51 protein-coding genes and 2 tRNA genes (2 of these 53 cut by a window edge) are annotated in these 57671 nt (G+C 47.9%); 34 read left to right on the plus strand and 19 right to left on the minus strand.

Translation table 11 applies throughout. The annotated features are described in order from the left end of the window. The 6 genes in view from FHW36_RS09510 to FHW36_RS09535 are tightly spaced (at most 12 nt apart) and all read left to right on the plus strand, a layout consistent with a single transcriptional unit that may run on beyond the window. Nucleotides 1-229: the 3' end of an HAD-IIIC family phosphatase gene (locus FHW36_RS09510; RefSeq protein ID WP_145666192.1), read on the plus strand. It extends 806 nt beyond the left edge of the window; the window shows 229 of its 1035 coding nt (coding positions 807-1035); the start codon falls outside the window, past its left edge; its stop codon occupies nucleotides 227-229. Nucleotides 230-240: 11 nt separating this feature from the next. Beyond that, nucleotides 241-501, plus strand: a complete 261-nt coding sequence (locus FHW36_RS09515; protein WP_145666194.1) for an acyl carrier protein — start codon at nucleotides 241-243, stop codon at nucleotides 499-501. Next, entirely contained in the window at nucleotides 491-1630 is a 1140-nt protein-coding gene (locus tag FHW36_RS09520; RefSeq protein ID WP_145666197.1) for an acyl-CoA dehydrogenase family protein, read from the plus strand. The genes FHW36_RS09515 and FHW36_RS09520 overlap by 11 nt, the downstream gene beginning before the upstream one ends. Then, nucleotides 1627-3555: a cyclic peptide export ABC transporter gene (locus FHW36_RS09525; protein WP_145666199.1), complete on the plus strand. Its 1929-nt coding sequence runs from the start codon at nucleotides 1627-1629 to the stop codon at nucleotides 3553-3555. The genes FHW36_RS09520 and FHW36_RS09525 overlap by 4 nt, the downstream gene beginning before the upstream one ends. A gap of 3 nt (nucleotides 3556-3558) precedes the next feature. Then, entirely contained in the window at nucleotides 3559-4227 is a 669-nt protein-coding gene (locus tag FHW36_RS09530; protein ID WP_145666201.1) for a 4'-phosphopantetheinyl transferase family protein, read from the plus strand. 12 nt (nucleotides 4228-4239) lie between these two features. Next, the gene (locus FHW36_RS09535) at nucleotides 4240-6252 is read left to right on the plus strand and encodes a non-ribosomal peptide synthetase (protein ID WP_145666203.1); all 2013 of its coding nucleotides are present in this window, start codon (nucleotides 4240-4242) and stop codon (nucleotides 6250-6252) included. Between the two features lie 6 nt (nucleotides 6253-6258). Here the strand turns inward: FHW36_RS09535 and FHW36_RS09540 are convergent, their stop codons facing one another. Beyond that, entirely contained in the window at nucleotides 6259-6921 is a 663-nt protein-coding gene (locus tag FHW36_RS09540) for a response regulator transcription factor (RefSeq protein ID WP_186452369.1), read from the minus strand. 510 nt (nucleotides 6922-7431) lie between these two features. Between FHW36_RS09540 and FHW36_RS09545 the strand changes: the two genes are divergently transcribed. The 4 genes from FHW36_RS09545 to FHW36_RS09560 all read left to right on the plus strand — a co-directional run bounded on the left by FHW36_RS09545 (nucleotide 7432) and on the right by FHW36_RS09560 (nucleotide 10706). Beyond that, complete coding sequence (locus FHW36_RS09545) at nucleotides 7432-9054, plus strand: MBL fold metallo-hydrolase (protein ID WP_145666207.1); 1623 nt, start codon at nucleotides 7432-7434, stop codon at nucleotides 9052-9054. Between the two features lie 139 nt (nucleotides 9055-9193). Then, nucleotides 9194-9267: transfer RNA gene (locus tag FHW36_RS09550), tRNA-Arg, on the plus strand. 144 nt (nucleotides 9268-9411) lie between these two features. Continuing rightward, nucleotides 9412-9488: transfer RNA gene (locus FHW36_RS09555), tRNA-Arg, on the plus strand. A 210-nt stretch (nucleotides 9489-9698) separates the two neighbouring features. Further along, on the plus strand, nucleotides 9699-10706 hold the full coding sequence (locus tag FHW36_RS09560; protein WP_145666209.1) for a glycoside hydrolase family 130 protein: 1008 nt from the start codon (nucleotides 9699-9701) through the stop codon (nucleotides 10704-10706). On the opposite strand, the gene FHW36_RS09565 is transcribed toward FHW36_RS09560, so the two are convergent. The 6 genes from FHW36_RS09565 to FHW36_RS09590 form a co-directional block, all read right to left on the minus strand. Then, nucleotides 10691-11440, minus strand: a complete 750-nt coding sequence (locus FHW36_RS09565; protein WP_145666211.1) for an HAD-IIB family hydrolase — start codon at nucleotides 11438-11440, stop codon at nucleotides 10691-10693. The two genes, FHW36_RS09560 and FHW36_RS09565, sit on opposite strands and share 16 nt — an antisense overlap. A gap of 9 nt (nucleotides 11441-11449) precedes the next feature. Next, on the minus strand, nucleotides 11450-13531 hold the full coding sequence (tkt, locus tag FHW36_RS09570; protein ID WP_145666214.1) for a transketolase: 2082 nt from the start codon (nucleotides 13529-13531) through the stop codon (nucleotides 11450-11452). 74 nt (nucleotides 13532-13605) lie between these two features. After that, nucleotides 13606-14019 carry a hypothetical protein gene (locus FHW36_RS09575; protein WP_145666217.1) on the minus strand — a complete coding sequence of 138 codons (414 nt, stop codon included), beginning with the start codon at nucleotides 14017-14019 and terminating at the stop codon, nucleotides 13606-13608. Then, nucleotides 14016-14378, minus strand: coding sequence for a DUF1304 domain-containing protein (locus tag FHW36_RS09580; RefSeq protein ID WP_145666220.1), 363 nt, complete (start codon nucleotides 14376-14378; stop codon nucleotides 14016-14018). The genes FHW36_RS09575 and FHW36_RS09580 overlap by 4 nt, the downstream gene beginning before the upstream one ends. A gap of 33 nt (nucleotides 14379-14411) precedes the next feature. Further along, complete coding sequence (locus FHW36_RS09585) at nucleotides 14412-14795, minus strand: ribosomal maturation YjgA family protein (protein WP_145666222.1); 384 nt, start codon at nucleotides 14793-14795, stop codon at nucleotides 14412-14414. Nucleotides 14796-14906: 111 nt separating this feature from the next. Beyond that, nucleotides 14907-15227, minus strand: coding sequence for a KGG domain-containing protein (locus FHW36_RS09590; protein ID WP_145666225.1), 321 nt, complete (start codon nucleotides 15225-15227; stop codon nucleotides 14907-14909). Nucleotides 15228-15499: 272 nt separating this feature from the next. Between FHW36_RS09590 and FHW36_RS09595 the strand changes: the two genes are divergently transcribed. From FHW36_RS09595 to FHW36_RS09605, 3 genes are all read left to right on the plus strand, one after another. After that, the gene (locus FHW36_RS09595; RefSeq protein ID WP_145666227.1) at nucleotides 15500-15946 is read left to right on the plus strand and encodes a DUF6496 domain-containing protein; all 447 of its coding nucleotides are present in this window, start codon (nucleotides 15500-15502) and stop codon (nucleotides 15944-15946) included. Between the two features lie 97 nt (nucleotides 15947-16043). Next, nucleotides 16044-16298, plus strand: coding sequence for a hypothetical protein (locus tag FHW36_RS09600; protein WP_145666230.1), 255 nt, complete (start codon nucleotides 16044-16046; stop codon nucleotides 16296-16298). A 66-nt stretch (nucleotides 16299-16364) separates the two neighbouring features. Beyond that, nucleotides 16365-17246, plus strand: a complete 882-nt coding sequence (locus tag FHW36_RS09605; protein WP_145666232.1) for a mechanosensitive ion channel family protein — start codon at nucleotides 16365-16367, stop codon at nucleotides 17244-17246. Here the strand turns inward: FHW36_RS09605 and FHW36_RS09610 are convergent. Beyond that, the gene (locus tag FHW36_RS09610) at nucleotides 17243-18373 is read right to left on the minus strand and encodes a histidine decarboxylase (protein WP_145666235.1); all 1131 of its coding nucleotides are present in this window, start codon (nucleotides 18371-18373) and stop codon (nucleotides 17243-17245) included. The genes FHW36_RS09605 and FHW36_RS09610 overlap by 4 nt on opposite strands. Before the next feature lie 166 nt (nucleotides 18374-18539). Between FHW36_RS09610 and FHW36_RS09615 the strand changes: the two genes are divergently transcribed. After that, nucleotides 18540-19004 carry an Lrp/AsnC family transcriptional regulator gene (locus FHW36_RS09615; RefSeq protein ID WP_145666238.1) on the plus strand — a complete coding sequence of 155 codons (465 nt, stop codon included), beginning with the start codon at nucleotides 18540-18542 and terminating at the stop codon, nucleotides 19002-19004. On the opposite strand, the gene FHW36_RS09620 is transcribed toward FHW36_RS09615, so the two are convergent. Then, a complete protein-coding gene (locus FHW36_RS09620) occupies nucleotides 19005-20978 on the minus strand; it encodes a tetratricopeptide repeat-containing sensor histidine kinase (RefSeq protein ID WP_186452370.1) in 1974 nt (657 codons plus the stop codon). It lies immediately after the preceding gene. 299 nt (nucleotides 20979-21277) lie between these two features. Between FHW36_RS09620 and FHW36_RS09625 the strand changes: the two genes are divergently transcribed. From FHW36_RS09625 to FHW36_RS09655, 7 genes are all read left to right on the plus strand, one after another. After that, a complete protein-coding gene (locus FHW36_RS09625; protein WP_145666242.1) occupies nucleotides 21278-21556 on the plus strand; it encodes a SelT/SelW/SelH family protein in 279 nt (92 codons plus the stop codon). Between the two features lie 50 nt (nucleotides 21557-21606). Beyond that, nucleotides 21607-22794 (plus strand): BamA/TamA family outer membrane protein, encoded by a 1188-nt coding sequence (locus FHW36_RS09630; RefSeq protein WP_145666245.1) that lies wholly within the window; start codon nucleotides 21607-21609, stop codon nucleotides 22792-22794. Between the two features lie 73 nt (nucleotides 22795-22867). Next, the gene (locus FHW36_RS09635) at nucleotides 22868-23866 is read left to right on the plus strand and encodes an outer membrane beta-barrel protein (RefSeq protein ID WP_186452371.1); all 999 of its coding nucleotides are present in this window, start codon (nucleotides 22868-22870) and stop codon (nucleotides 23864-23866) included. Between the two features lie 170 nt (nucleotides 23867-24036). After that, a complete protein-coding gene (locus tag FHW36_RS09640) occupies nucleotides 24037-24396 on the plus strand; it encodes a hypothetical protein (protein ID WP_145666251.1) in 360 nt (119 codons plus the stop codon). A gap of 47 nt (nucleotides 24397-24443) precedes the next feature. Then, on the plus strand, nucleotides 24444-25841 hold the full coding sequence (locus FHW36_RS09645; RefSeq protein WP_145666254.1) for a TolC family protein: 1398 nt from the start codon (nucleotides 24444-24446) through the stop codon (nucleotides 25839-25841). Between the two features lie 10 nt (nucleotides 25842-25851). Beyond that, nucleotides 25852-29058, plus strand: a complete 3207-nt coding sequence (locus tag FHW36_RS09650; protein WP_145666257.1) for an efflux RND transporter permease subunit — start codon at nucleotides 25852-25854, stop codon at nucleotides 29056-29058. 4 nt (nucleotides 29059-29062) lie between these two features. Continuing rightward, on the plus strand, nucleotides 29063-30157 hold the full coding sequence (locus FHW36_RS09655) for an efflux RND transporter periplasmic adaptor subunit (protein WP_145666261.1): 1095 nt from the start codon (nucleotides 29063-29065) through the stop codon (nucleotides 30155-30157). Between the two features lie 388 nt (nucleotides 30158-30545). Here FHW36_RS09655 and FHW36_RS09660 read toward each other — a convergent pair whose 3' ends face one another. From FHW36_RS09660 to FHW36_RS09670, 3 genes are all read right to left on the minus strand, one after another. Then, nucleotides 30546-31193 carry a MarC family protein gene (locus FHW36_RS09660; protein ID WP_222429036.1) on the minus strand — a complete coding sequence of 216 codons (648 nt, stop codon included), beginning with the start codon at nucleotides 31191-31193 and terminating at the stop codon, nucleotides 30546-30548. A gap of 58 nt (nucleotides 31194-31251) precedes the next feature. Further along, entirely contained in the window at nucleotides 31252-31866 is a 615-nt protein-coding gene (locus FHW36_RS09665) for a trimeric intracellular cation channel family protein (RefSeq protein ID WP_145666264.1), read from the minus strand. Between the two features lie 69 nt (nucleotides 31867-31935). Continuing rightward, nucleotides 31936-32193: a hypothetical protein gene (locus FHW36_RS09670; RefSeq protein ID WP_145666267.1), complete on the minus strand. Its 258-nt coding sequence runs from the start codon at nucleotides 32191-32193 to the stop codon at nucleotides 31936-31938. Between the two features lie 276 nt (nucleotides 32194-32469). Here FHW36_RS09670 and FHW36_RS09675 point away from each other — a divergent pair, with 276 nt between their 5' ends. Beyond that, nucleotides 32470-34632: a S9 family peptidase gene (locus FHW36_RS09675; RefSeq protein ID WP_145666270.1), complete on the plus strand. Its 2163-nt coding sequence runs from the start codon at nucleotides 32470-32472 to the stop codon at nucleotides 34630-34632. Between the two features lie 37 nt (nucleotides 34633-34669). Further along, on the plus strand, nucleotides 34670-35059 hold the full coding sequence (locus FHW36_RS09680; RefSeq protein ID WP_145666273.1) for a hypothetical protein: 390 nt from the start codon (nucleotides 34670-34672) through the stop codon (nucleotides 35057-35059). Nucleotides 35060-35113: 54 nt separating this feature from the next. Here FHW36_RS09680 and FHW36_RS09685 read toward each other — a convergent pair whose 3' ends face one another. From FHW36_RS09685 to FHW36_RS09695, 3 genes are all read right to left on the minus strand, one after another. Further along, on the minus strand, nucleotides 35114-35758 hold the full coding sequence (locus FHW36_RS09685; RefSeq protein ID WP_145666276.1) for a VIT1/CCC1 transporter family protein: 645 nt from the start codon (nucleotides 35756-35758) through the stop codon (nucleotides 35114-35116). Nucleotides 35759-35769: 11 nt separating this feature from the next. Further along, nucleotides 35770-37008 (minus strand): ornithine--oxo-acid transaminase, encoded by a 1239-nt coding sequence (gene rocD, locus FHW36_RS09690; RefSeq protein ID WP_145666279.1) that lies wholly within the window; start codon nucleotides 37006-37008, stop codon nucleotides 35770-35772. Nucleotides 37009-37132: 124 nt separating this feature from the next. Further along, complete coding sequence (locus tag FHW36_RS09695; protein ID WP_145666282.1) at nucleotides 37133-37393, minus strand: acyl-CoA-binding protein; 261 nt, start codon at nucleotides 37391-37393, stop codon at nucleotides 37133-37135. Nucleotides 37394-37629: 236 nt separating this feature from the next. On the opposite strand from FHW36_RS09695, the gene lepA reads away from it, so the two are divergent. From lepA to FHW36_RS09710, 3 genes are all read left to right on the plus strand, one after another. Beyond that, nucleotides 37630-39423 carry a translation elongation factor 4 gene (lepA, locus tag FHW36_RS09700; RefSeq protein WP_145666285.1) on the plus strand — a complete coding sequence of 598 codons (1794 nt, stop codon included), beginning with the start codon at nucleotides 37630-37632 and terminating at the stop codon, nucleotides 39421-39423. Nucleotides 39424-39544: 121 nt separating this feature from the next. Next, nucleotides 39545-40099: a thioredoxin family protein gene (locus FHW36_RS09705; protein WP_145666288.1), complete on the plus strand. Its 555-nt coding sequence runs from the start codon at nucleotides 39545-39547 to the stop codon at nucleotides 40097-40099. A 243-nt stretch (nucleotides 40100-40342) separates the two neighbouring features. Next, nucleotides 40343-42802, plus strand: coding sequence for an AsmA family protein (locus FHW36_RS09710; RefSeq protein WP_145666291.1), 2460 nt, complete (start codon nucleotides 40343-40345; stop codon nucleotides 42800-42802). A gap of 48 nt (nucleotides 42803-42850) precedes the next feature. Here the strand turns inward: FHW36_RS09710 and FHW36_RS09715 are convergent, their stop codons facing one another. Beyond that, nucleotides 42851-44155 (minus strand): O-acetylhomoserine aminocarboxypropyltransferase/cysteine synthase family protein, encoded by a 1305-nt coding sequence (locus FHW36_RS09715; RefSeq protein WP_145666293.1) that lies wholly within the window; start codon nucleotides 44153-44155, stop codon nucleotides 42851-42853. Nucleotides 44156-44352: 197 nt separating this feature from the next. Here FHW36_RS09715 and FHW36_RS09720 point away from each other — a divergent pair, with 197 nt between their 5' ends. Genes FHW36_RS09720 through FHW36_RS09740 form a run of 5 tightly spaced genes read left to right on the plus strand, consistent with a single transcriptional unit; the run spans nucleotide 44353 to nucleotide 51120 of the window. Beyond that, nucleotides 44353-45723, plus strand: coding sequence for a 3' terminal RNA ribose 2'-O-methyltransferase Hen1 (locus FHW36_RS09720; RefSeq protein WP_145666296.1), 1371 nt, complete (start codon nucleotides 44353-44355; stop codon nucleotides 45721-45723). Continuing rightward, complete coding sequence (locus FHW36_RS09725; RefSeq protein ID WP_186452372.1) at nucleotides 45723-46484, plus strand: nucleotidyltransferase domain-containing protein; 762 nt, start codon at nucleotides 45723-45725, stop codon at nucleotides 46482-46484. Before FHW36_RS09720 ends, FHW36_RS09725 begins: the two co-directional genes overlap by 1 nt. Beyond that, nucleotides 46474-47553 carry a DNA polymerase beta superfamily protein gene (locus tag FHW36_RS09730; RefSeq protein ID WP_145666302.1) on the plus strand — a complete coding sequence of 360 codons (1080 nt, stop codon included), beginning with the start codon at nucleotides 46474-46476 and terminating at the stop codon, nucleotides 47551-47553. Before FHW36_RS09725 ends, FHW36_RS09730 begins: the two co-directional genes overlap by 11 nt. Continuing rightward, on the plus strand, nucleotides 47534-50137 hold the full coding sequence (locus FHW36_RS09735) for a polynucleotide kinase-phosphatase (protein ID WP_145666305.1): 2604 nt from the start codon (nucleotides 47534-47536) through the stop codon (nucleotides 50135-50137). The genes FHW36_RS09730 and FHW36_RS09735 overlap by 20 nt, the downstream gene beginning before the upstream one ends. A 35-nt stretch (nucleotides 50138-50172) precedes the next feature. Next, complete coding sequence (locus FHW36_RS09740; RefSeq protein ID WP_145666308.1) at nucleotides 50173-51120, plus strand: NADP-dependent oxidoreductase; 948 nt, start codon at nucleotides 50173-50175, stop codon at nucleotides 51118-51120. Between the two features lie 74 nt (nucleotides 51121-51194). Here the strand turns inward: FHW36_RS09740 and manA are convergent, their stop codons facing one another. Continuing rightward, entirely contained in the window at nucleotides 51195-52397 is a 1203-nt protein-coding gene (gene manA, locus FHW36_RS09745) for a mannose-6-phosphate isomerase, class I (protein ID WP_145666311.1), read from the minus strand. Nucleotides 52398-52534: 137 nt separating this feature from the next. On the opposite strand from manA, the gene FHW36_RS09750 reads away from it, so the two are divergent. After that, nucleotides 52535-52882: a YraN family protein gene (locus tag FHW36_RS09750; protein WP_145666314.1), complete on the plus strand. Its 348-nt coding sequence runs from the start codon at nucleotides 52535-52537 to the stop codon at nucleotides 52880-52882. 401 nt (nucleotides 52883-53283) lie between these two features. On the opposite strand, the gene purB is transcribed toward FHW36_RS09750, so the two are convergent. After that, nucleotides 53284-54621: an adenylosuccinate lyase gene (gene purB / locus FHW36_RS09755; RefSeq protein ID WP_145666317.1), complete on the minus strand. Its 1338-nt coding sequence runs from the start codon at nucleotides 54619-54621 to the stop codon at nucleotides 53284-53286. Between the two features lie 120 nt (nucleotides 54622-54741). Here purB and FHW36_RS09760 point away from each other — a divergent pair, with 120 nt between their 5' ends. Together FHW36_RS09760 and FHW36_RS09765 are read left to right on the plus strand one after the other, a co-directional pair. Next, nucleotides 54742-55494 carry a menaquinone biosynthetic enzyme MqnA/MqnD family protein gene (locus FHW36_RS09760; protein WP_145666320.1) on the plus strand — a complete coding sequence of 251 codons (753 nt, stop codon included), beginning with the start codon at nucleotides 54742-54744 and terminating at the stop codon, nucleotides 55492-55494. Nucleotides 55495-55623: 129 nt separating this feature from the next. Next, the gene (locus FHW36_RS09765; protein ID WP_145666324.1) at nucleotides 55624-56283 is read left to right on the plus strand and encodes an NADPH-dependent F420 reductase; all 660 of its coding nucleotides are present in this window, start codon (nucleotides 55624-55626) and stop codon (nucleotides 56281-56283) included. Nucleotides 56284-56334: 51 nt separating this feature from the next. Here FHW36_RS09765 and FHW36_RS09770 read toward each other — a convergent pair whose 3' ends face one another. Beyond that, nucleotides 56335-57671 carry the 3' portion of a M1 family metallopeptidase gene (locus FHW36_RS09770; RefSeq protein WP_145666327.1) on the minus strand. Its footprint extends 301 nt past the window's final position, so only the last 1337 of its 1638 coding nucleotides appear in the window; its start codon lies beyond the right edge, outside the window; the stop codon is at nucleotides 56335-56337.

Here is a 57671-nt window from a genome sequence, read left to right on the forward strand (position 1 = left end):
AATCGGCACGGTGATGCTGAATTACATATTGGAACAGGCACGCTCCTGCGGTAAAACCATGACCGCCGGATTCCGCGATACAGGGCGTAACCGGATGATGTATATGGCCTTTAAAATGGGCGGATTTACAGAAACGGGACAACAGCGGGGAGATTGCTCCCTGCTGTCACACTCCCTCGAAAATATCCGCCAAAACCCCGCCTACATTAAAATTCTTACTCAATACTAAACGATTGCACCATGGAAGTAAAAGATAAAATCAGGGCCTTTATCGTAAAGAATATGTCGGTATGGGACGATGATATTGTACTCGCAGATACAGACAATATCTTCGAAAAGGGCTTTGTTAACTCGTTGTTTGCCATGCAGCTGCTCAATTTTGCCGAGCAGGAATTCAATATCACTATTGATAACAGTGAGATAGATATCGCCAACTTCAGCTCTGTCAGTAATATGGAGCAACTGGTCACCCGTAAACTGCTACTGCTCCATGCCAGGTAACGTTACCCTTACGCTGGAAGCGGAAGTAGCCCGCTTTGCTGCAGAAGAGATCCGGCCTTTCGCTACCCACTTCGAAGAAACATCCGGTATTCCCCGGCGCCTCATTACACGCATGGGGGAAATAGGATTACTGGGTGCTGTGTTGCCACCGGCATACGGCGGCCTGGGACTGGACTGCCTGGCCTATGGCCAGGTGACAGAGCTGATAGGAAAAGCCTGTTGCGCTAGCCGGTCGGTGCTCACCGTACATACTTCGCTGGTAGGCGAAACCATTTTGCGTTTTGGCACAGAAGAGCAGAAGGCCCATTGGTTGCCCCTGATCGCCTCCGGCGAGAAAATAGGCGCCTTTGCACTTACGGAACCAGAGCATGGCAGCGATGCTGCAGGCATTCAAACCAGCTACCGCAAATCGGGCAGCGACTACCTGATCCGGGGAAAAAAGAAATGGATATCATTAGGTGGTATCGCCGATTTCTTTATCGTACTGGCTACCTGTAACGGCCGTATCACCGCCTTTATTACAGAACGGGATCACACGGTAACCACCGTGCCCATGACCGGATTGTTGGGCAACAGGGGCGGCCATGTGGCAGAAATAACCTTTACGGATACACGGGTTACACCGGAACATATTTTAGGCAAGGAAGGAAATGGGTTTACACATATTGTAAATGCAGCCATGGATTATGGCCGCTATAGCATTGCCTGGGCGGGACAAGCCATCGCACAGGAAGCATTGGATAATATGGTCAGCTATGCCAGAACCCGGTCCCAGTTTGGTCTGAAGCTTGGCCAGCTGGGAGCTGTTCAGCAATTGATTGCCGCAGCTACCGTAAAAGTACATGCCGGCAGAACCCTTTGTGGAAAGGCCGGTTTGGCACGTCAGCAACGGGATCCGGATGCTGCGATGGAAACCATCATCGCCAAATATTATACCTCCAAAACCGCCATGGAAATTGCTACCGATGCTGTGCAAGTGTTTGGTGGCAACGGCTGCTATAATGTGTATCCCGTAGAAAGACTCTTCAGGGAAGCCAAAATCCTTGAAATCATTGAAGGCACCTCACAGGTAATGGAAGGAATTATCGCCGGATTTGCATTGAAAAAATATTACATACCATCCACATGAATAAAGCATCATTGATCTTGACAGGCATCACCATTTTCCTGACCACGGCAGCCGTGGCCTACCTGGGGTTTATTGTGGCAGGAGTGATCCGGCAACAACGCAGCTTCAAAAACTTTCGCTGGCCAGGTACTTTCCTGGCAGGACTGCTTTTTCTGCTGCCCCTGCTGGTAGGCATTTACCTGCTACCACAGGTGATGACCCCCATGGTACCTAATGAAGCGACTGTTCCACTTGAGTTGTGGGCAGCCGGCTCATTGATATTCAGCTACCTGGTATTTTTTATTGGACACTTTTTCCCTCATCGCAATAAATACTATAACCCCGGCGCCAAACTGGTTTTTATCAGCCTGCTGCCCAGCATGGCCAATGCCGGCATTATCTTCATTATCACTACCTACCTCAATAGCAATGGTGATAAACTTTATTACCTCGTATTTTATTTTATCCTGTGTGTGTACCTGTACGTTGCTACCAACAAAATCATTAAGGAACAGGTGCTGGATATCTCCAAAACCGTGATCCTCGATCTCAATAAACTTATCATCAGCAAAGTATTCAATACGTCTTTCCGTGATTTTGAAAAAATACGGAAGGGCAGCCTGTTCGCCGTATTGAACGAAGACATTGAACGGATCACCGTTTTTTGTAACAACGCGGTGAACCTGTATACTGCGGGAATTACCGTCATACTGGTACTCATCTACCTGCTTACTATTAATCCCTGGGCAGTATTACTGCTCTTTGTAGTATTGGCGGTTATTCTGTCTATCCACTACAGCATGGGCATTAAAACAGCGAAACATTTTCACCGGGCATCTGAACTCAGGGAAGTATATATGGACCAGCTGCTCGGCCTCTCCAATGGATTCCGCGAGCTGATCATGCACCAGGTCAAAAGGCGGGATTACCGGCAGGAACTGGATGCCAGCTGCACTAACTATAATGAGGTGATCCATCAGGCATATAAAAAATATATCAACCGCACCATGGTGTCGGATATGGCTTTTATTCTCAGCATCGGCATCTCTTGTTTCCTGCTGCCGGCTATCTTTCATCTCGATATGAAGGTGGTAACAGCTTATATCATGGGCGCCCTTTTCTTATGGGGGCCACTGAATATGATTGTTAAGTCAGTGCCTGAAGTAGTAGGTATCAAGGTAGCCTGGAAAAGAATACAACAATTCATGGGCGCCAATAGCATCAACAGCGAAGAAGCCATTCGGCAGTTGATAGAACAGGATAGCTTTGTCATCGAAAAATACAGCAACCGGGAGGTGGATAGCATTACGGCAGAAGAAGTATTGTTTGAATATAGCAGCGAACAGGCGCCGGACGAAAAATATTTTGTAGGCCCGCTTAATTTTGAAGCCCGGAAAGGCGAAATTACGTTCGTAGTTGGCGGCAATGGCAGCGGCAAAACAACGCTCGCCAAATTGTTAGCTGGCCTGTATGTGCCAGGCAGGGGGAAAGTGAAAATTAATGATAAGGTGGTTCCGGGCCGGGAGCTGGGAGAATATTTCTCTGTAATATTCAGTGATTTCTATTTATTCAGGAAAGTATATACCGAAACAGGTGTCAGCAAAAAAAATACAGAAGCGCTGATTAGTCTTTTCCGGCTCAATGGCAAGGTAACGGTAGATAATAATACTTTCAGCACCCTCAATTTATCCCGCGGTCAAACCAAACGCCTGGCACTCCTGCAATGCTGGCTGGAAAACCGTCCCATCTTCCTCTTTGATGAATGTGCGGCCGACCAGGATCCTGAATTCAAGGAATTCTTTTACCTCGAACTGCTGCCAAGAATGAAGCAGCAACAGAAAATCGTGATCGTGATTACACACGATGACCGGTATTTCAATGTGGCAGACAGCATCTTCAAAATGGAGATGGGACAGCTGGTATGCCTGAATGATAAAGTAATGTAACGCATGCTATCTGTCAGCTACCTGTATTTCGACCGCCAGACGCCAATGCCGGCAGACCTTTTCAGCAAAGGAATGTCGTTGTTGCCGGCAGGCGAGCAGGAAAAGATAGGGAAGTTTCATCGCTGGCAGGATGCCCAGGCAGGTATGCTGGGGAAAATCCTGTTGCGCCGGGAGCTAATGAAAATTTACCCTGCGGCAACGGATATACTGGCGCAGTTAACGTATAGCCGTTTCCGAAAGCCTTTCTTAGAAAATGTTCCGGTCGATTTTAACATCTCCCATTCCGGAAACATAGTGATATGCGCTGTGAGTACCAATGGGCGTATAGGCGTAGACGTAGAAGTAGTGCAGCCGGTGGAGTTATCGTACCTGGCGCCCCAGATGCAGGAAACGGAATGGCAGGAAATACAGGCGGCTCCCGACATATACCGGTCTTTTTTTTATCACTGGACCCGTAAAGAAGCCCTGCTAAAGGCCAACGGTAAAGGATTGCATTTACCGATGAATGCTATTGGTGTTCATAACAACAGTGCCATCATAGAAGAGGAAAAATGGTACCTGTCGGAATTGAACCTGGGCAACGAGGTCGTTTGCCACCTGGCCACCGCTTGCCCGGTGCCTGAAAACGAAATACAGGTACAGGAGATATTTTTCGATGTATTAACCGCTTAAGCTACACTATTCGTGAAAAATCTTATCGACATGCTCATGGCTGCCGCCGCAACAGACCGGCAGCTCACCCTGATAGCCGGCAAAGGAGAAGAGGAACAGCTTTCCTACCGCCAATTATACCAGGATGCCCGCTGCCTCTTATGGCGTTTGCAACAGGCCGGCTTGCAACCTGGTAATGAGTTGATGCTGCAGTTTCAGTCAGATATTTACTTTATAAAGATCTTCTGGGCTTGTGTAATAGGCGGCATCATCCCGGTGCCCGTTACCTTCGGCGTGGGAGAAACGGTGGCGATGAAGATTGCCAACATCTGGAAGTCGCTCTCACATCCTTACCTGGCCACCGATTTTTCGGATTACGCCGCCCGCATGGAGCAAGTGGCGGCCGGTCACCTGGTAAAAGAGCGGATACTGGTGTTGAAGCCAACAGACATTTCCGGACCAACAGCCGCACCGGTGTCTGTACCGCCGGAACAAATTGCGTTCTTACAGTTCTCTTCCGGTTCTACCGGTGTTCCCAAGGGCGTCATGAACACCCATGAAGGCATCCTGCAAAACCTGGTGGATATGGCCCGTTGCTTCGGACTCAGGAAGGAAGACCGCTTTATGGGATGGATGCCGCTGACCCACGACATGGGAATGCTCTTTTTCCACATGCTGCCGCTTTACCTGCATGCATCACACTACCTGATTCCGCCTATACTTTTCCTTACCTATCCTGCGCTCTGGGTGGAAAGCATGGCCAGGCACCGGGTAACCGTTAGTGGCTCCCCTAACTTCGGCTATAGATATGTAGCGGAAACGGAGCTGCCGGCGGGGCTTTCTCCCGATGCCCTGCAAAGTGTGCGGATATTGCTGAATAGCGCAGAACCCATTTCTATAGAAGTTTGTCAGCGCTTTCAGGCAACGCTCGCGCCGGCAGGATTACCTCCTCATGTAATACGACCAGCCTATGGATTGGCAGAGGCTACCCTGGGGGTAGCTGCACAGGCTTCACAAGGGCCTATACAAGTGCACCGGCTGTTGAGGGACCAGCTTAATATAGGCGACACCGTAGTATATGCCACCGACAATGATGCGCAGTCCGTATCATTCGTAGACCTGGGCGCCTGCGCTACTACAACGGCGGTAAGCATCATGAACACGGAAGGCGCTGTACTTCCCGATAATACCGTTGGATTGATAAAAATAAAAGGTGTGGCAGTAACCGGCGGATACTATAACCTGCCTGAAAGCCGCCACCAGATAGCGCAGGAAGATGGCTGGCTCAATACCGGCGATCTGGGCTTTATGCAGGAAGGCAGACTGACTATCACCGGCCGTCATAAGGAAATGATTATTATACAGGGACAGAATTTCTATCCCAACGACCTCGATATGGTGGCGGCAGAACTGGAATGGACGAAAGACCGCGCAGCAGTGGCCTGCGGCATTCACAACAATGTATTACATACCGATGAAGTCTTTTTCTTCGTGGCCTACGAAGGAAAAATGCAGCCTTTTATTGCATTGATGAACTCACTGAGGCGCCACATCAGTACCAGGACAGGAGTGAAGGTAAGCCGGGTGATACCGGTAAAACAAATTCCGAAAACAACCAGCGGCAAAGTACAGCGGTTCAAGCTCCGGGAAGACTACCTGGCGGGCTTATACCAGGAATCGCTGACCAGGCTGGCCGAAGCGCTCAGCGACCTGGAACCCGCCGGTGAAGGAGTGCCGGCTACAGCAATAGAACAAACACTCGCTAAAGTATGCGCAAAAGCATTGCAGCTGGAAGGAACGCTGAATATAAAAGACAATTTCTTCGATCTGGGCTGTACATCGCTCACAATAAAAACAATCAGGGGCATGTTGGAAATGGATTGCAATATCGTGCTGGATGAAACAGTATTTTATCGTTACCCCAATGTGAAAGCGCTGGGCCGCTATATCCGCGAGGGACAAGCCGGGGCAGCAGACGACAAAAAAATGGACAGGAAAGCGATCCTGGAGGAAGCCAGGCAAAGAATGAAAATAAAGCGGCAATAGGAATGATCAGATAATACTGTTTTTGAGGGCATACTTAATCAGGCCGATCGTATTTTTGGCGCCTGTCATCTCTTTCAGCTGTTGCTTTATCTTTTCCACCGCACTGATACTGACAAATATCTCCGCCGCGATTTCCTGGGTGCTTTTTTCCTGCCACAGTAAGTGGAGCACCTTTTCCTGGTTGGGAGTAAGGGGAGGGGTTTTACCCGTTTCCGGGCCATGATGGGCTATTTGGGCCGCACGCCAGTAAAGTGCATCTGCTACGAGTTTGTTGTGGTACAGCCCACGAACAGCCACCTGGCTGATCGCCTCAAGCAATTCGGTGCTGTCGGTATTTTTGGTGAAAAAACCACATACGCCCAGGTCGAGCAGAGAATTGATGACTTCGGGGGTAAAGTGTTGCGACATCGCCAGTACGCGGATAAAAGGATATTGCTGATGTATAGTGCGTAAACAGGCTTTCTTTTCTTTATCGGGTTTGGACCAGTGAAAGAGAATTACATTCATTTGTTTGCCCTTATATAGCTGCTCCATTAGCTCGTGTTCGGTTTCCATTTCTATCAGTTCCCGTATGTGATGATGCTTCGAAAATAAGCTGGCAAGAGCGTTCCGGATAATTTTGTGCTCATCTACAATACATAAAAGGATGTCACCTGGAGCTGTTTGCATGGCGTTATCATTTACGTCAATGGATTGGATTGGGCGTTCAGCTATCATATTAATTAACAAATGCCCGCCGGGTGGTTAATCCGACAGATGTAAAAGGGTATCACATTATTTTTGAAAACATCATAACATCTGACTACTATCGTTTAATGCTGTAAGGGCAGTGAATTTCGCCTATTATTTTGGTCTGGCATAGACAGGGATCACGTGATGCTTGAATCTCCTGGATGACAGTTGTTAACACACATAACTGAATTATAGGGTAGTATCTCTCCGATTTAGAAATATAAACAGCAATCAAGTCACGGATAGTCTTTTATGGGATAACCATAACGATGATTTTTTAAGGGAAAAAATAATTTCTGTTTCGCATACGGTAGCATTAAGCTATTGTATAATGCAATATAAGGATAGTTGAATAAAAAATCAAACACATATTCGATGCTGCTAGCAGAGAAATTTTTACCCGCCCACCGAAAATAAAATATCCTTCTATACAAAAACACCTGAAGTATGACTGGGAAAAAATTATACCTTAAGCCCAATGTGGTCATAGAACCATTGGTAGATAGATGGTATGCCTGGAGCCACCTGTTATCTCCGGCCACGGCGGCAATGAATATCGCCGGCCGGCATCTGACAATAATGGAATCCTACCTGAAAGCGCCGGCCATTCATGCGGAAGCAGTACGCAATCCCAAAATGAAAGGAGGACCTTTCATGGATGTAGCAGTCGACCGCCTGGAAGAAGTCAGGCGTTTGTATGAACATACCTGCACAGAACAGGACCATATGATCCGGTTTGCCACCGCCGTAAAAGAACTGGACACACTCCTGGCTACAACCGCCATAGGCGCCGGACTGGAGCCATTATACCAACAGGTACCCGACCTGCTCAAAGGATATGTGGAACTTTTTTACGATCGTAATAATAATGCGGACTTCCGTTTTTTTGAATCATTGTTGTATAATAGCGAATACTATAATCGCAAAGGACAAAGCATCGCGCTGTGGATTACCGACAACGATCACCGCCCGTTTTGCCTGAGTACTCCCCGGTTGGAGGAAGATCATGTGCTGCAGTTGCCGCTTTCATTCGATCATCCCGGGATCGATGCACTGTCACGCATGAAGCGGGAGCCCCGCGATCCGGCTGAGATCAAAGCCTTGCTGGGCATAACTGAACAACAGGAGGGCCTGTTTAATACCTTCTTTACAACAGAAGCCCCGCCGCCTTATCAGCGTTATATCGGCGACAAAATCCGCATGCGTTACTTCGGTCATGCCTGCATATTGGTGGAAACGAAAGATGTCAGCATCCTGGTAGACCCGCTCATCAGTTACTATGGCTATCATTCCGATGTGGAACATTTTTCTGATGTAGATCTGCCCGATGTTATCGACTATGTACTGATTACCCACAATCACCAGGATCATATTTTATTTGAAACACTCTTACCGTTGCGGCATAAAATAAAACACCTGATTGTGCCCCGTACCAATAGCGGTAGCCTCGAAGACCCGGACCTGCGGCTCATGTTCCAGTATGCCGGCTTCCGGCAGGTAGTGGCGATCGACGAAATGGAAACGATCCCCTTCGCAGACGCTACGATCACCGGCCTGCCATTCACGGGTGAGCACAGCGACCTGAATATTCTCACCAAGTCGTGCTACCTGGTTAAAATAGGCGCTTTCAAACTTTTGTTCCTGGCCGATTCCAGGATTATTGAGTCGGCCCTCTACCAGCACATTCAACGCGCTATCGGCGACGTAGATGTCATGTTTCTGGGGATGGAATGCGATGGAGCGCCGCTTACCTGGCTCTATGGCCCGCTGATGACGAAGAAAATAAGCCGGGAGTTTGATCATAGTCGCCGCCTGGCAGGATCCGATTGTGAGAAAGGAATGGCATTGGTCGATATTTTTCACCCCCGGGAAGTATACATATATGCGATGGGAATGGAGCCATGGCTGGAGTTTATCAGTAGTATCAAGTATACCGCTGCCTCCAATCCCATTATACAATCGGATCAACTCATTGCATTGAGCCGGGAAAAAGGCATTATCGCCGAACGCCTCTATGGCGAAAAGGAAATGCTCTACCAGAGAAAAGAAGCATGTGCTACTGTAGCATAAACAACCAACCATGATACGCTGTCCCCCTTACCGGGGCAGCGTATCCGTATAGCCGTTAACGATAGTGTCATAAAAAAAGATGATATTTTTTTTGATAAATAAAAAACAAATTATACATTTGCAATCCCAAAACGGGAATGGCTTCATAGCTCAACTGAATAGAGCATTTGACTACGAATCAAAAGGTTTCTGGTTTGAATCCAGATGAGGTCACAAAAAATGAAAATGCTGCAACACCGGTTGCAGCATTTTCTATCAAAATAAAATATCTGAAGAAAAGCTGTCAGGTATAAATTATTGAAAAATAATTTGTTAGAAATAAAATAATGGCGTATCTTCGCTGTCCCAATAGGGAACGGCTCCGTAGCTCAACTGAATAGAGCATTTGACTACGAATCAAAAGGTTTCTGGTTTGAATCCAGACGGAGTCACCAACAAAAGGACGAACACGAGTTAAATCGGTTCGTCCTTTTTTTATGTGCCTGCTTCGCACTTCCATAAGTGCTATTGATTGATTATTATTGATTAATAAAATATTAATTAATAATATGCTTTTGATTACTCATTCAATTATCTACGCTTCCTAAAAAACATTATGAGCCTGTTTTTGTTAGATGAATATCTTAATAACAAACCTTGCAGGCATGATACGGATCAAAAAAGAGGGAGTCATCTTAAGACAAACTGCCATGGCTTTCGAAAACGAAGGTGTACTAAATCCCGCCACGATCAAAGATGGAAACCAAATCCTGTTTTATTACCGGGCGGTCCGGCGAGGCAACCATTCTTCCATTGGCTTTTGCGCCCTGAGCGATCCGCTCACGGTAGCCGAACGGCTTACTTCGCCCATTCTCTTTCCTGAGCATACCTATGAAGCCAAAGGGATGGAGGACCCGCGGGTGGTGAAAATCGATGACCTGTACTACCTTACCTATACTGCCTACGATGGCGTTAATGCCTGTGGCGCTTTGGCTACCTCCAAAGATGGCAGGCAGTTTAAAAAGGAAGGACTCATCGTAGCGCAAATGGAGCTAAAAACGTTCCTGCAACTTGCTTCCACGCATGCGCCGCTCAATGAAAAGTATAGTTTATTCAACAGCAATAGCGCCCGTTTGTGGGATAAAGATGTTATCTTTTTCCCAAGAAGAATAAAAGGTAAACTGCATTTCCTGCATCGCATCAAGCCCGATATACAAGTAGTAGCCGTCAACGAGATTTCCGAATTAACCCCGGACTTCTGGAAAAATTATTTCCTGCATTTCCATGAGCACTTACTGCTAACGCCTAAATATGCCTATGAAAGCAGCTACGTAGGCGGAGGGTGCCCACCAGTAGAAACGCCGGAAGGATGGCTGCTGATTTATCATGGAGTGCGGCAAACCACAAAAGGCTTTATCTACGTGGGATGCGCCGCCCTCCTGGACCTGGATAATCCGCAGATAGTGCGGGCGCGCCTGCCACATCCTATATTGGTACCTGAGCGGGTTTGGGAAACCAGGGGAGATGTGGATAATGTTTGTTTTCCTACCGGCACCGTACTAATCAACGATACCCTCTATATCTACTACGGTGCCGGCGACGACGTAATCGCCGTAGGAGCGGTAAGTTTGCAGGAAATACTACAGGTACTGCTGTCTCATAAAACAGCATAGCAAACCACGATCGTTTCTATTACCCGCTTTGTTTCATCGGGATCGCGCACTTTAATGCAATCTACGCCGGTTTCTTTTGCCGGGTAATCATTGCCACCAGGGAAAATGGCATCGCCTACAAACAACATTTCCGGTAATCCGATAATCAGGATATCTCTTAGTTTATGAATGCCGTAAGCCTTGTCTATACCCGGTTTGGTGATGTCTACGGAGGTAGTGCCTCCCAGGTTGATGGAAAATTCGGGGATCATTTTTTCCAGTAGTGTTTTCATCTGTTGTCTTTTGGCGAAATCAGGATCCCACTTTTTCTTTTCTGCCAAAGGCGCTTCCTGTCCCAGGGCAGAGAAGGTAATCTGGCTGCCTCTGTCTTCTATCGGTTTTCCCCAATGCTGCGCCGGTTGGTAACCCAGGGTAGCCACTACGGCCTGCAACGCCTGGATGATCTTTGCCTTTTCTTCGGCGCTGAAGTCCTCTGAATAACGCTTATTCCATCCCCGGTTATATTCATAAAATTGAGTACCGCAGGTAGGTAAGATGGATAACCTTTGCAGCCGTTCATCATCCGGCAGGTGTGCCAGCACCTGCTTTTGGAACTGGGGCCAGGCGCCGCCAGATATAATGGCTACCCTGGCCACCTGCAATAGGGAGTAAAGCAATGTACTCATTTCAGGATCAATAGCCCCCTTGCTTTCGGCCAATGTACCATCCAGGTCAAATACAACCAGTTTTTTCATGAAGGGTGATTATTTTTTCAATAATGCCAGCGCGCGTTCACAAATGTTGTCGGCAGTGAAGCCAAACTCGCGCAACAGCACCGGTCCGGGTGCGGAAGCCCCGAAGCGGTTCATCGCCACCTGGATGCCCGCTGTTCCGGTATATCGTTCCCATCCCTGTGAAATACCCGATTCTATGGATACCCGGGCGGTAACAGCGGGAGGGAGCACCTGGTCGCGGTACGCGGGCGTTTGCGCTTCAAATAATTCCCAACTGGGCATAGATACTACACGTACGCCAATATGGGAAGCCTGGAGCTTTTCTTGTGCAGCCAATGCCAGTCCCACTTCTGCACCGGTTGCTATTAAAATCAGGTCAGGTTTACCATCAGGGGCGTCGGCCAGTATATAAGCACCAAAACGAAGCCCGTTGGCCGCCGCATATTTATTACGATCTATGGTAGGTACGGCCTGTCGCGACAGGATAAGTGCCACCGGCCGTTGTGGCAGTTGTATGGCCATTTGCCAGGCATTCAGCGTTTCGTTGGCATCGGCGGGCCTGATCACTACCAGGTCAGGAATGGCGCGCAACGCAGCCAGTAACTCCACCGGCTGGTGGGTGGGACCATCTTCCCCCATGGCAATGCTATCATGCGTAAATACATACACCACTTTCAACTCCGATAATGCAGCCAGGCGGATGGAAGGCCGCATATAGTCGGAAAAAGTAAGGAAGGTGGCGCAGTAGGGGAGAATGCCTCCATGCGCAGCCATACCGTTGGAAATAGCCCCCATGGCATGTTCCCGCACGCCGTATTGTATGTTCCTGCCAGCATAACTCCATTCACCACCGGCAGCGCCCTGTAAATCACCGTCCTTCATCAGGGGACTTTCAAAATTGCCGGCATCTTTTAATTCGGTATTGGTAGACGTATTCAGATCGGCCGAACCGCCAATAAATCCGGGCAAATGATGGAAAAATGCCTGCATCACTTTCCCCGAAGCTGCCCTGGTAGCCAATCCCTTCGGGTCGGCGGCAAATGGCTGGATATCCTTATCCCAGTCTTTCGGCAGTACATCATGTATCAGCTCCCGTAATTCATGTGCCAGCTCTGGATATTGCTGCGCATAAACAGCCATCTGTTCTTCCCATTTATCCGCCCATCGCTTACCATCGTCAACGGCTACACGAAAATGTTGGAGCGCCTCGGGAGGCACTAGGAAATCGGGCGATACCGGCCATCCCAGGTTTTCCTTGGTGCGTTTTACTTCGTCTTCGCCTAGCGGACTGCCATGCGCAGCACAGGTATCCTGTTTATTGGGAGAGCCATAGCCGATATGCGTGCGTACCAGGATAATAGATGGCCGCTCTGTTTCCGCCTGCGCGGCCCGGATAGCCTGGTCAATCGCTTCCAGGTCGTTGCCGTCTGCCACCTGCTGTACATGCCAGCCATAGGAAGCAAAACGCTGGGCATGATTTTCTGTAAAAGTGACCGGTGTAGCGGAAGCCAGGGTAATACGGTTATCGTCGTATAGGTAAATCAGTTTGCCTAATCTCAGGTGCCCTGCCAGTGACGCCGCTTCAGAAGCAACGCCCTCCATCAGGTCCCCATCGCTTACCAGGGCGTAGGTGTAATGATCCACCACAGCATTACCCGGTTTATTGTACCGCGCGCCGAGGTAAGCTTCTGCCATGGCAATACCCACCCCGTTGGCAAAACCCTGCCCCAGCGGACCTGTAGTTACTTCTACGCCGGGTGTAAGGCCCCGCTCGGGGTGTCCGGGCGTTTTACTGCCCCATTGCCGGAACTGCTTCAGCTCCTCCATCGGCAAGTCATAACCGGTAAGGTGGAGCAGGCTGTACAACAATGCCGAGCCATGTCCAGCGGATAATACGAACCGGTCGCGGTTAAACCACAACGGGTCGTCAGGACTATGCCGCAGGAAGCGGGTCCACAGTACATATGCCATGGGAGCAGCGCCCAGGGGTAGCCCCGGATGGCCGCTATCTGCCTTCTGTACGGCATCTACAGACAAGAAGCGGATGGTATTAATACAAAGTGTATCGAGGGCTGCAGCGCTTTGAATGAGAGAAGTGTCGGTGGTACCCATAGAGCATTTTTTTAGAGATGAAGAAATCTCACATAGGTCAACAAATTTCGTACTCATAAAGTTGGCGGCGGCTGCTATTCAAACAGGGTTAATTCATCGCGGGTAAGGGCGTGAAAAAGATTCTGCAGCTGATGTACATGTACCAGCGGGCGTCCATAGGGTACCAGTCCTCCCGGCGCATCGGCCATGGGCTGGAAGATACCGTTTTCATACCGGATATGCATGCTATCCAGCCGGTTGTATTTCAGGGAATATACATTTACATCTTCACCATATTCCGGATCCCCTTTGATAAAACCAAAGCGGGTAAGCAGGTAAAGATCCAATATCACGGGATTCACCTTTTCAAAAGGTAGTTTACTGCGGGGTAGCCGGGAGTTATACACAAAACCATCCAGGATACCTTCTGCAATAAAGACTTCTTCCTCCATATTGTAGTCAAACCAGGCCACGTAGTTACCAATCCGGATATCAGACACCAGTATCATATAAACAAAATGATGAATAAAGTGGCGAGGGCGGGCAATGCCTGGGTAAAGAAAATCTTTTTGTCGGCAGTAAATGCCCCGTAAATGCCGGCTACACTAACGCAGCTTAAAAAGAAAATAGCTATCTGGGCCCACCATACCGGGTCGTCAATGAAAAAAGTCCATGCCAGCCCGGCTGCCAGGAACCCGTTGTACAAGCCCTGGTTGGCCGCCAGTGATTTAGTGGCCGGAAAAAGTTCTTTGGGAAAGCGTTTGAATATTTTGGGCCCACGGGTGGTCCATGCAAACATCTCAAACCACAGGATAAACAGATGTTCCAGCATCACAAAGGCAATGAGGATTTTGGCCAGGATCAGCATAAGAAGTCGATTATTGCGTTTCGCTAAATATAACTAAATTATTCTTTCAAGCAGCCAGGCAATCGCCAGCGCCACGAGAGTACCTACGGCATAGCATACACAATCGCTCCACAGGAAGCCATGTCCCAGCAGGATGCCGGCAGGGGTATTCCGGAACCGTACGGCCCAATCGGCCTGGTATAGCTGCTGCAACTCAATGGCGAAACAAACCAGGTAGTTGCTGATACCGATTTTCCAAAGCGGGGTAACAGGATACAGGAAACGAATGGCAAAGAAAATACACGTGGCAGACAATACATCCCCTCCATAAATTCTCATCAGATCAGGGAAATATTGAGGCGCCCAGCGGGTGGCCAGGCCTAAGGGGATATTTGCTACGATTAACAGAAAATAGAGCCAGCGTCTTTTTGCTTCCATATGATAAAAAGCAATAAATATAGGAAAGATCTCCTTATATCCACAGCCGCTGAAAAGAAGAGGACTGGGGCAGTATCCTCTCCACAAAAAAGCAATAACCCATTGCCTGGGTTATTGCTGGTTATTACTTTCAACGCTGTTTTTCTTTTTACCTCGGTTAGTACCGCCTTTCCGGCCGATAGTAGCCATGTGTTCACGGTTTTTACTTACCGCTTCGCCGCCCTTTTTGCCCGCAGCACGTGCTTCTTCAGAAGTGAATTTATGGGCAACACCTTGTTGATGCGCTGCTCTTCCACCTTCTCTTGATATGGCACGTTGCTGCTCAGGGTCCATAGAAGCGAATCCGCGTTTACTGTGTTTGGTTTTCTGTTCGGGATTCGACTCCTGTAAATGAGTTACTGGCGTGGCATGTTGAAATCTGATGTCTTCCATAATCCTGAAGTTTTTTATAGTGATAGTAGTTAAATATTCCCTGGAAGTCGATCAAGATATGTGCCACCACTCATATTGCTATACCAGCCCTCTTATCGGGTAATATCGCCCCGGCAATATGGGGCAATACATTCCACAATCCATAGAATTTTTAACACAGTTAAGGCCCATTTCTACGCTTTTTCCTACGGAAAACACTCATTTTCCATGGCTTATAATTTGTTTTTAACATTGCGTTATTTCTTTTCTTAACCCATCTAAATTTTTTTGACATGGCAAAGTATTCAAAAAAATCCCAGAGTAAAGTGGAGAAAAGTATGCATGAAATGCATGAGGGTAAGCTAAAAAGTGGAAGGAGCGGTAAAAAGGTTACGAATCCTAAGCAAGCCATCGCCATAGGCCTATCTGAAGCCAGGGAAGAAGGAGCCAAGGTTCCTGACAAGCCAACCGGCAGGAAAGCCACCGCGAAGAAAGCGGCGCCGGCAAAACGTGCTACGAAGAAAACGACGGCTAAGAAAACTACTGCAAAGAAAACAACGGCCAAGAGCAGTACTGCTAAAAAGACTGCAGTTAAGAAAGCTCCTGCTAAAAAATCTACCGCAAAAGCAGGCACCCGAAAAACTGCCACAAAACGCACCACCGCCAAAAAGGCAACTGCCAGGAAAGCAGCGCCAAAGAAAAAGTCAGCAGCGCGTAAAAAAACGACAGCCATGGCCTGACCATGATTACTTGTAGTCCTTTCAATATACGTGCAAAGGCCGGTGAATAGATAGCACTGGCCTTTATTTATGGTATATACCTTGCGGCCTTTTTTGTATGGAAAAGCACAGCATCACTGTGATCATCAAAGGTAAGCCCTATGGATTGGTGATAACCATCGATAGAGGCGCCTTGGAAACCGCCTTCCAGGTTGTACCCGACGTGAGTGAACATGTACTGGAAGAATTTGAACCTCATACTAATACCTTTACCGCCGATCACACAGACACACTGGAAGGAAGCATCCGCACCGTGGAATCAGAACAGATTGCCCGCATCATCTGGGAAGATATCCTCGATAAAATGAAATAAACAGGATTGCCTCACAAACCAATTCGCCGTTGTACCTTCGCACAATTAAAGCGACTGTGTACAACTATGATGGTAACCGATAAAACCTATAAGAATACCAACCGCCGGGAGCGGGTTATCTTCCTGGCTAAACTGGTGGTATATCTCTGTATTGTTTATGCGAATATTGAACATCCTGCCTTTTTTAATTATTTACCATGGCTCTCTAAACTGGCAAATGTCCTGTCTTTTTTCCTAGGTGCTAACCTCGTTATTTCACTGGCCTGGCTGCTGGTTATTTCCTGGTATACTCGCCGTAACCGCAGCAAACCACTGGAAAAAGACAACTTTGTGTTAGGTATTAACAGGATTACCTCTGTCTTGAATACTTTTTTCCTGGGACTGGCCATCATGCTCTTTTTTGGTGTCGATCTGCTGAGATTAGTGACCAGTATTACCATCGTGGCTGCAGCCATTGCGCTACTAACGAAAGATTATATTACCAATATGATCAATGGACTGATCATCATGTTTTCCGATCAGTTATCATTGGGAGATCATGTACGCATTGGCGACTATAAAGGAAAAATACAGGATATTACCCTCATTAACGTGGTATTGCAAAATGAAGACGATGATATTGTAATCATTCCCAACTCCGTTGTGTTTACTACCATCGTGGTGAACCAGTCCAAACAAAATATCAAAAAGCTGACATTGGAATTTGAACTGGATCACAAGCATCCTTTTACCATCCGGGGATTGGAGGAGCGCCTCCGACGGGCGGTAGAACCCTATTCCGCTAATTTTACGCCGGACAGCTTTGCCCTGAAAACCATCGAAATCAAAAAGGATTTTGTTCAGTTTAAAGTGCAACTGCTCATGCCGCTGGCCAACAAGGAAATAGAGCGCCAGATTCGCCGGGCGCTCAACACAGAGATCATGGCGATTGCTGAAGGCGTCGACTAGACGGCTGCCAGCGCCGGCGTGAGCGCGTCAATGAATGCATCTACCTGCTGCCGGCTTACATTGGGCATACATACCAGGTGCGACCAGCCATTTTCAGACGCCAGCTGCCACCGTTGGCGTACCGCTGCCGGCGGGTCGGGAAATACCACCGTAATGGCATCCCGGTTGCGCCAGGCCGCAATCCCGTTTTCGTTTAGCCGTTCTACTGCGTAGGCCGCCACCGCCAAACTATGCCGGGCCCTTTCTTCTAAACCCGCTATCCCCAGGGATTTAATCGCATACCATAAAAACAGGGGGCTATGCCCGTTTCTCGATCCGGTAATGGTGGTATCCATACTGCCGATATAAGCCACTGAACGCGCAATCCGGTCGCGGTTCGATTTTTTGGCCACCACCACGCCGCACGGAATGGGAGAACCAATAAATTTATGCCCGCTGATGGCGATGCTGTCGGCGCCATCTGCAAAGTCAAAGGCCGGCCGCGGCGCCAGGAAGGCACTATAACTGCCCGACAACGCGCCATCGGCATGGATATAATGATGTCGGATGGCCAGCTTTCTCAGGATATCTTTAATACGTTTTACATCGTCCCGCGCTTCTGTCATCGTGGTACCAATATTGGCCAGCATGATCACCGGTAAATGCCGGTTTATGCTGATCGTATGCTCCAGGTCATCGTAATCAATTTCTCCATTGGGCAGGGTACGTATGATAATCCCGGGCATGTTCAACAGGTGCAGATTTTTTTGTACACTGTAATGCGTGGCATCCGAATAATATACCATTCCCTTGGGATACAGCTCCCTCGCGAGGTATAAGCCATATAAATTACCTTCCGAACCACCATTGGTCACATATCCCCACCAGTCATTTTCCGGTGCGCGAAACAGGTTCGCAAAGAACGATACCACTTCTTTTTCCATCTCCCTGGATCCCACACCGTAGGTAGAAGGCACAAACGGATCGCCCAGGTTATTCAAAGGGTATTGCAGGAAAGGTAATAGTGGACTGTAATCAAAATCTTTAGACACGGGATACCCGAGGAAATCTTTGGTGCAGGATGCTACCTGCGCCAGGAGTTGCTGTAGCGCTGCTGCATCAGGAGCAGCCAGCCGGTTCTTTTTCATAATCATTGGTTACAGGTGTATGATGCTGTAAAAGTAAGCCAGTGTAACTTAATTAAACTATAGTATATGATATAACAGAAAATATATACTATTTTTGGCCTATGGATAGATTTAAATAACCGTCCTGGTGCCTTCCGGTACCGTCTTACAGAAAAAAATAACTGCCATGGACACACTGGATAAAACGGACCGGCGCATATTACAGTTACTGCAACAGGATGCCCGGTTAAATACTAAGGAAATTGCTCATCGTATAGGACTATCTGTTACACCTACTTATGAGCGGCTGAAAAAAATAGAGAAGAGCGGGGTGATTAAAAGTTACGTTACCCTGCTGGAAGGAGATAAAGTGGGTAAAACACTGATGGCTTTCTGTAATGTATCCTTGCAGCTGCATTCACAACCATTGATTAAGAAGTTTGAAGCGGCCATCGCGGGTATGACGGAAGTGATGGAATGCTATCATGTGGCCGGTACTTATGACTATCTGCTGAAGGTAGTGGTAGATGATATGCGGCGTTACCAGCATTTCCTGACTAATAAACTGGCGGCGATTGAAAATATAGGGCAGGTACATAGTTCATTTGTGATGACTGAAATCAAGCATACCACCGCCATTGAGCTGTTGTGATTACCTTCTCAATACTTTTACGCCGGTAACCGGGTGGTCCTGTACCACTACCGTATAGCCACGGGCGTTAGTATCCTGGTCTTCCGAAACCGGGATCGTAAAACTGAAGCTGCTACCGGTGCCGGGCATACTGTTAAACCAGATCCGTCCATGGTTGCGCTCCACAAAATCCTTGGAGAGGTGTAATCCAAGGCCACATCCCTTTTCATTCTGTGTACCGGTGGTAGAGTAGTAGATGTTGGAAAAGATGCGGTGCTGGCTTTCTACGGGGATACCGGTACCGTTATCCCTAACAGTGATCTCTGCAAATTCGCCATCCTGCCGCGCGGTAATAACGACTTCGCCGCCACTGGGCGTAAATTTAATAGCGTTGTTGATCAGGTTGCGCAATACCAGTTTGATCATATCCGGATCGGCATATACCATGATGCATTCGTGCAGTTCCTGCGATAATCTTACTTCTTTTTGTCTGGCGAGGGTTTGCAGCAATTCAAATTCCCGGCTGAGCAAAAGGGTTACATCGAAGTCATCGGCCTTTACACCGATGCCCTTCATTTGGTTGCTGGCCCATTGCAACATATTGTCCATCATATAGGCCGTATTTTTTACATCTCTCCAGAGTTCATCGGTATACATCCGGAACTGTCCGGCATCAATCTTTTCATCTTTCAGCAGGAATAACAGTCCTTCCAGGATGGCCAACGGCGAGCGCAGGTCGTGGGAGATCACAGAAAATATTTTATCCTTCACCTGGTTCAGGTTTTCCAGGGTGCTGTTCTGCTCCAGGATAATACGGTTTTGCATGGATACTTCCCGGTTCTTGTTATTCAGCTCCAGGTAAAGTTCCTGTTGGCGTTTATACAGGCGGTATACCATCACGGTAATCAATAGCAGGGCGAGAAAGAGGGCCGCGGCAGATAGCACCAATACCCGTTGCTGTTGTATCGTGGCCAGGTGCATGTGTTGTTCTTTCTTCAGTATAATATTTTCCCGTTGCTTCTTCTCCGACTCATACTTCTCTTGCGAACGGGAAATCTGTCGTCCTTTTTCGGCATTAAAGAAGTCGATATTACGGGTACTGAACTCCTTGTAACTCCGGAGCGCCGCAGCATAGTCTTTCCGGGCAGAGTCCAGCTCATAGCGGATCTTGTAATAGATCATCTCGTTTTTTACATTGCCCAGCTGCTGATTCAGGGCCTGGGCTTTGTCAAGGTTTTTATCGGCTTCCTTCAGGTCGCCCAGCATGGTTTGTACTTCCGCTAGGTTGAGACTCGCTTTCACTACACCCGGGAGGTTGTTTGCTTCCCGGTAATAGGCTTCCGACAGCAAATGGTAGTGTAAGGCCTTGTCGTAACGCGACTGTAACATAGAAACGATACCCATATTTTCATAGGTAAAGGCCAGGCCACGTTGGTCATGCAGGGCTATTTTAATTTGTTCTGCCTTTTCGAGGTAGTACATGGCAGAATCATACAGTTGGAGGGTGATGTAGACAGATCCGATATTGTTCAGTGTTTTCCCGATTTCAGATTTTTCCCGGTGCTTTTCCTTGATCTCCATCGACTTTTTAAGATAGGCGAGGGCATCCCGGGGGCTGTTTAGCTCGATGAAAATATTCCCTACATCGTTGTTCAGGACTCCCAGGGTGTAGGAGTCGTTGTCCTGTTCGGCCAGTTTTAACGCGTTGAGGGTCAGCTGCATTTGATGATCCAGGTTACCCCGGGTATTTTCAACCAGGGCCTGGTTACGCAGCGCCCATATTTTTCCTTTTGTAAAATGGAGGCTGTCGCTCAATTGCAAGGCTGATGCTGCATATTGCTCTGCCATGGCGGCATTTTGTGTGAAATAATTCCTGGCCAGCTGATTGAGCAAGTTTATTTTAATAGTATCGTTCTTGGGATGCAGGCGTAGGGCTGTTTGCAGACTATCGTTAATACTTTGCTGAGCTGTAACCGCAGGCGACAGCAAGAACATGAAAAGGGGGATTAAAGCACATTTTTTCAAAGGACTGGCCGGCAGCATAATATATAAATGTTGGCAGTGACTAGGGTGGAGCGATTCGGGGCGGTCCACAATTAATATAGGTTAAAATTAAAGATAATGTGCCACGATTCAAAGGAAGTTGATATAAAATATTCATGTGACAGACAGGTATTTCGTGTTATTATGCCTATAAACCAAATAGGATTGTATCTTTCGCTGAATTTTCACTGCCGCCGGAGCACATTGATTTTGTCATGCGGCCATTGCACAAATATTAAAGCAGACAATATATGAAACCTGTTATTACGATAGAATATTGCCCTAAATGCGGCTGGCTGCTGAGAGCAGCTTACCTGGCCCAGGAGCTGCTCACCACTTTTACCGACGACCTGGGTGGGGTTACCCTGCGTCCCAGCGAAATTGGAGGCTCCTATATCATTTTCCTGGGCGAGGAAAAAATATTTGACCGCAAAGACGCCGGTCATTTCCCGGAAATCAAACACCTGAAACAACTGGTCAGGGACCGGGTAAACCCGGAGAAAAGTTTGGGACATTCTGACCGGCCCTGATCATAAACGGAAAACGTGGCTGTAAATGTAAATCCTTACATTTGCAGCCTATGCGTAAAAACCTCCATATCTCGGCTTTACTAGTATTATCAGCGACCGGCGCCATGGCACAACAGGACAGCGTTTCAAAGAAAACCTCCTCCCAACAGCAAGGACTATACGATAGTGTTGGCATGCGCAAACGTAGTTTTTTTCCATTACCGGTATTAGGATATTCCCAGGAAAAAGGACTGGAAATAGGGGCGGCTATGTTGTACTCTTTTTATACCGACAACAAGAACCCTGATCATACTACCCGCAACTCCACGCTCAACCTGATTCCCGCTATCACCACGGAAAAGCAGTTTAAAATAGACCTGAAGGCCAATATCTGGACACGCGCCAATACCTGGCATTTTAAAGGAAACCTCCGTTACCAGAACTACCCGCTGTATTTCTTCGGTATAGGAGACACAACACGTCATGATACCAGATCTCTCGTAGATAATATCCGCTATAAAGTACAGCTGGAAGGCGAACGCCGGGTATCCGGCCATTTTTATGCCGGTGCATCCATACTTTATCAGCACGATACTTACAGCAGCAGCGACAATAAAGGGATTTATAACACCATGCCCCTGGTCGACAAAGACGGAGGCTATGTGACCTTCCTCGGGCTCACCGGGATCTTCGATAACCGCGACAAAGAAAACTATACCCGTCACGGTTGGTGGCTCAAGCTGAATGTGGCGTATGCACCCTCATTCCTCAGTAAGCATCCGCTGTTTAAACTGGAAGCGCAGGGATCACATTTTGTTCCCATCTCTCCCAAAAGTACCATCGGCTTCAATGGCCTCTTCCAGAGCTTACAGGGAAAACAACTACCTTTTTACCTGCTGCCTGAAATGGGTAATGACAATATTATGCGTGGTTACTATACCGGCAGGTACCGTGACCAGAATTACCTGGCTGGACAAGCTGAGTACCGGTACCTCATCGATCCGAAAATGCGTATCCATATCTGGTTCGTAGATATTAAGCCGAAATTTGCACTGGCCGCCTTCGCTGGAACAGGCAGTGTATTTTCCAATCACGATTTTAGCCTGGCTGGCTTCAAACCCAGTTACGGAGCAGGTATCCGCTACTTCTATGATGAAAATTCCCGTCTTACTATTCGTATAGACTATGCCGTAGGAGAAAAACATACAGGCGAAGCCAGGCAGAAAGGGCTGTACCTGTCACTGGCAGAAGCATTTTAATTAATTGGTTTTGGTGATATTTATTTGGTAATAATTAATTAACTTCCAATAGAATAACACCAAAACTATGTTTATGAAAACGCTATTCCAATTCGGGACAGTCGTGTTGTTAACCGCTGTAACCCTCGTAACCCAAGCCCAGGACAATTCCTCCGCCCATTCCAAATGGTATCTCAAAGCAACCGGTGGCTATTTTTTTAGCGTATCACCCGGACAGTTTCCGAATGTAGGGCCTTATCCGCCGCAGGATTTGCATACGCAGTTTAATCCCGGCAGTCCCAACGCCAATCATATGGACACGCTGAGCCGCAGGGTGCTCACTGGTTCCTATGGAGAAGGCTTCAGGGGAGGCTTGTCGGTAGGGTATAATATCAACAAATACCTGGCGGTAGAAGCCTCCTTCAACTATTATCACAGCCGGAAAAACCTGATGACCCGCCAATCTACCACGCTGGTAGGCGGCAATACAGAATTGGGACATGTGGAATCGCACGGCTATGTCAACGCAGTGGATTTTGCGCCCAGCCTGGTGGTTAGCCCGGGATACGAAAAGGTAAATCCCTATGTGCGCTTTGGATTTGTGGTACCACTATGGGGTCGTCTGTATATAGAAACAGACGCCAACCAAACAACTGCGGTATCGCCCACCACGCAGGCACTGACGACGATCAGTCGCAAAGAAGAAATAAAACCCAATGTGACCCTTGGTTTCCAGGGAGCACTGGGCGTTTCTTTTAAAGTAGGGCCTCGCTTTGATGTTTTTGTAGAAACGGAATACAGAAATGTACCGGTAAAAAGTAAGGAGAAAGAAATTACGCAATATAACGAAACTACGAAGTTGGTCGCCGACGGGAAGGTCGTAGCGGAGACTTTCCGTAGCCTCGACCAGCTGAGTTATGCCGAAAAACATACCATCTACCAGACTACCCTGGATCAGAACTCCAACACCCCCATTAACCAGCAGGGTACGAAAGTAATTTATAAAGATGATAGCAAGGCATCTAACGACCTGAAATCGTATATCAATATCGGTGGCCTGGGTGCTAACGTAGGGGTGAAGTTCAGGCTGTAAAGCTGCTTAATGAAATGTATAACAGAACAGCCACGGAAATATTTCCGTGGCTGTTCTGTTATACATAGTATCTTACCCCGGCACCTTAAAATTTGGTTAAAATACCAGGTACAACGATACTAGTCAGCCTGGTATTAAATAACTTAGTGCAGCAGAAAGAAGTATACCACATGAAATTATTCCGCCAATTATTCTTTGTATGGATAGCGATAATGTTCCTGCCCCATGTGCAGGTACACAGCGAAATCCTGCAAAGGAATGCGCTTGATAATATTCGTGTGGCTAACCACGGCATAGTGGTAGTACAACGGGTAGAAGCACCCCGGATAAGGGCTACCATCACCCGGTTTAAACGCAGACCCGTTGGCATCAACGACAGCTACGGACATGAAAAAGTTTGTCCTCCTTTATTATCTGCCCTTGCTCCCCGTTTTATTTACGTTGACAAAACCCAGCGTGGATATTATTTCAACCCTTACCTCAGCGTACCCATACCACTAAGAAGCTGGAGAGGCCCGCCAACAGCCTGATCACCACATTCTATTCCTTTTTTATTTCATTCTTTTTTCGTCGATTTATGAACGCACATATGATCGCGAAGAAGTTGTGTGGGTGGTTGCTATGTTTTTTTCCTTTCACATCTTCGTTCGCACAATCTGCAGCGGATAGCTTTTCGCTGCACCGCGCCATCGCGCTTACCCTGGAGCACTACCCGGCACTGAAAGCCAAGGCAGCCCAGGTAAAAGCGGGGCAGGCCAACCTGACAGATATTAAGCATAATTGGTACCCGGACATAAAACTGCATGAACAGCTGGACGCGGGTACAGATAACAGTATTTACGGCTCTTATTTTACATTGGGAATGATACCCTCCACCTCCGGAGGTATCCGGGCTGAAAACAACAGCACCCTGATGAGTGGCAATATTGCGATGACAGCCATGCAGTGGGAGGTATACAACTTCGGCGCCTATGGCAGCCAGCAACGGGAAGCCGCACAGGCATTGAAAGTACAGCAATCCGATCTCAATAATACGGCCAACCAGCTGACCGTGCTGGTCATACAAAATTATCTCGAACTGTTACGGCTACACGCTTTACAGAAAATAGCATCGGATAATATTCAACGGAATGCCGAAGTATTACGAGCGGTAGCCGCTATCGTATTACATGGTTTGAAGCCGGGCGTGGACAGCGCCGTGGCGGCGGCGGAGTTATCCAAAGCGCGGCTCAACCTCCTTGATATCAACAACAGCTACAACCAGGTACGCATTCAGCTATCTACCTTCACCGGGCTGGATACCGCACAGATCAAACCGGATGAGGTGAACAATGAACGCCTGCCCGTATTGCTCGGACTCGTGCCTCCGGATAGTATCAGCGCACATCCTTTGCTGACATACTACCAGGCCATTTACGGACAGCAACGGGCTGCTACCGACGTGATTCGCAAAGCAAGATTGCCTAAAGTTAACCTGATGGCAGCCGGATGGATGCGCGGCTCCAGCGGATCGTTCAATGACGTATACGATAAAAATCTCTGGAGTGGACTGGGATACAGCAGGTACAACTATTTACTGGGGTTGGGAATTACCTATAACCTCACCGACCTGAAACGTACCCACGAAAAGGTGGCGGTACAGGATTATAAGGCGGAAGCAGCGCGGGAACAATTGGAAACTACCCGCACTACGCTCACTGGCCTCCTGCAACAGGCGGAAGCAGATATCGCCGCTTCAGGCGATAAGCTGAAAGAACTGCCGGTGCAACTGGCCGCCGCCCAGGCCGCAGCCAGGCAAAAAATGGTGCTGTATAAAGGGGGACTTACCAATATTATTGACGTAACCACCGCTTTATTTGTACTTAACCGCGCGGAAACAGACCTGGTACAAACCCGCGCCGCCGCCTGGAGAGCGCTGTTTCGCGCCGCCTATGCCGGCAACACGATTTCACAACTTTTACCTGATCTGAACTAAACTACCAACTATGTCATTTGTTGCTTCGGCACTGAAAAAGCCAATAGCCGTGGTGGTAATCACCGGGGGACTACTGCTTTTCTCTGTGCTGTCTATATTCAATATACCCATCGACATTTTTCCAAAGCTCAATCTGCCTACCATCTATGTAATTGAGCCCTATGGGGGAATGTCGCCTCAGCAGATGGAAGGTTTTTTTGCCACGCGGCTACAGGACCAGTTCCTTTATGTGAATGGGGTTAAGACGATTACCACTAAAAACATACAGGGCTTAACGTTATTAAAACTCACCTTTTATGAAAACACCGATATGGCGGAAGCCTCTGCCCAGGTGGCCTTACAGGTGAATCGTGTAATGACCTTTTTCCCGCCGGGTGCATTGCCTCCACAGGTAATGCGTTTTGACGCATCTTCATTACCGGTAGGAGAGCTGGTATTCAGTAGCCCCTCACGTTCATTAAAAGAAATCTATGACCTGGCGGCTACCCGTATCCGGCCTATGTTTGCCGCAGTGTCGGGATTGTCGGCGCCACCACCTTTTGGCGCTAACTCCCGCTCTGTGATTATCAACGTAGATCCGCAGAAGCTCCGCAGCTTCAACCTCAGCGCCGACGAGGTAGTGGAAGCCGTGGCAAAAAATAACGTGATGACTCCCTCCGGCAATATCCGTATAAACAACACCATGTTTGTGACCACTGTGAACTCGCTGGAAAAACAGGTGACCAATTTCGAAGACATTCCCATTGCCACCAATGGCAACAACAACGTGTTTGTACGCGATGTGGCGCGGGTAGCCGATGGAATGGATGTAACCGTAGACTATGCCCTGGTGAACGGTAAGCGCTCCGTATACCTGCCGGTAGTAAAAACCGCTGATGCATCTACCTGGGATGTAGTAAAAGGATTGAAAGCGAAGATCCCGGAAATGCAAAGCCTGTTGCCCGATGATGTAAAGGTGTCTTACGAATTTGACCAATCTGTGTTTGTGATCAATGCCGTAAAAAGCCTTATCTCCGAAGGAATACTGGGAGCGTTGTTGACGGGACTCATGGTATTATTGTTTTTAAGAGATCTCCGTAGCTGCCTGGTGGTAGTGGTAACTATTCCGGTGGCGGTATTATGTGCTGTGATGGGACTTAAGCTGGCAGGCCAAACCATCAATATTATGACGCTGAGTGGATTAGCACTGGCCATCGGTATTTTGGTCGACCAGGCAACGGTAACGATTGAAAATATTCACCAGCACCTGGAAATGGGTAAGCCAAAGAAGCAGGCGATCTACGAAGCCTGTGAGGAGATTGCCTTTCCGTTGCTGCTGATCTTATTGTGTATCCTGGCGGTGTTTGCGCCTTCCTTTATTATGACGGGCGTGCCCAGGGGCATGTTCCTGCCTTTGTCATTGTCTATCGGCTTTGCCATGGTGGCCTCTTATTTCGCTGCCCAAACATTGGTGCCGGTGATATCCAACTGGTGGCTGAAAGCAGAAAAATACCAGCACGCACATGCGGGACTGGCACTGGATGCAGCGGAAGTGGAAGAAATAAAAAGCCATTTAGAGCATGAACAAGCGCACCCGGAGCAAGCCACCAACTTCGAGAAATTCAAGCTGAAGTTTATGGGCATTCTGGAGAAGGGAATGAACAGATCGCGGCTTATTGTTACGATCTATGTCATTGGGGCGTTGGTACTGGCAAGTGGCTGCTATGTGTGGATAGGAAAAGACCTGATGCCGCATATCAATACTGGTCAGTTTCAGCTGCGTTTACGCATGCCGGATGGTACCCGCCTGGAACGCACAGAGGAAGGGCTACACGAGGTGTTGCATATTGTTGACAGTACGGTAAATGGGCATGTGGCCATCAGCTCGGCCTATGTGGGATTGGTACCAAGCAGCTTCGGCGCCAGCAATCTCTATGTGTTCAACAGCGGTACCCACGAAGCGGTATTGCAGGTAAACCTGGATGAAGATTATAAGGTAGATATAGACCGGCTGAAAGACCAGCTGAGGGCCAATATCACGGCCAAAATACCGGAGATACGTCTGTCTTTCGAACCTATAGATCTCACCGAAAAAATTATGAGCCAGGGCGCCGCTACGCCTATTGAAGTGAGGGTGGCAGGTAAAGACATACAACAGATTGCGGGGTATGCCGAACAGCTGGTGAGCCGGCTGAAAACCGTACCATTCCTGCGGGATGTACAGATCGCACAACCGTTGCACTTCCCGGTGATCAGTATTAATATCGATCGCTTCAAACTGGCGCAGATGGGATTGAATATTTACCAGGTAGCCCGTTCGGTGACCGCATCCACTTCTTCCAGCCGTTTTTCTGAAAAGAATCAATGGCTCGATGAAAAGGTGGCGTATACCTACCAAGTACAGGTACAGATACCCGAGTATAATATGACGGCGATCAACGACCTGAAAGAAATACCGCTGGTGAAAGGCCAGGCCAGGCCGGTGCTGGCGGATGTGGCCACTTTTACCACCAAAGAAATGCCGGGAGAATATGACCGTTCAGGCCCTCGTAGGTTCGTTACCGTTAGTGCCAACGTTTCCGGGAAAGACCTGGGTGCTGCCACGGCAGCGGTACAAAAGGCTATTAACCAGGCGGGCCCTCTTCCCAAAGGTGTGGTTACAGAGCTGAAAGGCTCATCCAGCCTGCTGGTAGAAACATTGAACAGCCTGCAGAATGGGTTGATGATTGCCATTGTGGTGATTTTCCTGCTGCTGGCAGCCAACTACCAGTCGTTCAAATTATCGTTGGTGGTACTGGTTACCATCCCTGCAGTAATTGCGGGTGCGTTGATCGCGTTGCTGCTCACCGGCGCTACGCTCAACCTGCAATCTTATATGGGAATGATCATGTCTACTGGGGTGTCGGTGGCCAATGCCATTTTGATCGTGACCAACGCAGAAAAGCTGCGGCTCGATTACCAGGATGCCCGGAAAGCCGCGGTGGTAAGTGCCGGGGTAAGACTACGGCCCATCCTGATGACCAGCCTGGCTATGATAGCCGGTATGATTCCCATGGCCAGTGGGCTGGGAGAGGCCGGTGATCAAACGGCCCCCCTGGGGCGCGCGGTGATAGGTGGCCTGATAGCCTCTACGCTGGCGGCACTCCTGATATTGCCACAGGCCTATGCGCTGATACAGCGTAAAGCCAGCTATGCATCTCCTTCGTTAATGCCCTCTGAGTCCAATGATATAAAATAAAAGAATGATGAAGCACTATAAATATTATTTGTCAGCATTAAGTGTCATTACCGGTTTGGCGGCCTGCAATTCTGCTGCCATGACGGATAAAAAAGCAACTACTCATAACAGTGAACGCCAATTTACACTGGCAAGGGTGGTACAACGCCCGCTGGAAGGAAGTATCCGCCTTCCCGGGGCTTTGGCAGCCTTTCAGAAGGTAAGTATCTACCCAAGGATCAATGGTTTTGTAAAAAATATTGCGGTAGACCGCGGTAGTAAAGTAAGGAAAGGCCAGGTGCTACTGGTACTGGAAGCGCCGGAGGTAGAACAACAGTACTATGCCGCTAAGTCCAAATACCTGCAAGCCGCGGCTATGTTCGCTTCCAGCAAAGATAACTACGAGCGTACGCTGGCGGTGAGTAGTGAGCCCGGTACTATCTCGGCACACGACCTGGAGCTGGCCAAAGCCCGCATGTTGGCCGATAGCGCGCTAATGAACAGCGAACAAGCCAACTTTCGCGCCCAGGAAGTTAATAAAAGCTATCTCACCGTAACAGCACCATTCGATGGTGTGATTACAGAGCGCAATATTCATCCGGGTGCGCTGGTAGGGCCGGATACCAAGGTAGATGACAAGCCCATGCTGATGCTGGAGCAGGAAGATAAGCTGAGGCTGGTATTGCAGGTGCCTGAAATGTACAGCGCACAATTGGCACAGCAGTCGCAAATAGATTTTGATGTGGACGCTATCCCCGGGAAGCATTTCCAGGGCGCTATCTCCCGCCAGGCGGGTACGTTGAACGATAAATACCGTTCGGAAGCGGTGGAAATTGACGTGCAGAATGCCAGCCACTTGCTGAAGGCAGGTATGTACGCAGAAGTCCTTTTGTCCTTACAGGGCTCTGCACAGGCTATGCTGGTACCTTCCAGCGCAGTGGTGATGTCGACCGAGCGAAAGTATGTGGTGGCGGTAAAAGATCATTATACCAGGTGGGTAGATGTGGAAGAAGGCAACCATCACAACGATTCTACTGAAGTGTTTGGCCACCTGGAGGCAAACGACCAGGTAATTATTAATGCTACGGATGAGATCAAGGACGGGGTACGTGTACCTTAGCACCTTGAGGTGATGAATACAAAAAAAATGACCGTCCCGATGATTCGGGACGGTTTTTCTGCTAACTGTTCCGTCTATATTGATTTTTTATGTTCTTATTAAAAAAAGAGAACAAATAACATCCACCTAGTAATCAATAACGGATTTACCTGTTGTTCAACTAAAAAAAGAATGTTAAAGCAGGCAATAGCGTGCCGTCACGCATTTGCGTGCCATGGGGCTCCCAGCGGGAAAAGATAAACTTGGATTTTGCCTCATGCTGTTGGGCAACCATAGCGTTCAACGCAGGATGATGGCCGTCTGTGGTGTCTTACCTACCTAAATACGCTTCTGTTTCGTTGTTTAGATTAATAACACGAAAGGATTTGAAATTGTTGAAGAAAATATACTAAAAGTTGAAAAGTTCGCGGAGGCCCAGGGCCAGCATCTGAACACCGATTACTGCGAGGATGAGTCCCATCATTTTGGTGATCACCATCATTACGTTGGTCCCGATTACTTTTACAATCCGCTCACCGGCAATAAAGAGGAGATAGGTGATGTAACATATAAACGCATAAATGGCTATTACAATGGCCAGGTGGGTGAGGTCTTTTGCCGCAGAATAACTCATAGAGGTGGTGATCGCGCCAGGTCCTGCCAGCAGTGGCATGGCCAGGGGAGTAATAGCGATGCTGATACCCTGGTCAGCTTTTACAGGCTGTGCGCCGAGTTGTGCATTTTCCGGTTTGCTTTCCTTATCACCCCGCACCATTTCATACCCGATTACAAATACCAGGATACCACCTGTAACGCGCAATGCTGCCAGTGTAATACCGAATACATGGAATATCAGTTTACCCGCCACACTAAAAACTAAGATAATACAAAACGCCACTAACACCGACTTGGTAGCTATATTGCGCTTGGCTTTCTTATCCATATGAGACGTGAGCTCCATGAAAACGGGGATGGCCGAAATAGGGTTCACAATCGCCAGCAATCCCATGAACACTGTGGTAGCAAACGCAATGTAGTTATCAAATAAAGTCATCATGTCAGCAATATAATAAAATTTATTTACCGGCACACATCCATTTGGCTATTGTGGGAAGCTAAGCCCGCATGCGGGGTAACTGCCAGTTGTGGCGCAGGCTGACCAGGCGTATGCTTACTATAACGCTAACGGCTATACTCTGTACAATATCTCCCGGGATACCGGTATAGTGGCCTGCTACCAGGTAGAGGATCCCCCCGGCCAGCGAAGCTGCTGCATAGATTTCCCGCGTGAAAAGTATAGGCTGTTCGCCGCAGATAACATCGCGTAATAAGCCGCCAAAAGTACCCGTTATCACGCCCAGGGCTACGCACACCGGCATAGGTAAGCCAGCCGCCAACCCTTTGTTGATACCGGTAATGGTGAACATTCCAAGTCCGATAGCATCAAATGTGCTGAGTAAACGCGTCAACTTTTTAACATAGGAGAAGAATACAGCGGCTATCAGTGCAGCTACAATAATGGCCGTATTGCTAAGCTCATCGGTCATCCAGGCTACCGGCGTAGCGCCAATGAGTAAATCGCGTATGGTTCCGCCTCCAATGGCTGTAATAAATGCCAGCGCCAGTAGTCCTATAACATCGTAAGATTTATTAATGGCGGCTGTTGCTCCTGAAACAGCAAATGCAAATGTACCGAGTAGTTCCAGTACCTGAATAAAGGTGAGCTGCATTCTCCTTATCTGATTTGCGGTCGAAGATAAGGATACTTTGCCTACAGGAACATTTTTTTTAATACGTTATCAATAGTCGTACGCCGACTCCCCGCGTAAGGTACGCTCAATCTGGTTGCGGAGATCGTGACTGAATCCCACCACTTCAATTTTAGGATGATGATCAAGGTAGATAAGAAAACGTCCGGCTTCTTTGGTTACGAGGTCGTAAATATCTTCCAGCAATGCACTCAACAATTTTCGCGTGGTTTCTGCAATCTGGGCGAGTGAACTATCTTCAAAATGCCGGTATTCACGGTTTTTATAAGATAAGGCAATCTGTATCATAACTGATGGTTTTTCCAGGATTAGTTATACTGATTAGTATTATCTAATCAGTTGGTTTTCATTATTTAATTATTAAATCTGGGTATAAAAATAGAAAAAAAGAAATTGTTTTATTCCAACTAAAGGGGGATTTTTATCCACAAAAAAGAAAAAAGATGAAATAAACAATATCTTTCCAAGTTAACCACCCGCCACTACAACAATACCATTCCCACATTGTTCATTTTTTTTCCGTTATAATTTAGCTACCATTGCACTTCATATTATTATAGAATAATGAAGCAACTAACCTTATTAATTGTTTTAGTAGTGCTGTATTGCCTGCCCATGCAGGCTCAGCCCGGAAAAGGAGTCCGTTGGAGCCACGATGGACAAGCTTATTTCAAGGCAACCCCGGCAGGCATCGAAGTCTATCCTCTATCAGGCGCGGCCGCCACTGTAAAAGTCCCCGCAGCCGCCTTTAATGGCCTCCCCATCAGGGATTTCTATTTTTCAGCAGATGAGAAAAAATTGCTCCTCTACACCAACGCAAAAAAAGTATGGCGCTATGAAACCCGGGGCGACTACTGGGTGCTGGATATCGCTACCGGCAAGCTGCAACAGCTGGGAAAAGGTAAACCAGCGTCTTCCCTCATGTTCGCGAAACTGTCGCCAGATGGCACTAAAGCCGCCTATGTAAGCGAACATAACATTTTCGTTGAAGACTTACAGGCCGGGAATATTACCGCGCTGACCACCGATGGTACCCGCCGTTTCATTAACGGTACTTTCGACTGGGCCTACGAAGAAGAATTCGGATGCCGCGATGGATTCCGCTGGAGCCCTGATGGTAAACAGATTGCCTACTGGCAGATCGATGCCACCAAAATCCGCGACTTCCTCATGATCAATAATACCGATTCTATCTATTCTTTCACTGTCCCCGTAGAATATCCTAAAGCAGGAGAGAGCCCTTCCGCCTGCCGCATCGGGGTAGCGAACATACAAACTGCTAAAACAACATGGATGCAGGTTCCGGGCGATCAGCAACAACATTATATTCCCCGCATGGAATGGCTGCCCGGCAAAAATGCACTGATCATCCAACAGCTGAATCGCAAACAAAACGAAAGTAAGGTGATGCTCTGCGATGCTGCCACCGGCAAAGTGCGTTCCCTTTACGAAGAAAAAGACAGCGCCTGGATCGATGTGAAATCACGCTGGGATGATGATAATATCGCTGGCTGGGACTTTATCCGTAATGGGAAGTCCTTCATCTGGGTAAGTGAGGAAGATGGCTGGCGTCATCTCTATAATGTGAATATGGAAGACAGTAAAGTTACCTTGCTTACGCCAGGTAACTACGATGTGATCAGTATCGCCAAAATAGATGAAGCGAATAATACCATCTATTTTGCGGCTTCTCCCGAAAACCCCACCCAGCAATATCTTTACAAGGTACCGTTGACCGGTGGCAAAGCAGAACGTATCACACCCGCTAACCAACCCGGTACGCATGAATACAAAATTTCTCCTTACAGCAACTGGGCCATTCATGATTTTAGCAATGCCGTTACTTACCCGGTAAATGAAAACCTGCAACTGCCTGCGCATAAAAGCAGCACCAACGTGGTGATGAACGCGATCAGCAAAGCAGCCAATGCACCCAACAAACCGGAATTCTTTGATATTACTACGGTAGATGGCGTAACCATGACGGGTTGGATGAGCAAGCCCGCCAACTTCGACCCGGCAAAAAAATACCCGGTTGTATTCTATGTATATGGCGAACCCGCAGGAGCTACTTCCCTGGATGCTATTGGCGCTGGTCGTAACTTCCTTTATGATGGCGATATGGCTGCTGATGGGTATATCTATGTGACGATGGACAACCGCGGTACCCCATTGCCTAAAGGGCGTCAGTGGCGCAAATCCATCTACCGTAAAGTAGGACTCATCAATGCCCGCGACCAGGCCATGGGCGCGCAGGCGCTGATGAAAAAATATTCCTTCATCGATCCGGAACGCGTGGCTGTATGGGGTTGGAGCGGAGGCGGTTCCATGACGCTGAACCTCTTATTCCAGTATCCCGATATTTATAAAACCGGTATTGCCATTGCAGCGGTGGGTAATGTGCTGACCTACGATAACATTTACCAGGAGCGCTACATGGGCCTGCCACAGGAGAACCGCGAAGATTTTGTAAAAGGATCGCCTATCACTTATGCACGTAACCTGAAAGGCAACCTGCTCTATATTCATGGTACCGGCGATGATAATGTGCATTACCAGAACGCGGAAATGTTGCTAAATGAACTGATTAAGTACAACCGGCAGTTCCAGTTTATGGCCTATCCTAACCGCACCCACAGCATCTCTGAGGGGCCTGGTACTTTTGAGCACCTGTCGACCTTGTACACGAATTATCTGCGGACACATTGTGAACCAGGTGGAAAATAGGCAAAAGCATTACCTTTGCCACCCTAAATAGAAAAGTATGTCCAGGACGGCTATTATTGGTATACTGGCAGTTTTGCTGGTAATTGCATGTGCTTTTTTTCCTTGGTCTTTCATTGAAAGCAAGCACCTGATGTTTACAGGAATGAATGGAACCGGCTCCAGCTACGGAGAACCAGGTAAACTAAGTATTATTCTTTCGGTGTTGGCGATCATCATATTCCTGGTGAAGAATAAATGGGTATCCAGGATGAACCTGTTCATTGTAGGCTTCCTGGTAGCCTGGACTTTCCGGAATATGTTGTTGTATTCGCGTTGTGAGATGGGAATATGCCCGCAGCCGGGAGCGGCGTTGTATGTTTCACTGGCAGCAGCGCTGCTGGCCTTTGGCTGCGTGTTGTTTACACGGACGCCCGGGAAACGTTCCTGATAATGACGATATTAAAAAAGTATGCCGGGAAAATATTTTCCCGGCATACTTTTTTTAGAAAATAGCTTTATGTAGTATCCAGGCTCCAGCCAGTATCCCGGCGCCCATAAGCCAGTATCGTAAAATAACGGGAAGCGGACGTTGGGCAGTGACCCGTGCTTTGATAAAACTAAAAAGGGTAAGCCCCAGGAAAACCAGCATGATACTGGTTTGAGAGGCAGCAGGGAAATTTTCGTTAGAGAGATAAGGCCCCAGCGATACCATTCCTCCCAATAAAAAAAAGCAGCCGGTCAGCAATCCATGCTTTATGGCACGTGAACGGCTAAACGAAGTTTCACTTACTTTTTCATGCTCCAGTAATTGTTCCCAGGAATGCGCATCCTTTTCCATCTCCTGTTCAATATGCGTGATCGTATGCGCATTGATATCGAGCTGTTGTAGTTTGGCTCTTTCTTTGTCCGATAGGAGGGGACTGTCGTGCTGCAGATCGCCCTTATTGGCCTGGAAAGCGCTGAACATTACCAGCACGCCGGCACCCAGCAGGAGGCACAGGTGAATGGTATAAAAGGTCTGCACCTCGATGGAGAATAGCTGTATTACCTGGGTGGCAAAAAACAGCAGGAAAAGTCCATCGGGAAAACCGATTAAAAAGTCTGTTTTCCATCCGGAACTACGGATGGCTTTATGGGATGCACTCATACAGTGATTAACTAGCTAAAAACCTGTTCAAGGCTCCTTTGAATGATTTGCACACAATCTGCAATCTGTGCGGCATTGATGGTCAATGGCGGTGCAAATCGTATTTTATCTCCATGGGTAGGTTTGGCCAGCAGGCCATGCACTTTTAACGTCAGGCACAGGTCCCATGCGGCTTCAGGATCCGGATGCTGAATGACAATGGCATTCAATAAGCCTTTTCCGCGTACAGTGGTGATGTAGGGAGAATGAAGATCCTCCAGGCCACTGCGTAGTAACTGGCCCATTGCCACGGCATTTTCGGCCATGTGTTCGTCCTTCAATACCTGGAGGGAAGTGATGGCCACTTTGCAGGCCAGCGGGTTACCGCCATAAGTAGAACCATGTTCCCCGGGCTTAATGGTCAGCATGATTTCATCATCGGCCAATACCGCGCTGATAGGCAGGGTACCGCCAGACAATGCTTTACCAAGGATCAATATATCCGGGCGCACCTGCTCATGGTCGCAGGCCAGCATTTTACCGGTACGGGCAAGCCCAGTTTGTATTTCATCTGCTATAAACAGTACATTGGCATCCTGGCAATATTGCCGGGCTTTGGCCAGGTATCCTTCGTCTGGCACCATCACGCCAGCTTCGCCTTGTATGGGTTCTACCAGGAATCCGGCTACGTCTTTGTCCTGCAATGCCTGTTCGAGTGCGGTCAAGCTGTTGTAAGGAATCACTTCATAACCCGGCATAAAGGGACCAAAGTTATTCCGTGCCGACGGATCAGTGCTGAAGGAGATTACATTCAGCGTACGTCCGTGGAAATTATTGGCGCATACGATAATCTTTGCCTTGTTCTGGGGGATACCTTTTACAATATAAGCCCAGTGCCGGCAGAGTTTCAGCGCTGTTTCCACGGCTTCCACACCGGTGTTCATCGGGAGCACCTTGTCGTATCCAAAGTAGCTGGTAATATACTGTGCGTATTCACCCAGCAGGTCGTTATGAAATGCACGGGAGGTGAGCGTCAGCTTTTGCGCCTGTGCTATCAGGGTAGCAATTATTTTAGGGTGACAATGCCCCTGGTTAACCGCTGAATATCCGGATAAGAAATCGTAGTAACGTTTGCCGTCTACATCCCATAAAAAAACACCTTCTCCCCGGTCCAATACAACGGGCAACGGGTGGTAGTTATGGGCACCATACTGTTCTTCCAGCGCCAGGTAATGTTGTGAATTTTCGCTTATCGTGTATGAAGGTATCATGATCCAAAAGTACGTGAAAAAAGCGTAAAGCAGAAAGCGTAAAGCTATTGCAGCGAATGACATCCGCGGTTAGTAACTAATACTCGCTTTGTTCATTCGCTGCAATAGCTTTACGATTTACGCTTTACGCTCCTTTTAGCCGCTGCACCAGCGCTACATATTCTTCCATCGCAGCTTCCCTGGTTTTGCCATTCAACTCTGCCCAGGCCTGGTGTTTGGCTTTGGCTACAAAATCGAAAGGGTTGGAAGGACCTTCGGCATCCGCATCTCCACTGGTACCCTGTTTGTATAGGGCATACAGTTGCAGTAATATCTCATTGGATGGTTTCTCTGGCAGTGTCTTGCTTTCGGCTACAGCCTGTTCAAATTGCTGGATCAGTTCCATGGTCACCTGGTTTTTATTTGTTAACAATGCGGTTTTGATGCCTCATTTTTCCTTTATGTCTATAAAGTTGAGCATTATATGTTAATATATCAAAAAAAGCCGATGATCCTTAAAAACCAACCTGTAAAACATAATTATTAAACGTATGAACTAATGAACTAAATTCAATACCTTTGCCGGCTGAAAAGGTTTAATGCAGTAAATTGCAACAGGCCTACGGAACAGCAAAACATCATATGAAGAATATTCGCAATTTTTGTATCATTGCCCATATTGACCACGGTAAAAGTACCCTGGCAGATCGTTTATTAGAGTTTACCAATACTATTTCAGACCGCGACATGCAAGCCCAGGTACTGGACGACATGGACCTGGAACGCGAAAAAGGGATCACCATCAAGAGCCACGCCATCCAGATGGACTATACCGCAAAGAATGGCGAAAAATATATTTTTAACCTGATCGATACCCCCGGTCACGTGGACTTCTCCTATGAGGTGTCCCGTGCACTGGCTGCCTGTGAAGGCGCTTTACTGCTGGTAGATGCTGCACAGGGTATCCAGGCACAAACTATTTCCAACCTCTACCTGGCATTGGAAAATGACCTGGAAATCATCCCCGTTATCAATAAAATTGATATGCCGGGGGCTATGATTGAGGAAGTGAAAGACCAGATCATAGAACTTATTGGCGTAAAAGGCGAAGAAATTCTGCTCGCATCCGGTAAAACCGGTATCGGTATTGAAGATATCCTTGAAGCAATTGTACACCGCATCCCCGCACCCAAAGGAAGCAATGAAGCACCGCTGCAGGCGCTGATCTTCGATAGCGTATTCAACTCTTTCCGCGGCATCATCGCGTATTTCCGCGTGTTTAACGGCACCATTAAGAAAGGCGACAAAATCCAATTCGTGAACAGCGGAGAGGAGTATTTTGCGGATGAAGTAGGGATACTCAAACTAGGACTAGCCCCCCGCAAAGAAGTGTTTACCGGCGATGTGGGATACATTATTACCGGTATCAAGAGCGCAAAAGAAGTAAAAGTAGGGGATACCATCACCCTGTCTAATAACCCCTGCACAGAAGGTATCAACGGGTTCCAGGAAGTAAAACCCATGGTATTTGCGGGTATTTACCCCGTAAATACGGAGGACTTCGAAGAGCTGCGCGAATGTATGGACAAACTGCAGCTGAATGATGCTTCCCTGACCTACGAGCTGGAAACATCACAGGCGCTTGGATTTGGTTTCCGCTGCGGATTCCTGGGTATGTTGCACATGGAAATCATCCAGGAACGCCTGGAAAGGGAGTTTAACCAAACGGTGATCACCACCGTACCCAACGTAAGCTTTATTGCACACACTACCCGGGAAGGCGTAGTGATCGTGAATAACCCCAGTGAAATGCCCGATCCTACAATGCTCGACAGGATTGAAGAGCCTTTCATCCGGGCACAAATCATTACCAAACCAGAATACATCGGCAACATCATGACCCTCTGCCTGGGTAAACGTGGTAACCTGCTCAATCAAAGCTACCTGACCACCACCCGCGTAGAGCTGATGTTTGAAATACCGCTCACTGAAATCGTATTCGACTTCTACGATAAGCTGAAAAGCCAGACCCGTGGCTACGCTTCGTTCGACTATACGCCAATAGGCTTCCGCGACAGCGATATCGTGAAAATGGACATCCTCCTGAATGGCGATAAAGTGGATGCACTCAGCGCCCTGATTCACCGCAGCCGCGCCCAGGACTTTGGCCGCAAATTGACCGAGAAACTGAAAGAACTGCTGCCCCGCCAGCAATTCCTCATCGCCATACAGGCCGCCATCGGGGCTAAAATCGTGGCCCGCGAAAATATCAGTGCTATGCGTAAAGACGTAACGGCGAAATGTTATGGCGGTGATATTTCCCGTAAACGTAAACTCCTCGAGAAACAGAAAGAAGGTAAGAAACGTATGCGTCAGATCGGTAACGTAGAAATTCCGCAGGAAGCATTCCTCGCGGTGTTGAAACTGGACGACTAAATGCATCAACAATACTACATGGGATAGCGAAGATGCCGGCCAACTACCTGCCGGTATCTTCGCTAATCTTTTTTAAATGAGAAGAGAGATTAACCTTATTTTTGAGTAAAACCAATCACCCATGCGATCTCTATTACTTTCCTTCTGCTGCCTGCTTGCAATAAGCATATTTACGGAAGCACAAGCCCAGCAAGCCCCCCCAGCGGCCGGCCAGGTGGTAAAAGAAGCCTGCAGCAAAGCCGCTAAAAACAACAAAAAGGTATTCGTTATTTTCCACGCCTCCTGGTGCGGCTGGTGCCACAGGATGGACACCGCCATGAACGACGCTTCCTGTAAAAAATATTTTACTGACAATTACGAAATCCGTCATATTACCGTCCTGGAAAACGGCGACAAAAAATCGCTCGAAAACCCCGGTGGATTTGACATGCTGGCCAAATATAACGGTGATAAGGAAGGCATCCCTTTCTGGCTTATTTTAAGCCCGGGCGGGGAGCTGCTGGCCGATAGCCGTATGAAAGATGCCGCCACAGGAAAATTGCAGAATGTAGGTTGCCCGGCTCAGAAAGCAGAAGTAGACTACTTTATCACACTTCTCGAAAAAACTTCCCGGATGAAAAGTACAGAACTCGACGCTATTCGTACCCGGTTCAGTAAGATCGCTCCCGGTCACTAGAAAACTATTTATACCGGGTGTGGCAAACAAGTGGGCACCCGGTATTACGTATTCCCCAATTTCGGACGGCCCTCACCGTTACTGTGGTGTTATAGCAGCTATTGTGGCTTTTTTGCCTCAACTATTCCTGGTTTCAGCCCCATATTCTCACTAATCCAGTCCCCAGACCAGCAGGCATGGTTTTTAGCAGTATTAAACTGTTTACCCTTTCATCTGTTATAGCAAATAAAAAACCTTTACCGTATGCGAAAATGGCTCCGGATAATACTCCTGGGATGCGGCATAATGATAGCTTTAGTTGTACTGTTGTTCCTTGGGATGACCTGGTATATACATGCTAACAAAACGGAGTTCCTGAAGCAACTGACCGCCCAGTTAAACGACCGGCTGAATGGAAAATTGACTATCCAGGATATGGAACCCTCCCTGCTGAAGAGCTTTCCCAATGTATCTATTGCCTTGAAAAAAGTAGTGTTACAAGATAGCCTCTGGCAGCAACACCGGCACGCCCTGGTGGACGTAGACTACATTTTCGTACGGGTAAATACGTTATCACTGTTACGCAAGTACGTAGATGTGAATGAAGTAACATTACAGGATGGTACCTTGTTTTTATATACTGATTCTACCGGATATTCCAATACCTACGTATTGCAAGGGACAGGTAATAAGCAGAAAGCCGGTAGCCACAAAGACGCCAACATCCGGCAACTGCTGTTACGCAATATCAATTTTGTGATAGACAACCGGCAAAAATTCAAGCTGTTTCAACTAACGATCAACCGGCTGGATGGCAAGGTGAAAGCGTCCGACAGCACGATACAAGTCACGGTACTATCCAATATTCTCTCTAAAAATTTTGAGTTCAATACCCTCAAGGGTAGTTACCTGAAGGATAAATTGTTACAACTGAACCTGTCGGTAATCTTCAATAAACGCACGAAAATAATGACGGTGCCGCCACAGGAAATCAGGATAGACGATCACCCGGTGCAAATCGCCGGACAGTTTGGCTTCGGGGAAAAACCACCGCCGTTTCAATTAAAAATTAATGCCAACCAGGTGCTCCTGAAAGATGCGGCTACCTGGCTGCCACCTAATATCAGCACGAAGTTAAATAGCATTACCCTCTCGAAGCCATTGGATGCCCAGGCCGACCTGGCCGGGCATATGAAATTCCGTGATACGCCCGATGTACGCGTTACCTGGAAAACCACCGGCAACGTGCTGGTTACCACCATGGGAGAGTGGACGAACTGCAATTTCACTGGCCGGTTTAATAATGAAGTGCTGCCCGGCCGGGGACATACCGACGAAAACTCAGCAGTGACCATTTTTGGCCTGAGCGCTGATTTATCAGGTGTTCCCCTGAAAGCAGATACCATCCGGGTGGTGAACCTGAAACAGCCCCTGTTACATGGGCATTTCCGGTCAGCTTTCCCGCTTACCACCCTGAACGGCGCCACACCCGACGATGCGCCCATCCTGTTCAAAGATGGCAATGCCGATGCCGACCTGTTTTACACGGGACCACTGCTGAAAGATGATAATACCGGATCATCGCTGCAAGGCGTGGTGAAGATACAGAAGGGCGCTTTTAGCTACCTGCCGCGTAACTTGGATTTTCACGACGCCAGCGCCACCCTGCGTTTCACCGGGCAAGACCTGCTGCTGGAAAATATCCATATACAATCTGCCAAAAGCAGTCTACAGATGGATGGCGCCATCAAAAACCTGCTGAACCTGTACTTCACCACGCCCGAAAAAATAGCGATCAATTGGAATATACGAAGCCCATTGGTAGACCTCAATGAGTTTAAAAGTTTCCTGTCACCCCGTAAAAAAGCCAAACCTTCCCGCGCTCAGCAAAAGGCAAAAATGGGTCGGGTATCCCAACAGCTCGACGTGGTATTAGCTTCCAGCAATGTAAATATGCAGGTATTGCTGGACAAGGTAATCTATCAGCGTTTTACCGCCCAACAGGTAAAAGCTGTTGTGGATCTAACGAATACGGATATACTATTGAAGCAGATTGCCTTGCAACATGCCGGCGGCAATATGCAGATGGCTGGAAATGTACACCAGGAAGGGAACAACAACTATTTCCAGGTAAATGCAACAGTAAATAATGTGCATATCAGCCAACTATTTTATGCGTTCAATAATTTCGGATTGGATGGGTTGACAGCCGAAAATCTAAAAGGAAATGTATCCGCCAAAGTGAATCTGAAAGGTAATATCCTGGATAATGGCACATTGGCGAAGCGGTCTTTGTCTGGATCGGTCAACTTCAACCTGAGAAACGGCGCGCTGCTTAACTTCGGGCCGCTGACGGATATCGGGAATTTCGCATTCCGTAAACGCCACCTCGACAGCATCACGTTCGAGAACCTGAGCAACACGTTCCAGATAGCCGGGAATAAGATAACGATTCCACCCATGCGCATTGCTTCCAGTGCGGTGAATATAGATGTACAAGGCGTCTACGGCCTGGATGGCGGCACCAACATTAACCTGGATGTGCCTTTGCGAAATCCCGCGAAAGATACAGGCATCACCGATAAAGAAGAGAAACGTAAACGCAGCCGGAGAGGAATTATATTGCACCTGAGAGCCGTATCAGAAAAAGATGGCAAGGTGAAAATAAAGCTGGGGAAGGGGGATGACGGCCGGGATGACGGAGGTAAGATTGTAGATGAATAATAGTTACCGGCACACAGCTGCGCTGCATGCCGGCCATCCAGGTTGGTGCTAGCGAATAGCATCAAATCCCTGGCTCAGGTCGCCCTTGATATCATCAATATGTTCTATACCCAATGAAATGCGCAGTACGCCTGGCGCTACGCCGGCTTTCCTTTGCTCTTCCTCGCTCAACTGCTGGTGCGTGGTAGTGGCCGGGTGAATGATCAGCGTTTTGGAATCACCTACGTTGGCCAGGTGATATACTAACTTCAACGACTGCACGAATTTATCAGCTGCTTCTTTACCACCTTTGATTTTAAATGATAATACGCCGCCAAAGCCATGTCGCAGGTATTTCTTACCCAGCTCATGGTATTTGTTGCCGGTCAGTCCGGGGTAGTTGACGGAATCTACCTGTGGATGCTGTTGCAGCCATTCGGCCAATGCCAGCGCATTATCCACCGTCCGTTGTACCCGCAGGGATAATGTTTCCAGTCCCTGGATGAAGAGGAAAGCATTTTGCGGCGAGAGGGCAGGGCCCCAGCTCCGCAGTCCCGCTACGCGCGCACGGATAATATAAGCAATGTTGCCAAACGGACTATGGTCGCCAAATACTTCCCAGAATTTCATGCCATGATATGCTTCATCTGGTTCGCTGAACTGTTTAAACTTACCATTACCCCAGTTATAATTGCCACCATCTACAATGATGCCACCTATGCTGGTGCCATGTCCGCCAATCCATTTGGTAGCGGCTTCCACTACCACATTGGCGCCGTGTTCCAGCGGACGGCACAGGTAACCGCCTGCGCCAAAAGTATTGTCTACTACCAGTGGCAGGTCGTGCTTACGCGCAATAGCGCTGATCTTTTCAAAGTCAGGAATGGCAAACCCTGGGTTACCGATGGTTTCCACATAGATTGCTTTGGTATCTGCATCTATTAACGCCTCGAAGCTCTCCGGCTTATCCAGATCTGCAAAACGGGCTTCAACACCAATACGCTTAAAGCTTACTTTAAATTGGTTGAAAGTACCTCCATACAGGTAAGAGGAGCATACAAAATTATCGCCCGGCAATAAAATATTATGGAGCGCGATGAACTGTGCCGCCTGCCCCGATGCTACTGCCAATGCGCCTACGCCGCCTTCCAGTGCAGCTACTCTTTTCTCAAATACATCCGTAGTAGGATTCATGATACGGGTGTAGATGTTACCAAACTGTTTCAACTGGAACAGGTCTGCTGCATGTTCTGCACTGTCGAATGTATAAGAAGTGGTTTGGTAAATAGGTACGGCTGCCGCATGTGTGGAAGATTCCGGCTGGTAGCCCGCATGTACCTGCAATGTGTCGAAATGTAATGGCTTAGTAGACATAACTGGGGATTTAGAATAGATATAAAAAGTCCACAAATATAGTAGACTAATTGTAATAACAAAATATTTTACCCGTATTATATTTCAGAGAAGATATTCGGGAGATATGTCATGAATTTGTACTAAATGATAAAAAAGAATATCTTCGTTTTATTCATGATAAAAAACGTGCTTTTGTGAAGGAGCACAGTTGACCGATGTTATTAACTATTACGACTAAACGTTACCCCGCGACCGACCTTGGCTACCTGTTGCATAAACATCCCGCTAAAGTACAAACTGTAACACTGACAGCAGGCAGTGCCCATATCTTTTACCCGGAGGCAACTGATCAAAGCTGTACCGCCGCTTTACTGCTGGATATAGACCCGGTGCGCCTGGTACGCGGCAATAATGGGCCGGCAGATTTTGTACTGGAACAGTATGTGAATGACCGGCCTTATGTGGCCTCTTCTTTTATGAGTGCGGCCATTGCTCAGGCTTACTCTTCTGCCATGAACGGGCGTTGTAAAGACAAGCCCCACCTGGTAGATGAAGCCATCCCGTTTGAAATCAATTTGTCTGTATTACCGGTAAAAGGCGGAGAAGCCCTGCTGCGGGAGTTCTTTGAGCCTTTGGGTTACGATATCACGGTGCAATCGCACCTATTGGACGAACAGTTTCCTGAATGGGGACAAAGCCGTTACTTTAATGTAACGCTGCGTCATACCCTGCCGCTTAAAACTATCCTAAGCCAGCTGTATATCCTCATCCCCGTATGCGATAATGATAAACATTATTTTATAGGCGGGCATGAGATCGAAAAGCTCATGGAGAAAGGGAAAGGCTGGCTGGATACCCATCCGGCCAAAGAACTGATTACCCGCCGTTACCTGCGGTATATCGGCCCCCTCGCCAAAGAAGCGTTGGGCATGATTATGAAAGACGAGGTACTGCCAGTAGAAGAGAAGCAGCCGAAAGACAAAATAAGACTGCACGACCTGCGCCTGCAAACCGTGAGGGAAATACTCCTGGAACTGAATGTAGCCACCGTGGCCGATATGGGATGTGGCGAAGGAAAGTTGTTACGCTTACTAATGGAAAAGCCGGCATTTAAGAAAATCCTGGGCATGGATGTTAGCTACCATGCGCTGGAAATTGCCCAGAGCAAACTGAAAATGGACCGACTGCCTGAAATGCAGCGGGCCAGGCTGCAACTGGTACAGGGCGCCCTAACGTACAGGGATAAACGCTTATCAGGTTTTGATGCCGGCGTATTGGTAGAAGTGATTGAACACCTGGATGAACCCCGCCTCGCCGCGTTGGAAAAGGTGGTGTTTGAGTATGCCCGGCCGCAGTACGTGATCATTACCACCGTTAATGCCGAGTACAACGTGCTATATGAAAAGCTTGACAGCGGCGCTTTCCGGCACACCGACCACCGTTTTGAATGGACAAGATCGCAGTTTGCCACCTGGGGCGACCGGGTAGCCACACAATTTGGTTATGAAGTATCTTACAGGCCGTTGGGAGAAACAGATGAAGTACTGGGAGGTCCCAGCCAGCTGGCCTTATTTAAACGTTCATGATGGAAACAAATATATTGCAACAGATAAAAACACTGGAAGAAGAACACCAGGTGAAAATCCTTTACGCCTGCGAATCAGGCAGCCGCGCCTGGGGCTTTGCCTCTACAGACAGCGATTATGACGTACGCTTTATTTATGCCCGTCATAAAGATAGTTACCTGAGCATCCTGGAACAGCGCGATGTGATTGAACTGCCGGTAGATGAAGTGCTGGATGTAAGCGGCTGGGATATCCGCAAAGGACTTCAGCTATTCCTGAAATCCAATGCGCCGCTCTATGAATGGCTGCAATCACCGGTGGTATACCAGGAAACCACCGACTTTAAAGAAACGCTTGCCGGCTTAATGGAGAAATATTTTTCGCCCCGTTCAGGTTGTCACCACTACCTGTCTATGGCTACCAATGTATTTACCAACGAGCTGTCCGGCGCTTCGGTGAAGCTCAAGAAATACTTTTATGTGCTTCGTCCCCTGCTCGCCTGCCAATGGATCCTGGCTGGCAAAGGCGTGCCCCCGATGGAGTTTTCCAGGCTTCGTACCTTGATTACTGATGCCGGCATACAGACAGCTATTGATCACCTGCTGCAGCTGAAAGCCGGCGCCGATGAGCAACTGATGGTACCTGCCATGCCGGAATTACATCAGTGGATAGCTGGCATACTGGAGGAATGCAGGTACCAGGCAGCGGAATTACCGGTGGTAAAGAACGATGCGACCGAACTGGACGACCTCTTCCGTAAATATATTTCCGATGACTTTTGAGGAGTTAAAGCAACAACGGTCCTGTATACTGTTGGAATGCATCAGCGGGAGCAAGGCCTATAACCTGCAGGTGCCTACATCAGATACCGATATAAAAGGGGTATTTATATTACCTCAATCAGAATTATATGGTATGTCCTATACTCCACAGGTAGCCAATGAGAGCAACGATGAAGTATATTTTGAAATCAGGCGCTTCCTGGAATTGCTGGAAAAGAATAATCCCAATATACTGGAATTGCTCAGCACTACAGCGCAAAACGAATTATACCGTCACCCCCTGATGGACCTGGTAAAACCGGCAGACTTTTTATCCCGCTTATGCCTGGATACCTTTGCCGGCTATGCAAAAGCCCAGATTAAGAAGGCGAAGGGATTGAATAAAAAAATCAATCAATCCTACCCCAAAACCAGGAAACCCGTCATTGAGTTTTGCTACGTGATCAGCGGAGGACAGAGTATGCCATTACTGGAATGGCTATACGAAAAAGGATGGCGTCCCGAAGATTGTGGCCTGTCGAAGATCGACCATTTCCGGGATGTATATGCCCTGTACCACCGGCAACAGTTTACTACGGCGGTGGCCTTCAAAGGTATTTTTTCGGGAGAAAATGCTAACGACGTGCAGCTAAGCTCCGTGCCTCGGGGTGTGGACCCGCCGGGCATTATGCACTTTAACAAAGATGGATATACCGTGTATTGCAAAGACTTTGCCTCCTACTGGGAATGGGTAGAGTTGCGCAACGACGCCCGCTATCAGCATAACCAGTTGCTGGGCGCGGATTATGACAGCAAGCACATGATGCATACCTTTCGCCTGCTCAATATGGCAGCCGAAATAGCCCGCTACAAAGAAGTACGGGTATACAGAGAAGACCGCGATTTTTTATTACGTATCCGTAACGGGGAATTCAGTTATGATACGTTGCTGGAAATGGCGGCCGAAAAATTAGATCAAATGGAACAATTATATGCTGCGTCAGATTTACCGGAACAACCGGATCCGGCACTGGCGGCATCATTGTTAATCCGCATCAGAGAGGAGTATTATGTCCCGAAGAAACACTAAACTATCACATATCTCTATACCAGAATTATCGCTGGTATTATTAATCGGCCCTTCTGGCGCCGGGAAATCTACGTTTGCCCGCAAATTTTTTAAGTCCACGGAGGTCATTTCCTCTGATGTTTGCCGGGGATTGATCAGTGATGACGAAAATAACCAGGCCGTATCGGCAGATGCCTTTGAAGTGGTTCGTTTTATTGCCGCTAAGCGCCTTAAGCTGGGACTGCTCACCGTGATCGACGCTACCAACGTACAGCCGGAATCCCGGAAAGAATGGGTGCGACTGGCCCGCGAATACCACGTGTTGCCGGTGGCTATTGTATTGAATATGCCCGAACGGGTTTGCCAGGATCGCAACGTGTTGCGCACTGATCGTAATTTCGGCGCTCACGTGATTCCCCAACAGATTGGTCAGCTGAAGCGCGGACTACGCGGTTTGCGGGAAGAAGGCTTCCGACATATTTTCGAGATGCGCTCGGAAGAAGACGTGGCCATGCTGGAAACAATTACCCGCACGCCACTCTATAATAATAAGAAAGAGGAACACGGTCCCTTCGATATTATCGGGGATGTACACGGCTGTTACGATGAACTGTGTACGCTGTTGCATACCCTGGGCTACCAGTTGGACAAGGAAAATGCGACGCTGATCAGCGCCGCCACCACTACTACCGCCGACGGGTACACGCTTATCCGTAAACCTGTATTTGTGGGCGACCTGGTAGATCGTGGCCCCAAGTCCCCACAGGTGTTGCGCCTGGTGATGAATATGGTAGGCAATGGGCAGGCGTTATGCGTGCCTGGTAACCACGATGCCAAACTACTCCGCTATCTCAACGGCAAAAACGTACAGCTGCGGCATGGCCTGGAACAAACCGTGGCGCAGCTGGCAGGTGAAACGCCGGCTTTCCTGGAATCGGTGAAATCATTCATCGACGGCCTGGTAAGTCATTATGTGTTAGACGACGGTAAGCTGGTAGTCGCACATGCAGGCCTGAAAGAAAGTATGCAGGGCCGCGGCTCCGGTGCTGTAAGGGAGTTTTGCCTGTATGGCGAAACCACCGGGGAAACAGATGAATTCGGTCTCCCGGTAAGATATAACTGGGCACTGGAGTACAAAGGCCGCGCCATGGTGGTATACGGGCATACCCCGGTACCTGTTGCACAATGGCTAAATAACACCATTGATATAGATACCGGTTGCGTATTTGGTGCATCGCTGACCGCCCTGCGATACCCGGAAAGGGAGCTGGTAAGCGTACCTGCGCTGGAAGAATACGCCGTACCTGCCCGGCCCATTGGCTATAATGCGGAGAGTACGCTCAGCGTACAACAGCAATACGATGGCGTGTTGGATATCGCCGATTTTACAGGCAAACAAATCCTGGAAACGCGCTACAGTCACAACATCACGATCCGGGAAGAAAACAATATTGCTGCGCTGGAGGTGATGAGCCGCTTTGCGGTGAACCCGAAATGGTTGATTTATTTGCCTCCTACCATGTCGCCTGCTGAAACCAGCCAGGAGCCAGGCATGCTGGAAAATCCAGCAGAGGGACTGCAATATTTCCGGGATGCCGGGATCACAAAAGTGATCTGTGAAACCAAGCATATGGGTTCCCGTGCCGTAGTGATTGTATGCCGGGATGAAGCAGCGGCAGCGGCCCGTTTTGGCGTAACAGGAGAAGGTAACGGCATCGTATATACGCGAACCGGACGCGCTTTCTTTACCGATAAACAAATGGAACAGGCGTTTATAGCCCGTATCAATACAGCGCTGATCAATACCGGCTTTTATGAAAGTTTCGATACCGACTGGGTATGTCTCGATGCAGAGTTGATGCCCTGGAGCGCCAAAGCCCAGGCATTGCTGCAACATCAGTATGCGGCGGTGGGCGCTGCTGCGGGGCATGCGCTGCCGGCAGTGATGAATGCTTTACAACAGGCAGTATCCAATGGTGCGCCCGCACAGGCTTTGCTGGACAAGTACAGCCAACGCCTGGGGCAAACAACTCGGTATGCAGCCGCCTACCGGCAGTATTGCTGGCCGGTAAATGAGCTCAGCGACTATAAACTGGCGCCATTTCATATCATGGCCACGGAGGGTAAAACGTACTTCGACAAGGACCATGAATGGCATATGTCTGCCATAAAAAATATTTGCGCCGGCGATAAACAAATACTACTCGCTACGCCTTACCTGTTGGTCGACATCGGAGATGCCGAAAGCGAAAAGGCCGCCATTACCTGGTGGGAACAGCTGACGGCTGCCGGAGGAGAGGGGATGGTTATTAAACCGTATACTTTCCTCAGCAAAGATGCCAAAGGGCTGATTCAACCGGCGATTAAAATCCGTGGAAAGGAGTACCTGCGGATCATATATGGACCGGAATACGACGCGGAAGAAAATTTAGCGCGCCTGCGCAGCCGTAAGCTCTCCGGGAAACGATCACTGGCATTGCGGGAATTTGCCCTGGGATTGGAAGCATTGGAGCGATTTGTAAATAAAGAGCCTTTGCAGCTGGTACATCGATGCGTATTTGCTATTTTAGCGTTAGAGAGTGAAGCGGTAGATCCACGATTGTAAATCAATATATCTTTCTACATACTAAAAACATTCTTATGAAAGCGGTAGCCGTATCGAAATTTAAAGACATTCCCACGGTGATGGATTTACCCAAGCCGGCAGTGCGACCAGGCACAGTGTTGATTAAAGTAGCCGCTGCCGGCATCAACCCATTCGACTGGAAAATGGTAGATGGTATTATGGATGGAGCCATGCCGCATCAGTTTCCGCTCATCATGGGCGTAGATGGCGCCGGTACGGTGGACGAAGTAGGCGAAGGGGTTACCCGGTTCAAAAAAGGCGATAAAGTATATGGGCAGTTTATTCACGCACCTATCGGAGAAGGGTCCTATGCTGAGTATGCCATCGTACCGGAGAAGTCGGGGCTCACGCTGGCGCCATCCAGCCTGTCGGCCGCCGAAGCCGCAGCTGTGCCTACTTCCGGCATGACGGCCCAGCAAATGCTGGATCACCTGAACCTGCAGGAAGGCGATACCCTCCTGGTGGTAGGTGCTACTGGTGGTGTTGGCTCTTTTACCGTACAGTTGGCAAAATTACAGGGCATTCATGTGATAGCTACGGTGGGCGATGATGCCGCCGCTGAGAGAATGAAAAAGTTGGGCGCTACGGTAACAATTAACTATAAAGCAGCACCTCTGGCGCAACAAGTGAAAGCTAAATATCCGGGCGGTGTAGATGGATTGATCGATGTGGCCAGCGATGGCGCAGGATTTACCGCTAATCTCGACCTGGTAAGACCCGGTGGGGGAGCGCTGACTACTGTGTTTGTGGCCGACGAAGCCGCCCTCAAGGCCCGGAGCATTCATGGAGGCAATTTCGAAACCAAGGGAAGCGCTGCATCCCTCGACACGCTTTCACTCATTATTGACCGGGGAGAATTACAGGTACCTGTAGAGAATAAAATCAGGCTGGAGGATGTGCCAGAGGCTATTGCCCTGAGCCGCCAGGCGAAAGGCAAGGGAAAGACCGTGATTATTATCTGATAAGTTTCTCAATAAAAAAAGCTATTGAAATGGAGGTTGTCCTTTTCAATAGCTTTTTTATTGGTGCAATTATTTTATTTCAGTCTTCCCGCAGTAGCCTTAAAAATCTCCGCATTTCCGGTAACCTGGTAAGTAGCATTGTAGGCAGTGAAAACGCACTGGCCTTTCTGCAGGGCAATGGTGTCTTCTCCTTTAATAGTAGCACTACCGTTTATCACGATCAGGATTTCTGCCGCCCGGGCAGTATGCTGATAGGTTTGTCCTTCGGAGATATTTATTTTACTTACTTCGAAATCCGGAGCAGGCGATGGATAAATTCTCTCCAATCCATCGGCACTCAGATCGCCTTTAATAACATGTGGGTGGATGCCTTCAAAACGGGTATGTTTCAGCAACTCTGGTACATCTACATGTTTGGGAGTAAGACCACCCCGCAGTACATTGTCTGAATTGGCCATCAGCTCTACGTTCTGTCCTTCGAGATAGGCATGTGGTACGCCCGCATCCTGGAATACGGCATCCCCGGGCTGTACCTGCATGATGTTAAAGAAGTAAATAGAGAAGATACCCCTGTCCAGCTTATCCTTACTGTTAGGATCATTTAACACGGCACGGGCAGCCCAGAAGCCCGGATCTGTTTTCGCTAACTGGTTAGCTCTATACAGCGGTATGAGACGATCGGTTAGCGGGCGGAGAATAATATTCACCAGCGATTGTGGCATCTCCATTACATTTTTATACAAACCGAAGTAACCTTCATTTTCGTATATGCTTACCAGTGAAGTAAATTCCGGAACCGCATTTAAGACCTCCTGCAATTGTGCATGTGGCAGAAAGCCGTGTAACAGGTAAAACTCGCTCAACGCCACCATAATTTCAGGTTTATGGTTGTCGTCTTTATAGTTACGGTTAGGTGCATTCAGCGGAATGCCTTCCGCATTTTCCCTGGCAAATCCTTTCTCTGCTTCACTTTTAGTAGGATGCACCTGTATAGACAACATGTCTTTTACATCCAGTATCTTAAAAAGAAAGGGCAGTTCTTTGAATTTTTCCCATACCGCCGGGCCGGTAATATTGGCCGGATCCTGCTGTATCAGCTGGTTCAGCGGTTCCTGGCTGCTGGCCGTCGTAATGAGGGAAGGTGCGCTGGGATGCGCACCCATCCAGTATTCTGCACTAGGTTGATCAGTAGGCTTGATGCCCAGCAATTCAGGAATGTAGGTATACCCTCCCCATGCATAATGCTGCACTTTTCCTTCCAGTCTGAATAAGTTCATATATGGTTATCTGTTTTACTTTGTTAAATAGCAGAGAATGAATAAATTTATATGCCTGCAAAAATAGGTGTTAAGTAGAATATTTTTCCCGTGATTATTCTCACTTAACAGTTTGTGATACCTAACCCTGAAAATAAATGCATCATTTATCGTTGGGCCGGCAGGGCGAAGCCATCGCCCAGGCTTACGTGCGCCGCCACTGCAGCGTGTTGCATGTCAACTGGAAATCCGGACGGAGAGAAATAGACATCGTTGCCGGAAAAGATAACAGTATCTATTTTATTGAAGTAAAAACGCGTTGCGGCGATCGTTATGGATGGCCGGAAGAGGCGGTCAATTATAAAAAGGAAGAACACATCCGCAGTGTGGCCACCGATTACCTGCTGCAATATGCATTGCATCCGGTAAGTATCCGGTTCGATATTATCGCCATTACTTTTTATGGCAACACCTATGACTTGGTGCATTTGAGAGATGTGTTCTAAAGATCGGGCTTTTCCCTTTATACCCTGTTTCTTAACCAGTTATTAACAAAAAAATGCCTGTAATAATTCTATAATAGTATCATTATTTATATATTTGCATCGCTTTTATAGTTTACCCCTTGTTGTTACCCACTCCGGTATACCGGTAGTTTTCAAGCAAGTTATTTTCCTGGGAAAGACCCATAACGAGGTGATGACAACCTATGCAGGTGATTTATGCTGTTGTTATCTGTAACAACAGGAAGGGGAGAAACAGAAAATAGGAATTAATACAAGAACGCGTTTGTTTAACCTAAGCGCAGTAATGCACTGAAACGTATTGATCGCAGAAATTGCTTTCGGGAGTTAACAAAAAAGCTCCGTCCCAGGGACGGAGCTTTTTTTATGATAGAGGTATAAGCTTACCACAAACCGGTATAGTTATGTGGCGTAATGGCTTTCAGTTCTTTCTTCAGCGCTGCGCTGATCTTCAGTCCATCAACAAACTTGTGCATACTTTTCTGCGTAATCTGTTCTCCGCCACGGGTCAGCTCTTTCAGGGCTTCATAAGGTTGCGGGTAGTTTTCACGACGCAATACCGTTTGAATGGCTTCTGCCACTACTGCCCAGTTGTTTTCCAGGTCGTCTTTCAGCTTGGCTTCGTTCAGGATTAATTTGCCCAATCCCTTCTGGATAGATTTGGTAGCCAGCAGGGTATGACCAAAGGGAACGCCCAGGTTACGCAATACCGTAGAATCGGTCAGATCGCGCTGTAAACGGGAGATAGGCAACTTGGCGCTCAGGTGTTCGAAGAGGGCGTTCGCCAATCCCAGGTTACCTTCTGCGTTTTCGAAGTCGATCGGGTTCACCTTATGCGGCATCGCAGAGGAACCTACTTCATTTTTCTTGATTTTCTGCTTGAAGTAGTCCATGGAGATGTAAGTCCATATATCGCGGCAGAAATCCAGTAATATCGTATTGATACGTTTGAGCGCATCGAATTGCGCGGAGATATTATCATAGTGCTCAATCTGCGTGGTATATTTCATACGTTGCAGGCCCAGCGTGGTATTCACGAATTTCTCACCGAATTTTTCCCAGTTGATTTTAGGGAAAGATACATAGTGTGCATTGAAGTTACCGGTAGCACCGCCAAACTTAGCGGCAAAAGGAATATGTCCCAGCAGGTTCACCTGGCCTTCCAGGCGCTCTACAAATACCAGTATTTCTTTACCGAGAATGGTAGGCGAAGCGGGTTGTCCGTGGGTACGGGCCAGCATCGGCACTTTCATCCAGGATTCACCCAGTTTCCTCAGCTCCAAGATCAGGTTGGCCATGGCCGGCATATATACGTGCTCGATCGCATCTTTCCAGAAGAGAGGAGTAGCGGTATTGTTCACGTCCTGGGAAGTGAGGCCGAAATGTACCCATTCCAGTTTATCTTCCAGTCCCAGGTTTTTCAGTTCATTCTTCAGAAAATACTCCACTGCCTTTACATCGTGATTGGTAATCTTTTCTGTGTCTTTAATCAGCTGTGCATGCTCGATAGTGAACTCCTGGTAAATTTTACGCAGGGCAGCGAATTTGGCTTTGGGCAGTGTAAACAGCTTCTGCTCCGACAGTGCAATAAAATATTCCACCTCTACCATCACACGGTAACGGATCAACGCAAATTCAGAAAAATAATTGGCCAGCTCGTCCAGTTGCTTGCGATAGCGCCCGTCCAGCGGAGAAATGGCAGTTAAAGGTTGTAGTTGCATATTCGAGTATTACAATTAACGTTTTTAGTGGCAAGAAGTCACATTTACCCGCCAACAAATATTCATTTGGAACTTGTTAACCGGGATTTAATTACTTTTGCAGCTTCAAAATTACTGAAATTGGAACGGAAAGTAAAAGTTGCGGCTGTAAGTTATTTGAATACGAAGCCTTTATTGTATGGATTCAGGAATCATCCGGTGATGGAGATGATGGAGTTATCGATGGATTATCCGGCTAAGATAGCCCAACAGCTGATAGATGGAGAGGTAGATGTAGCCCTGGTGCCAGTGGCTATTATTCCGGAACTGAAGGAATATCATATCATAGCAGATTATTGTATCGGCGCAGAAGGACCAGTGGCCTCTGTTTGTTTATATAGCGATGTACCTCTGAATGAAATAAAACGGATTTATCTGGACTACCAAAGCCGTAGTTCTGTAGCGCTGCTGCAGGTGCTGGTACGCGAATACTGGAAACTCGATGTGGAATTTGTAGATACCGACGGCGATTACCAAAGCCTGATTAAGGGTACAGATGCCGGCCTGGTGATTGGCGATCGTGCACTAGCCCAGCGTAAAGTATCTCCATATATATATGACCTGGCAGAAAATTGGGTGCGCTTTACCAGCCTGCCTTTTGTTTTCGCTGCCTGGATCAGTAATAAGCAGCTGCCCGCCGAGTTCATAAAGGAGTTCAATAACGCTACCAGCCTGGGTATTAAGAATATCCCGGCAGTAGTGGCGGAAAATCCTTACGATATCTACGACCTGGCTACCTACTATATCCATAACATCAGTTATCCGCTTACTCCCGCTAAAAAACAGGGAATGCAACGTTTCCTGGGATACCTGTTGCAGGAGCAAAAAGCATAAGGTATAAATATTAAAAATAAATACAATATATTAGTTGCCGTCTTAACTAAGTTGCTTAGGGCTGAAAGCCCTAAGCTTTCAGCTTTTTTAGTTACCTTCATGTTTCGCACTATCCTTAAATAATTGCGCATGAAAATTGGTATCCTTGGAAGCGGTCCGGTAGGATTAACCCTCGGTGTAGGGCTTATTCAAAATGGACATGATGTTACTATCGGTACCCGGAATCCCTCCAGGGAATCGTTGCAGCAATGGCTGAAGAAGCAGGGAAAGCAAGCCATGGCAGGTACTTTCAGACAAGCCGCCGAATTCGGTGAAATGTTATTGATCTGTACCAGCTGGGGTGGCACACAAAAAGCCATAGAAGCCGCAGGCATCTGGAATTTCAAAACCAAAACCGTGGTAGATGTCACCAATCCCCTGGATGGCAAAGGCCCCGATGACTACGGCAGACTCACCTTCACTATCGGCCATAATAATTCCGCCGGCGAACAAATCCAGGCCTGGTTACCTCCCGACGCCAACGTGGTGAAAGCCCTGAGCTGCATAGGCCATGAACGCATGTTTTTACCCAACTTCCGCGAAGGAGCACCCACTATGTTTATCGCCGGCAATAACGACGCTGCAAAAAAAGAAGTCACCGATTTATTATTCCAGATAGGATGGGAGGATGTAGCCGATATGGGGAGGATTGAAATGAGCCGGAGCATAGAGCCCCTTTCCATTTTGTGGGCGGCATATGGTTACCTGAATAACAGCACTTCCCACGCATTTAAATTGCTGAAGGGATAAAAAAAGGCCCACCGGCAGAAAACCACTTTCCCGCAGATGGGCCATGATACCTTATTGTACTTGCTTCGTGTGAATATAAAAATTCTTATCTACTTCAAAATCCTTCATATTACTCAATGTAACGCCGGAACTACGCCATAACGTTCCCGGATATATTAATTTATAAGCGTTGTCGCTTAGCTTTACTTTTACTGGCATATTGAAATCCTTTACATCCGTTACCCAGCGGTATTGCACCTGTTGGCCTTTAAATCGGTATTCCAGTGTGGGAACGGTTGTATGACGCAGGTATTGATCAAACACTTTGCTCAGATCCATACCTACCGCGTTACTCATATATTGCTCTATTTCTTTGGTGGTCACCGTTTGATGATAAAAGGTCTTATTCAGTCCCCTCAGCATTTGCCGGAAGGCCTCATCGTTTTCCATGATCTGCCGGATACTATGGATCATGTTGGCTCCTTTGTAATACATATCTCCACTGCCTTCTGCGTTTACGCCATAGGGCGCAATGATAGGCACATCATTTTTAATGTTCTTCCGGATGCCTTGCAGGTATTCATTTGCCGCCTTCAGTCCATACTGGCATTCTGTAAAAAGTGTTTCAGAATAATTGGTAAAGGATTCATGTATCCACATGTCTGCCAGGTCTTTACTGGTAATGCTGTTCCCAAACCATTCGTGCCCGCTTTCATGGATAACGAGAAAATCCCATTTTAATCCCCAGCCGGTGCCGGAAAGATCGGTGCCTTTATAACCCATCTTGAATTTGTTGCCATAAGCTACCGCGCTCTGGTGCTCCATACCCAGGAAAGGCGTTTCTACCAGCTTGTAACTGTCCTGGTAAAAAGGATATTTACCAAACCAGTATTCGAAGCATTTCAGCATAGGTTTCACTACCTGGAAATGTTCTTTGGCTTTTTCTTCATTGTAATCCAATACCCAGTAACCCAGTTCCAGCTTGCCGCCCTCTCCGGAGTAACTGTCTTTCATCTCTATATAATTACCAATATTAATGGCCACATCATAATTATTGATCGGGTTGTTTACCTGCCATATATAGGTATGGGTGCCATCACCGTTTTCAACGGTTTTCTTCAGCTGGCCGTTGGATACATCCACGAGTTCATTGGGCACGGTTACGTTGATCGTCATAGCTTCCGGCTCGTCGCTCTGGACATCTTTATTGGGCCACCAGATGCTGGCGCCGATCCCCTGTACTGCGCTGGCTATCCAGGGACGGCCTTTCTCATCCTTTGCCCATACGATGCCACCATCCCAGGGCGCATTTTTAGCTACCCGGGGTTTACCACTATAGAATACGGTGAGCTGTTTCTTCTTATCTTTTGTCTGGGGAGATGACAACCGGATAAACCATGCATTGCCAT

Source organism: Chitinophaga polysaccharea (assembly GCF_007829335.1).
In the GTDB taxonomy this organism is placed as follows: domain Bacteria; phylum Bacteroidota; class Bacteroidia; order Chitinophagales; family Chitinophagaceae; genus Chitinophaga; species Chitinophaga polysaccharea_B.

Coding starts and splice junctions, on each gene's coding strand:
- FHW36_RS09615 (WP_145666238.1), top strand. CDS start 18,540: ATGGACACACTGGATAAAACGGACCGGCGCATATTACAGTTACTGCAA.
- FHW36_RS09575 (WP_145666217.1), bottom strand. CDS start 14,019: ATGATACTGGTGTCTGATATCCGGATTGGTAACTACGTGGCCTGGTTT.
- FHW36_RS09620 (WP_186452370.1), bottom strand. CDS start 20,978: ATGTTCTTGCTGTCGCCTGCGGTTACAGCTCAGCAAAGTATTAACGAT.
- FHW36_RS09585 (WP_145666222.1), bottom strand. CDS start 14,795: ATGGAAGCAAAAAGACGCTGGCTCTATTTTCTGTTAATCGTAGCAAAT.
- FHW36_RS09545 (WP_145666207.1), top strand. CDS start 7,432: ATGACTGGGAAAAAATTATACCTTAAGCCCAATGTGGTCATAGAACCA.
- FHW36_RS09710 (WP_145666291.1), top strand. CDS start 40,343: ATGCGAAAATGGCTCCGGATAATACTCCTGGGATGCGGCATAATGATA.
- FHW36_RS09540 (WP_186452369.1), bottom strand. CDS start 6,921: ATGCAAACAGCTCCAGGTGACATCCTTTTATGTATTGTAGATGAGCAC.
- FHW36_RS09600 (WP_145666230.1), top strand. CDS start 16,044: ATGGAAAAGCACAGCATCACTGTGATCATCAAAGGTAAGCCCTATGGA.
- FHW36_RS09645 (WP_145666254.1), top strand. CDS start 24,444: ATGAACGCACATATGATCGCGAAGAAGTTGTGTGGGTGGTTGCTATGT.
- FHW36_RS09695 (WP_145666282.1), bottom strand. CDS start 37,393: ATGGAACTGATCCAGCAATTTGAACAGGCTGTAGCCGAAAGCAAGACA.
- FHW36_RS09705 (WP_145666288.1), top strand. CDS start 39,545: ATGCGATCTCTATTACTTTCCTTCTGCTGCCTGCTTGCAATAAGCATA.
- FHW36_RS09580 (WP_145666220.1), bottom strand. CDS start 14,378: ATGCTGATCCTGGCCAAAATCCTCATTGCCTTTGTGATGCTGGAACAT.
- FHW36_RS09685 (WP_145666276.1), bottom strand. CDS start 35,758: ATGAGTGCATCCCATAAAGCCATCCGTAGTTCCGGATGGAAAACAGAC.
- FHW36_RS09730 (WP_145666302.1), top strand. CDS start 46,474: ATGACTTTTGAGGAGTTAAAGCAACAACGGTCCTGTATACTGTTGGAA.
- rocD (WP_145666279.1), bottom strand. CDS start 37,008: ATGATACCTTCATACACGATAAGCGAAAATTCACAACATTACCTGGCG.
- FHW36_RS09560 (WP_145666209.1), top strand. CDS start 9,699: ATGATACGGATCAAAAAAGAGGGAGTCATCTTAAGACAAACTGCCATG.
- FHW36_RS09665 (WP_145666264.1), bottom strand. CDS start 31,866: ATGCAGCTCACCTTTATTCAGGTACTGGAACTACTCGGTACATTTGCA.
- lepA (WP_145666285.1), top strand. CDS start 37,630: ATGAAGAATATTCGCAATTTTTGTATCATTGCCCATATTGACCACGGT.
- purB (WP_145666317.1), bottom strand. CDS start 54,621: ATGCAACTACAACCTTTAACTGCCATTTCTCCGCTGGACGGGCGCTAT.
- FHW36_RS09565 (WP_145666211.1), bottom strand. CDS start 11,440: ATGAAAAAACTGGTTGTATTTGACCTGGATGGTACATTGGCCGAAAGC.
- FHW36_RS09640 (WP_145666251.1), top strand. CDS start 24,037: ATGAAATTATTCCGCCAATTATTCTTTGTATGGATAGCGATAATGTTC.
- FHW36_RS09765 (WP_145666324.1), top strand. CDS start 55,624: ATGAAAATTGGTATCCTTGGAAGCGGTCCGGTAGGATTAACCCTCGGT.
- FHW36_RS09750 (WP_145666314.1), top strand. CDS start 52,535: ATGCATCATTTATCGTTGGGCCGGCAGGGCGAAGCCATCGCCCAGGCT.
- FHW36_RS09720 (WP_145666296.1), top strand. CDS start 44,353: ATGTTATTAACTATTACGACTAAACGTTACCCCGCGACCGACCTTGGC.
- FHW36_RS09670 (WP_145666267.1), bottom strand. CDS start 32,193: ATGATACAGATTGCCTTATCTTATAAAAACCGTGAATACCGGCATTTT.
- tkt (WP_145666214.1), bottom strand. CDS start 13,531: ATGGGTACCACCGACACTTCTCTCATTCAAAGCGCTGCAGCCCTCGAT.
- FHW36_RS09590 (WP_145666225.1), bottom strand. CDS start 15,227: ATGGAAGACATCAGATTTCAACATGCCACGCCAGTAACTCATTTACAG.
- FHW36_RS09525 (WP_145666199.1), top strand. CDS start 1,627: ATGAATAAAGCATCATTGATCTTGACAGGCATCACCATTTTCCTGACC.
- FHW36_RS09740 (WP_145666308.1), top strand. CDS start 50,173: ATGAAAGCGGTAGCCGTATCGAAATTTAAAGACATTCCCACGGTGATG.
- FHW36_RS09530 (WP_145666201.1), top strand. CDS start 3,559: ATGCTATCTGTCAGCTACCTGTATTTCGACCGCCAGACGCCAATGCCG.
- FHW36_RS09625 (WP_145666242.1), top strand. CDS start 21,278: ATGAAACCTGTTATTACGATAGAATATTGCCCTAAATGCGGCTGGCTG.
- FHW36_RS09675 (WP_145666270.1), top strand. CDS start 32,470: ATGAAGCAACTAACCTTATTAATTGTTTTAGTAGTGCTGTATTGCCTG.
- manA (WP_145666311.1), bottom strand. CDS start 52,397: ATGAACTTATTCAGACTGGAAGGAAAAGTGCAGCATTATGCATGGGGA.
- FHW36_RS09735 (WP_145666305.1), top strand. CDS start 47,534: ATGTCCCGAAGAAACACTAAACTATCACATATCTCTATACCAGAATTA.
- FHW36_RS09605 (WP_145666232.1), top strand. CDS start 16,365: ATGATGGTAACCGATAAAACCTATAAGAATACCAACCGCCGGGAGCGG.
- FHW36_RS09650 (WP_145666257.1), top strand. CDS start 25,852: ATGTCATTTGTTGCTTCGGCACTGAAAAAGCCAATAGCCGTGGTGGTA.
- FHW36_RS09725 (WP_186452372.1), top strand. CDS start 45,723: ATGGAAACAAATATATTGCAACAGATAAAAACACTGGAAGAAGAACAC.
- FHW36_RS09635 (WP_186452371.1), top strand. CDS start 22,868: ATGAAAACGCTATTCCAATTCGGGACAGTCGTGTTGTTAACCGCTGTA.
- FHW36_RS09660 (WP_222429036.1), bottom strand. CDS start 31,193: ATGATGACTTTATTTGATAACTACATTGCGTTTGCTACCACAGTGTTC.
- FHW36_RS09595 (WP_145666227.1), top strand. CDS start 15,500: ATGGCAAAGTATTCAAAAAAATCCCAGAGTAAAGTGGAGAAAAGTATG.
- FHW36_RS09655 (WP_145666261.1), top strand. CDS start 29,063: ATGATGAAGCACTATAAATATTATTTGTCAGCATTAAGTGTCATTACC.
- FHW36_RS09610 (WP_145666235.1), bottom strand. CDS start 18,373: ATGAAAAAGAACCGGCTGGCTGCTCCTGATGCAGCAGCGCTACAGCAA.
- FHW36_RS09715 (WP_145666293.1), bottom strand. CDS start 44,155: ATGTCTACTAAGCCATTACATTTCGACACATTGCAGGTACATGCGGGC.
- FHW36_RS09680 (WP_145666273.1), top strand. CDS start 34,670: ATGTCCAGGACGGCTATTATTGGTATACTGGCAGTTTTGCTGGTAATT.
- FHW36_RS09515 (WP_145666194.1), top strand. CDS start 241: ATGGAAGTAAAAGATAAAATCAGGGCCTTTATCGTAAAGAATATGTCG.
- FHW36_RS09630 (WP_145666245.1), top strand. CDS start 21,607: ATGCGTAAAAACCTCCATATCTCGGCTTTACTAGTATTATCAGCGACC.
- FHW36_RS09520 (WP_145666197.1), top strand. CDS start 491: ATGCCAGGTAACGTTACCCTTACGCTGGAAGCGGAAGTAGCCCGCTTT.